Genomic DNA, 57,671 nt, shown 5'->3' with positions numbered 1-57,671 from the left:
TGATGAACCAGATGTTATAAAATAATTTGGTTTAGTTTTATCTGCGAGGTGATCTTTTGATAAATAAAAAACTCATGGTATATGGATTCCATAAGGAAGAGGAGCAAAATCTTCTACTTATAGGGTATAAATCAAAATCAAAACTTATAAGGGTAAATGAAGGTATGGTTAAGCTACCCTTATTAGATATACTTGAGGGAAAAGAGCTTGAGAGTAAAGAGGTGGGCTGTGATGAATGTTCACTTAATAACAATGAAAAATTTATAGTTTTTCACAACTTTAGTCAAAGAGAACTTAATGAAACTATTTCATTAATAAGAAAGCACAGAGATCTTAGGTGCATATTGGCAGTGACTACAGCTGCTAATTTGGATTGGACCTTTGAACAACTGATGAGTCATCTCGTAGAGGAGAGAGATCAACTGCGAGGCAACAGATAACTAAGGAAATAATCAACGGATTTGGGGTGATTTTATGGATAATAGAATAGGTAAAAAAATAGCTGAAATCAGAAATTCCCAAAAACTAACTCAGAAACAGCTGGCAAAAAAGCTTGGGGTAGCAGAGAATTTTATAAAAGATGTGGAACTTGGCAAAAAAATCATGAATGAGAGTCTTATTGATAAGGTATCTAAGTTATATAATGTGGATTTTCAACAGGGATTAGGTGATGATGACACTGACGAAGTGGATAAAAAGAAATTCAGAGAATCGCCACAAAAGGCTTTAGAGAAAGCGAATGATGTATGGACTAATGCTTTTGGATCTCTTATAAAAAAAGTACCTGTGTACGATTATTCCATGACTAAAGCTCTTGGCAGCATAGATATGCCAGTGGTAGATAATAAGGTAGAGGGATATGGACAGGATAAGGTTATGTTTCTCAAAGTGGAAGAGGATAGCATGCTTAGCATGAGAATTCATTTCGATGACTTGGCATTTTCGCTTATCAATTCAAATATAGAGAATAACGGCATATACTTTATTGAACGTGGAGAGGAAAGAATCATAAGACAAATTAAAGTTTTAGATAGCGAAAAATTGCTACTTGTAAGCCATAAAGGTGCTTTAAGAACGGAAACTGTAAATAAAAAAGAAATTAAAGTGCTAGCAAAATTGTTATGGTTAAAAATAAAACTATAATTTGAAGTGAAAGTTTAAATATTTTGCAACATAGGAACCATAAAAAAGTAATCTCATATAATAATGTGAGATTATTTTTTATTGGAGAAAATATGGCGAGTCCTGGTGGAAATATTGATTTGTTAAAATTCATACCGGAGCATGTGAAATATAAATTATTGAATTTAGATATTACTGGTGAATCAAAGAACGTTGAACTTAGCGTTATTTATAATGGGTCAGCAGAAAGGGTAAGGGAAAGAGTTGCTGAATTGGGTGGCAACTTTATAGATTTGGACTACGGTTTTGGCATAGTAGAATTTCCTATACAAAGCATTAATAATGTATCTCTTATTCCGGAGATAGTATATGTTGAATTGCCTAAGATTTTATATACTACATTTCTTCCTTCCAATCAAGCATCGTGTATTCCACAAGTATGGACTACATATGGATTGACTGGAAAGAATGTTATTGTTGGGGTGATTGATTCTGGTATTGATTATACTCACCCAGCATTTAAAACTGCAGATAATAAGACGAGAATAAAATTCATATATGATATCGGAACAGAAAACATATGGGATGAAAATCAAATAAATGAGGCATTGCAGTCTGAAGATCCATATAGCATCGTACCTCAGAGGGATACTTTAGGCCACGGGACTCATGTTACAGGGATTGCCTGTGCAGGTGGAAATATCGATAGGAAATACTACGGGGTAGCCTATGAGAGCGATATAATAATGGTTAAAATGACAAGAGAGGGAAAGTCAAATTATACTAAAAGCACACAAATAATGAGAGCAATAAAATTTTTAATAGATAAGGGTAGGGACCTTAGGCAGCCTTTGGTTATTAATCTTAGTTTTAGTACAAACGATGGGGCACACGATGGAAATAGTATATTGGAAAGGTATATAGATACTATTGCTAGTTTGGAGCGAGTTAGTATATGTATTGCAGCGGGCAATGAGGGAGAAGCTGGTCACCATGCTAGTGGAATCATTGACACTATTCATTCTGTGGTTTTAAATGTTGGAGCAGAAGAGAAAATCATAACTATCCAGTTGTACAAAGATTTTGTGGACAATTTATCCCTAGAAATCATAAATCCTATGTCCACATCTTCAGGGAAAATAAGGATTTCTAGTGGAAACTATTTTGAGGGGAATCTTGGTACAGGCAAGTATTATATTTATAATTCGGGTCCATCTCCTTTTAATCTTGTAGGTGAGGTTACAATAGTTCTAGATAGTATTAGGGGAAATGTAACTGAGGGATTGTGGAAAATAAATATATACACCAGCGAGGGAAACCTAATTAACCAGTTTGAAATGTGGTTGCCTATAGCTGAAGGGTTGAATCCTAATACAAAGTTTTTTAATCCAGATCCCTACAATACATTGGGAATTCCAGCTACTGTTGGCAATGTGATATCTGTAGGCAGTTATAATTGTCTTACGGACAATATTTCTTCTTTTTCAGGCCGCGGTAAAAGATTAGGAAATCCAAACAAACCGGATATCATTGCACCAGGGGAAAATATAGAGTCGGCTTCTCCTGGAGGCGGATTTACTACATTGTCAGGTACATCAATGGCTGCACCTCAGGTTGCAGGATCGGTAGCACTACTTATGCAGTGGGGTATCGTAGAGGGCAATGATCCATTTTTATATGGTGAAAGGGTTAAATATTATATCGTAAAGGGTGCTTCTAGGGGAAGAAGAGATATATTGTATCCCAATGCAATTTGGGGATATGGGAAATTGTGCCTAAATGGTGCTATGGAAACTTGGATGGCTGAAGGCAATATAAGGCATAAGAATTTTAAAAATAGTATGTTGGTGTATATACCTAAGGACCTTAATTTAAATATTGAAGAATGATTAAGTGTTAAATATGAGGAAATTAATGTAACATTTATTTTTTACACATCATATAATAAAGAGAGTAAATATGTTTAGGAGATAAAAAAATATGGCTTCCACAGGTTTATTACAGGTTAGTCTTTTAAATGCAAATAAAGTTGCTCCTATTGAAGGGGCGAAAGTTAAAATAACAAAAGTTGGGGAAGGCGGAGCTCAAACGCAATCCGCAGAATACACAACGGGTATATCGGGGGAAACAATTAACATAGAGTTACCAACTCCGGATATAGAAAACTCCATGAGGCCCTCTGAAAAGCTTCCTTATTCGCTTTATGATGTGGATATTGAAAACGAGGGATATGTACCGTTAAAAATCAAGGGCGTTCAAGTTATGCCAGAGGAACTAGCTATACAAATGGGGCGAGTAGAGCCAGAACAAAGAGGCTGTAGAAGGCAGGCTGAACAGGTTATAGTGGTAGATCCCAACACTTTGGTGGGAAACTATCCACCCAAAATACCAGAGAATCCTGAAAAGCCCTTGCCACCACCACCTAGTGGTTTTGTGGTTTTGCCTGAGCCGGTGATACCGGAATTGGTTGTAGTACATCAAGGAGGACCCGAAGATGCATCAGCACCAAATTACACTGTTCGCTTTAAGGACTATATAAAAAATGTTGCTTCTTGTGAGATATTTGCAACTTGGCCTGAAAGCACTATAAGAGCTAATGTGTATTGTATATTGTCCTTCACTATAAACAGAATTTATACTGAATGGTATAGAGGAAAAGGCAAGGATTTCGATATAACAAATTCAACAGCGTATGATCATGCATTTAGCTATGGAAGAACTATCTACGAGAGTATAAGCAATGTAGTAGATGATATATTTACGAATTATGTTAAGAGATTTGGTCAAAAGCAACCTCTTCTTACTCAGTATTGTGATGGAGTTAAAGTTCAATGTCCTGGTTGGATGACTCAATGGGGAAGCAAATACTTGGGTGATGAGGGAAAGAGCCCTTATGAAATATTAACTAATTTCTATGGGCGGGATCTTGAGATTGTCGAGGCAAAGAGAGTGGCAGGGATTCCTATGTCCTATCCAGGGTATACATTAGGTATAGGAAGCTCGGGAGAACCCGTGAGAACGGTTCAAAGATTTTTAAATAGAATAGGCGATAACTTCCCTGCTATACCTAAAGTAAGAGTTGATGGTATATATGGTGAGAACACTGCCAACGCTGTAAGGGAATTTCAAAAAATATTTCATTTGCCTATATCGGGAACTGTAAACTATCCAACTTGGTATGCAATTTCAGATATTTATGTAGGTGTTAGTAAGATTGCAGAGCTTAGAAGTGATTATACTAGAAGTGATTATAGGGGAGAAAAAAAGATATTTATTCCTCATAGACCTCATAAAAATGTTTACGATGTTCCGACAACGGAATACTATGACGACATATTTTAAATTCAGTTAAAAAACACCGAATGAAGGTAATAAGATACTATCCATTCGGTGTTTGATTATACGCCTTCTAAATCGAAATCTGGTACAAAAGCTGTGGAGCTTGTGCCACTTTCCTGAATGAAGGCGTTTTTTATGCCTATGCTAAGACAGTAATCAATTAATGCATCGTACATTTCCGGTTTTAGTGGTTTACTTATTTCTGGATAAATTTCAGCATTGTACATGGGTGTGTATTGATTCATAAGGCTGATATACACATTATGTCCATAGGTTTTAAATATATAGTCCATGACCTTTTTTGAGTCGAATAAAAGATGAGGTAGCATTAAATGACGTATTATTACACCCTTTTTTATCATGCCCTTGTCATCAAATTGAACAGAACCTACATTTTTGTACATTTCATCTATAGCCTTGGTGGCTGTCTCAAAGTAAAAAGGAGCTTTTGAATATTTTATGGCATATTTGTCATTGTAATATTTTAAGTCTGGAAGATATACGTCTATGTAATCTTTTAGAAGCTTTATAGTCTCCACACTTTCATAGCCATTGGAGTTATACAGTATAGGCAAGGTGAGTCCATTGTTCTTGGCTATTTTGATAGCTTTTATAATTTGAAACGCATAATGTGTTGGTGTCACTAAGTTTATATTGTTGGCACCTCTTTCTTGTTGCTCTAGAAAAATCTCCGCTAATCTCTCCACAGAGATTTCTTTGCCAAAACCTTTTTGGCTGATATGGTAGTTTTGACAGAAAACACATTTCAAATTACAGTTGGAGAAGAATATTGTTCCAGAGCCTTGTTCTCCGGAAATACAAGGTTCCTCCCACATATGAAGAGAAACCTTAGAGATTTTTAATTTATCCGAAGCATTGCAGAAACCGGTGGATTTAGTTCTATCGGCACTGCACTTGCGAGGGCACATATTGCAATTAGTAAAATAATTATCCGTATTCATGGTCACATAACCTTTCAAATAAATTTGCTTAGTACATTATATACTATTTTTTTCTATGGCGAAAGGAGTATAGAGCACATTGTACGATAAAAATTACACTAAGTGTACCAAAGGCAGGATAAAGAATATTTATAAGATTTTTAAATCCTATTTGGGAGAGTGGAATGGTTACTAGCATAACTAAAAATATTCCCTTTTTATATTTTATATTATATTTTTGCTCTAGAGTTTTTGCTAAACTATATATATCTGAAACCTCTGTGGAGAACATCTCGCAGAAGATTATTATTAGCAAAACCGTTTGGACAATAAAACCAAAGGGCGAAGCAATATAAAGTAGGGGAATTTCATATTTAAAAATATTAGGTATGTTAATTCCCAACATTAAGTTAATCATTAATGAAAGGGCTACTAGACCTACAGAACCTACTATAATTCCAATGTACATGGCTTTTCTACTTTTCATCTCTTTTGTAAGGGGTACTAAAACTCCGCTACAAGAGGTTATGTTAAAACTAGCGTAAAGGACAGCAGAAATAATCCATTGTATAGGCGTTAGCATTGGTTTTACAGGCTTTAATTGTGAAATCGCATTGAAATTTATGTATTTTCCAAAGGCTAATATATACAGTATAAATATAGCTACAATAGTAATGGATAGGCAAGGCACAATAAAAGAGTTTATGAAAATAAGTCCTTTTGTATCCTTTAGTAAAGTGTACACTGTGAGTACAATCATAATAAGCATACCTATGTATTTTGAGATACCCAGGTATTGGTGAATAAGTGCTCCAGAACCAGCTAATATGATAGCAGAGGATGCTACAAAGAAGAAGTTAGTAGTATATTCTGTGACTAGACCGAGAAAACCAGGACTGACTTCTTTGCTAATGTCTCCATAGGAACTGAGTCCTTTGTCCATTGATATTTTTGCGACTAAAGGACATATGGTAATATAGAAAATGAGGCATATTAAAATACCCTTAAATCCGTTAAAACCATAGCTAGTAAAAAATTGAGTTATTTCTTGACCGGAAGCTAATCCAGCCCCCACAATGGTGCCGATAAAAACTACAGCTACTTGAAAAACTTTCTTTATGTTATCCTTCAAAATGAATCCTCCAATATTTATTTTTATCAATGGTATATGATATTTATATAAAATGTAAAATATGAATGAGAAAAACAAGTTATTGCGAAAATGTAGTATAATATATGTGTATAAAATTAAAAGTAGTGGATAAGGTGTGATTAAGATAGATGATGACAAACTGGGATGGTAAAAGATATCATAGTTTAAATTACTTTTTGCGTCATAAATTCAATGAAAAAGTATTTAAAATCTCCTTAGATGCTGGGTTTAGTTGCCCTAATAGGGATGGAACTATAGGCCATAGTGGCTGTATATTCTGCAGTGCTAGAGGGTCCGGGGACTTTGCTGGTGATAAAAGATTTTCTATTGGCAGGCAATTTGAAGATATTAAAGAGATGATGAATAAGAAGTGGAAGGATGGAAAGTACATTGCTTATTTTCAGGCATATACTAATACGTATGCTCCTGTAGAGGTATTGCGTAAAAAGTATGACGAGGGTATAGAACAGGATGGGGTAGTGGCTCTTGCCATTGCAACTAGACCGGATTGTCTTCAAGAAGACGTGCTGGCTCTTCTGAATGATTACAATAAAAGGTTGTACACTTGGGTAGAGTTGGGTCTTCAAACTACCAATGAAACCACTGCGGAAATAATAAATCGTGGGTACAAGTTGCAGGTATTTGAAGAAGCAGTACATAACCTTAGAGCTAAAAATATAGATGTAGTTGTTCACGTAATATTAGGTCTTCCGGGAGAAACAAAAGAGGATATGCTAAAAACTGTAGAATACCTTTCACGTATGGATATACAAGGCATAAAACTTCATCTTCTTCATTTAATGGAGGATACGCCTTTAGTGGATTTGTACCAAAAAGGTGGACTAAAATTCATGGAACAAGAGGAATACATAGATCTTATATGTAAGTGCATAGCTATATTGCCACAGTCAGTGGTTGTACATAGACTTACGGGGGATGCACCTAGAAAAACTCTCATTGGGCCTATGTGGAGTTTGAAAAAGTGGGAAGTACTCAATTCTATTGATAAACGATTAGAGGAATTAGATTTATACCAGGGGAAGTTTTACAAATAAGCGAAAGGAAGTTAGTACAATGAAGATTGACATAGTTATTTCAAAAAAGTACATTGATGGAGAGTATCTTAAAAATAAAACTGCGGTGGTTATTGACATGCTGAGAGCTACTTCTGTTATGGTAACAGCATTGAAAAATGGAGCCAAGAGCGTCATCCCTGTGGTAGAGGTAGATCAGGCTTTTCAAAGGACGAAACAGAGGGATCTTAAAAATGAAAGCAAGGATACCGGAGAATATATTTTAGGTGGAGAAAGGAAAGCATTGAAAATTCATGGATTCCATTGTAGCAACTCTCCACTGGAATACACGGAAGATGTGGTAAAGGGTAAGACTGTAATAATGACAACTAGTAATGGTACCGCTGCTATAAATAGGAGCCTAACTGCAGAGCATATAATAATCGGTGCTATGATCAATGGACGTGCCGTAGCTGAGAAATGTCTTGGTTTAAATAAGGATGTGGTCATAATAAATTCTGGCACCAATGATGAATTCTCTATGGATGATTTTATTTGTGGTGGATATATAATACATGAGATGATGAAGAATATGAAAGATTTACAACTTACGGATATAGCTATGACAGCTCTTGATTTATACAATGCACATCCTCACATTGACAGTTGTATTTCCCGGGCAAAACATTACGGTATACTAAAAAACTTGGGACTTGAAGAAGATTTAAAATACTGCATGCAAAAGAGCATAACCGATGTGGTACCATGTGTTCAAGGTGAATATGTTTGTTAAAGAAAAAGTCGTGATTTTTTTATCACGGCTTTTTTTGAAGTTAATAGAGCTGGTTTTCAAGTTCAGCTAGTTTATTATCTCTAGCATGGATTCTAGTATTAAATTCTGATAAAAATTCATTATATTTTTCATCTACGTTAATTCCAAGTGAATTTTTTAATGTAGTAATTCTATCGGTGACTTCAATAATCTTGTAAAGTGCTTGTGAGCGCTCACCTTCATAAGTGTCACGAGTATAGGTTATTTCTTCTTGAGTAGAACAAGCACTATTTTCATATAGAATCAATTTTGCATCAGCATCGCTGATTAAAATATCAAGTTCTTTGTTATAAAGTCTAGTATCCATAGCGATGATTCTAGCATTCATATTGTCATATTTTTCCTGCAAATGGCTAGCAATTTCAATATTAAGCGAATCAGTCATTTGGGTAATGAGTTCCTGGATACTTAACAGTTCCAGTAGTGTATTGTTTCTCAAACCTTCATAGCTATCTCTAATTTGTTGTATTTCTTCAATTGTTTGAGGATCACAGGTTTCATACTCATTGAGGAGGACGTTTTCATTATCTAAATGTAGTTCCAATTCTTTATTGTAGAGTTTTTTATCTATAGAGAGAATTTTTGTTGCAAGTTCATTTCGTTGAGCAATTAAATAGTTCTTCATTTCGAAATCTTCCATGCTAGAAACTTCACTTATTAGGTCTTCTAATTTTATTAATTCATTTAATGCAAGAGTTCTTTTTCCTGTTTCAGAAGTTTTGATATATGATATCCTTTCGAGAGAGGACATATCACAAGATTCATATTCTAAAGTTCTTTCTTTACATGAATTTACTGTATAAATTATCTCATTCTCATAATACTGTTTTTTATTTTCACTAGAGGGATCAAGTATATTAATAGTTAAAGTCACAGTAAATCCTTTATACAATATTATTAAATTTGTTGAACCTGATGAAATAGCAGATATATTTCCTAAATTATCTACACTAATAATGTTTTTATTACTAGAAGTATAAGAAATATCTTTATCGATATTTTGGATTTGTCCATTATCAAATTTAGCGGTGCAGTGCAGTGTATAATACTGACCTACATTTAAATTTAATGTACTTCCAGATATTCCAGTGTCCAATGAAATTATTTTTGGCTCTTGAGCGATAACAGTTTTCTTTGTTGAAAGTATATTGCCGCATGGATCATATGAGTAATTTATACTGTTACCATTGTCAAATGTAACAGTAATTAACCTATTAAGTTCGTCATAGTGATAGGTATCAGCATATGTATATCGTTGAAAGATAAAAATAAAAGACATACACATAAATAAAAAGAATATTTTTTTATTCAAAATTTCACCCTCTTATAATAATTTTAAAAATATTAGTCAAAATTGAATTAACCAAAATAAAACGAATATTGACAATATATTCATGGAAATATATAATGATTATTGATAAAATATTAAATTAATTACAATTATATCACAGTACAAAACTGGATACAAGAAAAGGGGGAAAATAAGTGAACGAAAAATGTAAAACAATATCGAAACGTTTGGTAGTCTATTTTACACTTCCAATTATATCTATTGTGTATTTATGGGTGGGATGTTCTATGAGTGTTATGGCATCAGAAGTATCGAATGAAGACATAATGCAAATAGTACAAGAAGATAAAAAAGAAATAACGATTCCTACTGGACTAAAAGTAGATAGGGTAACAGAAGGTACAGTAGAGTTGTCATGGCAGTATATAGTAAATAATGAAGAAATACTTGAATACACTATTTATAGGGATGGAATTAAAGTTGGTAATACTTATGAAAACAAGTACGTAGATAAACAATTAACCGGCTCAACATCATATAAATACACAATTACTTCAAAGATAGCATATGGGCATCAAAATGAATCAGGGCATAGTGTTGAAGTTATTGCTACAACTAATGAAGATCTCGATTTACCGACAGTGCCAACTAATGTTACCACATGCCATTATAAGTATGGTATGGAATGTGGAACTAAAATTACATGGCATAAATCTCAGGACAAATGTGGTATAAAACGATATGAAATTTATAGAGATGGAAAGTTCATTCAAGCAGTTTTACCAGAAAAAAATTTCAATGAAGATATGATGTATATAGATACGGAATGTATTGGGGGGACACATGATTATAAAGTTAGGGCATGTGACACTTCAGAAAATTTTTCAGAGTTTAGTGAATTTAGTAGGTTAGAAGATGACTATACTGATAAACTTATGAATGCAAAATTGGTAGATTTGAATTATGGATTTTACGGAGACATAGAGTCCGATTCAGATATTGATTGTTTTAAATTCAAGGTTAGTAAGACAGACATATATTCTATAAACATGGGAGGAAAAATATCTTGTTGGGTAGGTTTGTATAATGACAAAGGAGAATCTATTAGTAATGCTGATAATTCTGGTAATGTATATGATGTAAATAAGAAAATAGGTTTTAGAATAGTAAAGAAATTAGAAGAAGGAAAAGAATATTATATTGCTGTTTATTCTTCTAATTATAATGAAACAGGAAGATATAATTTGATATTAAAATCTACATTATCGCCTAATGTTCCTCAAAATTTACAAGCTAATAATATAACGGAAAAATCAGTAGAATTGACATGGAAATATATTAATAGTAGTGACAAAAATTTAAAATACAATATATATAGAAATGGTGTATTAATTGCTAAGACTGAAAAAAATAATTATAAAGATGATCATCTCGACGGAGAAACTGAATATTTATATACAGTAAAATCTAATATTTTGGGAGTGGAATCAAAATATAGCAATGAAATAAAAATAAAGACTAAAATAGATAATATTAAACCAGAAAAGCAAAGCTCAATTTATCTTGAAGGTGATGGTCAAGGAATACGATTGACATGGCAAAGGTTTGAGGATAATTGCAATATAAAATCATATCAAGTATATAAAAACAGTGATTTGATTTATGAAGGAAATAATTGTGAATATATTGATAACGCTTTTATGAAAGGTAAAATCTTATATAAAGTGCGTGCATGTGATACTTCAGGAAATTATTCGGAATTTACAGAACTTATGGTAGAAGATGATTATGGAAATAATGCAGAAACAGCACAAAATATTAATAATATTGCAGAGATAAATGGAAATATAAACTATAAATCCGATAAAGATTATTTCACATTCCAAGTCAAAACAAATGGCAAATATTACATAACAAGTGAATGTGCGGAAAATATCAGATTTGATTTAAGCATATATGATTCAGATAATACGTATTTAGGACAAAATGATTCAAAAATTCAATTACAACAAGGGAAAATATACTATTTAAGTATAGAAGGAGAATATTGGTCAGAACTTGGAGAATACTCAATAAAGATAGTTCCAACTGAGACATTTATAGATTCTCCTAAAGATCTTATTATATCTAATGTAAATGCCGGAACAATAAACTTAGCTTGGAAAGCATTAGATAATTGTGATGGGATTGAATATAAAATATATAGAAATGGTCTTTATATTGCAAAAACTAAGGAAACTAAATATGAAGATAAAAAGTTAACTGGAAATACAGAATATAGTTATAGTGTAACCGCAAATAAGTTAGATTCAGAATCAGAAAAAAGTAATTTAGCTAGTGCAGTCACTTATAAGGATCTTATACCTCCTAAACCATCTATGGATATACAGTTTTCTGTAGACAATAACCAAAAGGATATATTAAATATTAATTGGAAATCATTTGAAGATGAATGTAAAATTGCAAAATATGAAATATATAAAGATGGCATAATGATTGGCATAACAAATAAAAATTACTACTATGATTATGATTTTAAAGGAAGATCACATTCATATAAATTAAGAGCTTGTGATACATCTGGAAATTGGTCAGAATTTAGTAAAGAATGTATTTTTGAAGATGATTTTCCAAATGAAATGGAGTATGGAACTAAAATTGAGATAAATTCAAAAATAATAGTTAGAACTAATTACGAGGGTGATGAAGACTGGCTAACAATACAAGTTCCTAAAACTGACAAGTACTGTTTACAAAGTTTTCCTAGCTTTTGGGATACTATTACACATGTGAGTGTTTTAAATTCACAAGGAGATATTATAAAGCGTGAAAAAGGAAAAGACTATAGTTGGAATGAATGGAGTGTAAATATAAGTGATGTATATTTATTAGAAGCAAATATGACGTATCATTTATTGGTAAAATCATGGGCGCCTCGTAGTTATCCTATGGGTTGTGAAATAGTGATATCATCCTTAATTGGTTCACCTATTAATTTAATAGTAAAGGCTAATGAAAATTTATCAGCTATATTAAAATGGGATCCTGCAGTTAATAATACCGGAAGAAATATTGAGTACAGAATTTATTGCGATGGTAAATTACTTAATAGTACTACTGATGCAGAATATATACACAGCAATCTAGATAAAAATAAAATGTATAGATATAAGGTAACTACATGGGATCCTGAATATAAATATGAATCAGAGGATGGAGAATCTGTAATATTTACTTTAAACGAAGATAAGTCATTAAATAAACCATTAAATCTGAAAATCTCTGGTAGTGATACAGGAGTTGAAGTTTCTTGGCAAAATCCATTGCAATCTTCGGTTATAAAAGAATATGAAATATACAGAGATGGAATAAAAATAGGAGTATGTAAATCAAATTATTATGATAGACTTTCATATAAAGATACTGAATTTAGTGCATTGCAAAAGCACGTATATAAAGTAAGAGGATGTGATATATGTGGAAATTATTCGGGTTTCTCAGATGAAATTGCAATAGAAGATGATTTTGAAAATACACTTACTTTAGCTAAAAGTGTGAAATTAGATAATCAAATAAGAGTTAAAATTGATTACGAAAATGATTATGATTGTTTTTCGTTCCAAGTAGATAAATCAGGGATGTATTCTATTATATGCAATAATGCTTGTTTAACTTTATGTGATGAAAATTTAAGATATTTGAATTCAGGCTTTTATGGTAGAATATCGCAAATCTTAGAAAAAGGTAAAACTTATTTTTTAAGTACGAATATTAGCAATGTAGGAGAATATTTTATAAATGTAATTTATCCGCCAGAGCCTCCAAGAGAATTAGTGGCTGAAGCGGTAAATGTAAGTTCAATTAAACTCACATGGAAGGCATCGACAAGTAATGATAAAGATTTACAATACAAAATTTATCGAGATGGTATTTATATTGCATCATCAAAAGAATTAGTGTATTTAGATGATAATTTAAGTGGAGCAACAATATATAGATATACAGTAACATCAGAAATTAGTGGGGCTGAATCACAAAAAAGCAATTGGGCTGAAGTTACTACAATGATAGATAATATACAGCCATCAGCACCACAAAATGTATCAACTACTAGCTGTGAAGGTAATGGCATTAAATTTCAATGGAAACCATCTGTAGATGATTCTATCGTTGAGTTATATGAGGTATATAGGGATGGAATAGTTATTGGAACAACTAGGGAAGCTGTATTCAAGGATTATAATTTTACAGCAGGAGAACACGTATACAAAATAAGAGCCTGTGATACGTCGAAAAATTGGTCTGACTTTAGCCAAGAACTAAAAATTACAGATGATTATGGAAATTATCAAAGTGATGCAACTCTAATAGATATATCTAAACAATTGAAGGGTAATATAGATTATGCTTATGATATAGACTATTTTAAATTTAAAGTGGATAAATCTGGGGATTACGCTGTAATACAGAACGAGGGTTATGGATCGAATATTATGTTAGTGATTGAACCAACGAATTATTGGGATGAATCAGGCAGTAGTATTAAGAAGTATTTATCCAAAGATAAAGTTTATTATTTAAAGTGTATAGGAGATAGTTCCAAAGGAGCATACAGTATAAGAATAATAGAACCACCATTAGTTCCACAAGGATTAAAGGTAACTGGTACCACAGCAGGTACAGTTAGTTTATCATGGAATGATGAACAGAATCATGATGAAAATTTAATGTACAATATATACAGAAATGGTAAATATGTTAGCAGAGTGAAAGATACAAAATTTACAGATATATATTTACAAGGTAATACAACTTATCAATACAGAGTTACTGCGTATATTTTAGGAGCTGAATCTGAAAACAGCAATGAGGTTAGTGCTATAACTATAGTAGATACTGAAAAACCTGATAATGTAAAAGATTTACGTGTTTATATTAAAACCGGCTCATCAGTGGTTTTAAGGTGGACGGCTCCCCATGACAATGTGGGTGCTACAAGGTATGAAATTTATAGAGATGGTCAGAAAGTTGGGGAATCACAGTGGCTAGAATATACTGATAAGGATTTAGTTGAAAAAGTGAAATATTCATATACAATAAAAGCTTTCGACACAGCAGGTAATAGCTCGGAACAGAGTAATGTTGTAGAAGCAATTCCACTTATGCCTCATATAACAAGGACAACTCCGAGTAGTGATATGAATGTAGGTGGTTATCAGAAGCTAGAGCTATATTTTTTAAACACAGGGAATACAGAAGATGCATACGCTACCGTGGAATACTTAAAAAATGATAATGAATGGGTACTTTTAAAAAAAGAGGAACGTTCATATGAACAAGATGAAAATGAAAGTTGTTTTTCATTTTATGTGGACTTAGGTGAATTTAAAGATGGCAGTTACAAGTTTAGATATACTATGTACGATGCTGCTGATAATGTAAGTCAAGAAATCGTAAATTATATAGTGGACAGTATAGCACCAGATATAGTGGAGAATATAAAAGTGGAGAGTGATTCTGGAAATATTTTATTAACATGGGATGAATGTAAAAGTTCAGATTTTAAGGAATACAGAATCTATAGAAAATCTGAAGAAGACGAGAAATTTTCTTTCATAAAGAATATATGTGATAAGCATATATGTTCATATATTGATCCTAACGTAGTAGAAGGTAAAACATATTTATACAAGTTAATAGCAGTAGATGTTTTTGAAAATGAAAGTGTGGATTCAGAGATAGTTACTGTAAAAGCAGTGAAAGACTCTATTCCTCCTATTATTCTTGGAATAGAACCAGATGACAATGAAAACATAGGTAAAAATGCCACTATAATTGTAAGAGCAGAAGATAATACAAAAGTGCAAAAGATAAAATTACAGTATTCTATTTTGGAAAATATATGGAATGATATAGGCATTATAGAGACAGAAGGCGAGGCCAAATTTACATGGGATACTAGCAATATCAATGGAAAGGTGAAAGTGAGGGCTATTGCAATAGATAAATGTGGCAACGAAAGCGATGGCAATCCAATACGAACGTATATTATAGATAATGAAGGGCCAGATAAAGTAATTGGATTAGATTATGTACCATATAGCAATAGTATATTGCTTAAATGGAAAAATGTAAACAATAAGGACTTCTCATATTTCCAAGTGGAACGTAAGGATGGTAAAGATGGGAAATACAAGGTTATAGGTAAAATATATGATACGTTGGGAATGAATGTGACAGGTCTTAATGAGAAAACCGCATATTGGTTTAGAGTAATTGCATATGATATTTTCGGTAATAGGGGAATAGAATCGGATGAGATCATGGCAACTACTGGAAATGATATTACAGCTCCAGTTATAACTTCATTGCAGCCATCGCCAGGGTATTATAGTAAGGTAATACCTCTAAAAATAGGTGCAAAAGACGATATTGCAATAAAGAGTATTAAGATTGAAATTTCAACGGATGAAAAGACTTGGACAGAGGTTGCAAAAATTGATGTAAAGAGTGATGATAAGAAAAATGTAAATGTGTCCTATGATTTAGATATTTCTTCAAAAGAAGAAGGTGCGATATATATACGAGCTATAGCGGAGGATGATGCGGGACATAGTAGCAATGCTTCAAATACAGCACCATATGTTGAATACAGAGTAGATCACACTGCACCGTCACAACCTAAAGGATTAAAAACTAACCATAATAGTGGGTATATTCTTCTTGAATGGGATGAAGGAAAAGAAGAAGATTTAAAAGGATACAACGTATACAGAAGTATATCTGAGAATGGAGTTTACGAAATTATAGCTGAAAATGTACCAATGATTGCATACAGAGATAGAAATACGGAACCAGGTACAAATTACTACTACAAAATTGCAGCAGTTGATGCAGCTGGCAATACAAGTTTAAAAAGTAATACGGTATATGGAAGTATGCCAAAGGATGAGGAAATTCCAGAGGTTTTAAGTGTAACAATTAATGATGGTGACACATTAGGTGCTAACCCTGACATAAGTATTCAAGCTTGGGACAACTATAAATTATCAGAAATAGTTGTTGAATACATGAGAGAAAATCAATGGATTTTAATGGATAAACAAGTTGCTGATAATTATAGTTATGTGGCAAAGGTAAAATGGGATACAACTGCATTGCAGGATGGAGCATATAAAATAAGGATTATAGTAAAAGATGCATCTGGCAATGAAAGTAAGCCTAAAGTTATATCATGTAATTTAAATTTAAATGCTCCTAAAACTCCTATATTAAAGGTTAAGCCGTCTGGGTGGTCCTGTGATTTGAGCTGGGAATGTACTACTGAAGATGACTTTAACATTTTTAAAGTATATAGGAGTTTGAAACCAAATGAAGGATATGAAGTGGTTTATACTACCAAAGGGAAAGTATACAAAGATAATAAATTACTTCCAGGCAGAAATTATTATTATAAAATCGAAGCCTTAGACATATATAATAATTCAAGTTTTAGTGAAGTAGTATATACTATGCCAGAAGAAAATGATTCATATGCACCTACAATTGAAAAATTTGAAGATATGGTAGGTATTAGTGAACATGAAGTGCAATTTGATGGCAGTATAGCAAAGGATAATGATAAAATTGTAAAATACCAATGGAATTTTGGAGATGGAAGTAATTCAAACTTAGCTCAACCAAGACACGTATACAACAAGTCAGGAGAGTATGAGGTTACTTTGTCAGTATTCGATGCTGCAGGGAATATAGCTTCTAGCAAGGCAAAAATTCAAATACATCCTAAGGAAATATCAGGTGACATTAAAATTAGAATTGTAGATAAAAGTAGTGGAGCAGCAATTTCAGGTGCTAGTGTTATAGTGCAGTATTCCGATGGTAAACAACAAAGATATGTATCGGACTCTTTAGGTCATGTAAACATTGTTGCACCAGAAGGTAAGCATGTTATATTAGCATACAAGCATGATTTTAAACCAGCATATAAAGATTGTATAGTTGAAAAAGGAAGTAGGCAGGATGTTATAATTGCTGTTGAAAGAGGAGCAATCATAAATGGAAGAATTGATGTGAGAAGAATGGAATTAGATGAAATAATTGATGCAGGAATAAATATCAATTCTTCGGATAACCAATGGGTATACTCCTATGAAATTCATTTAGGCTTCAATAAACAGCCATTACCACCTATATATATAAATGGAAAAGGTGCTGTTTTAAATAAGAAAAACGAATGGAACAAAGTTACCGTGGAGGGTCATGATTATAGTGTAGGAATAAGACCTATATCTCATGCAAATCATCCAGAAGTAGCTCCAGCAATTTCTTATCTTGTGATACCTTCAGAAGTATCATGGTTGAAAGAATTTTTCAATGTTAGCTTAAATATAATCAATCAAGCTGATGAACCATTTACAATATCAGATTCAGTAGCTCAGTTATTTGTACCTGATGGGTTAAGTATTATGAATAGTACAGTGCCAGAAGACAGTGATATTAAAGGTGGAGAAACAAAGCAATATGAATGGATAATAAGAGGTGACAAAGAAGGGACATATGATATTGAAGCACGATTTGACGGAGTACTTCAACCCTTCGGAGAGCCAGTAAGTACAATTTTTAAGAACTCAGAACCTATAAAAGTATATGGAGACGATGGATTAGAAGTTTTAATTGAAGCTGAAGATTGGGCATTTATGGGCAAAGACTATAAAGTATATATAACATTAAAGAATACTTCAGATCGAAATATAAACAATGTATCTATATCAATAAAAGAAGGTTCAAATTATATAATAGCTGGGGCAAGTGAAAGAAAAATTAATGTTCCAGTTTTAGAAACTGGCGAGGAAGTAACTCTTCCTGTCATATTGGTACCACAATTTAGCGATGTAGAAGATGTAAAGATAGAGGATAGCTTTAGGTTGGATTTAAGTAAATCCTTTATAATAAACACATCACAAGATGGTATAGACATTCCAACAACTATAACAACTATAGAAAGCGAACGCAAGAGATATTATCAAAAAGTCATAGATTTATCATTGGTAGCAGATCCGATTGATACGGCGACGGGAGCACATATTATAGAAAAGAGACCTTTATCTATAAATGGTGATAGTAATCTAAATTTTGATATAAAATATAACTCAGGCATTCTTGATATTAGCACCATGGGAAAAGGTTGGACTCATGATTTTGAAAAAAAGATAGAAGTAACTGAAAGTGGCAATATTATAGTTCACTGGAGTGCAAGCTTTTGCGAGACATATTATAAGACTCAAGAAGGCAAGTATATTCCAATAGAACCAACTCAGTCAAGAGGAATAAAGGTTATTAGAAAAGAAAATGGCGCATTTGAACTAGAACTTAAAGACAATAGCACATACGTCTTTGATAATGGTGGTAAACTTATAAGAGTTCAAAGTAGAATAGGTAAAATTTTATCTTTGGAATATGACAATCTTGGAAGGCTTATTAAACTATTGGATGAGGACACAACACAAAGTCTAAAGTTTGAGTATAATAATGAGAATTTCATCGTAAAAGTCAGCGATAAATCAAATAGAGCTGCGTTGTTTGAATATGATGAAAACAAAAACCTTATCAAAATCATTACACCAGATGGAAAAGTGACTGAATACACATATGATGATAATGGACATGTTGTAAGAGGTAAAAATGAATTAGGAACTATATTTACCAATATATATGATAATAGGGGAAGGGTAATTTCTCAAGATGATGGAGTAGAAAGCAACGAGCTTACAACTTTTAAGTACAGCAGTGATTCTGAAAAACTTACAACAGAAATTAAAGATAGAAATGGTAATGTAAAGAAATATATCTTTGATAGAAAATATAATATTATACAGATTACAGATGAAACTGGTAACGTTACAAAGTACGAATATGATGTTGATGGAAATAAGACAAAATGTATAAATGCACAGGGGAATGCAGTAAGTTATACCTATGATAAATTAGGCAATGTTACAAGCATTACGGATGCAGATGGAAGTAAAACAGCTTACACTTATGACAATAAAGGAAATCTAATAACTATAGAAAGTCCATCAGGCATAAAGCTTAACAATTCCTATAATGATAACAATCTTCCATTAAATATCATGGACAAAAATGGCAACCTCACAACCTATCTTTATGATGAAAAAGGACATGCTATAAGTAAAACAGTACAAGGAGTTGGTACTACAGGATTCACATACGAGAATGGAATGCTTATAGCTAGTTCGGACTATATGAAAAATATTTCTAAGTTGGAATATGATGAAGTTGGAAGGTTGGCTGCTACTGTAGATAGGGAAGGTAATACCATAAGATTTCAGTATGATGTGATGAATAATCTAATAAGTGTTACAGATGCATTGGGAAATACAACAAGCTACACTTATGATATGAATAGGAACAAGCTTACTAAAACTGATGCCAATGGAAATACAACAACTTATAGCTACAATGGTAATAAAAAGCTGACAAAAGTAATTGATCCATTGGGCAAAGAGACATGCTATAAATATGATGGTGAGGATAGAATAGCAGAGGTGACATTAGGCGGTGTTATAGTTAGTGAATTTGTGTACGATAAAGCAGGAAGAGTAGTAGAGGAAAAAGATGGTGAAGGAAATACCACATCATATATTTACGATTCAAATGGCAGAGTTATATGCAAAACAAGTCCTTCAGGTGGGAAAATTACTTATACCTATACACCTAATGGAAAAATAAAAACCGTGATGGACAGCAATAACAATTCGTTTATATACGATTATGATATTGAAGGAAGAATGATAGCCTCAACAGATGTTAATGGAAATAAAACTGAATATAGTTATGATAATGCTGGTAACCTTATTAGCAGTAAGGATGCATTAGGAAATATTGTGACGTATACGTATGATGTTAGAGGTAATAAGCTTACATCAACAGATGCAAAGGGTAATACTACATCATACAGTTATGATGCTAATGGCAACTTAATTTTAGTAATAGATGCATTGGGCAATAAGACAGGATATGAATACGACAGAGAAGGGAAACTCGTAACTATTACAAATGCAAAGAATGGCAGAACTACATTTACGTATGATGCTAATGGAAGAGTAATTTCAGCAACTGATGAGGATGGAAGGACTGTTACTACTGAATATGATAATCTTGGAAATATTATTTGCAAAAAGGACAATTCTGGAACAAAGATGTTTGAATCAATTTATGATGCCCTGGGAAATATCATAAAGAATACAGATGCCCTTGGAAATAGCACCACTAACAATTATGACAATCTTGGAAGACTTATAGAAATAGTTGACAAAATGGGAAGAACTACAAAGCTAAATTATGATAATGATAACAGACTTATAGAAGTTACAGATCCACTTAAAGGTGTAACAAAGCAGAGTTACAATGCAGATGGAAATGTTAAGACCATGACAGATGCCAATAATAATAGTACGACTTTTGATTATGATTTAGCTGGAAATCTCATCCGAGAGACAACAGCCATGGGCAGCCAGGTAAGCTATGGCTACAACAGCAGAAATCTTTTATCGGAGATGATAAATGGAAGAGGACAGAATATATCCTATGAGTACGATGCCCTTGGAAGAATAATAAAAACCATATTCCCAGAAGGTGTTGTGAGTTATAGCTATGATGTCAACGGAAACATAACGGAAGTAACAGATAAAAATGGCACCATAAAAAGAGAGTACGATGCTTTGAACAGAGTAACAAAGTATATTGATGCTAGAGGAAAGGTTATAAGCTACGAGTACGATGAATTAGGAAATCTCATAAACATAATGTATCCAGATGGCAAAAAGGTATATTATGAATATAGTGCAGGTGGAAAATTAGAAAAGGTAACTGACTGGGCTAAGAGAGAAACAAAGTATAAGTACGATGCCAATGGCAGATTAACAAAGACAACAAGAGCTAATGGCACAGTAGAGACTCTTACCTACGATGCAGCAGGTCAAATAACTGAGATAGTAGATGTAGATAAAGATGGAAACATAATAAATAGATACACCTTCCAGTATGATGCCAATGGAAATGTGATAAAAGAGGATAAGGGCACATCAAGTTCAGTGCCATATATACCAGATGACGTCACCATGACCTATGACAGCAATAACAGGCTTATAACATGCAATGGCAAGAAAATACAGTATGATGCAGATGGAAACATGATAACAGTGCCTTTGAATGGAGAAATGGTACAGTGCACATATGATTCCAGAAACCGTCTTATAAAAGCAGGAAATACCACATACGTGTACGATGCAGAAAATAATAGAATAGCCATAGTGGAAAATGGACAAGAAACCTATTATACTGTAAATGTACTTGGAAAACTAAGTCAGGTACTTGTAAGAACAGATGCTAATGGAAACGACACATACTATGTATATGGACTAGGCTTGATAGCTCAAGAAGACAGCTATGGCAATTACAGAACATATCATTATGACAGAAGAGGAAGCACCACAGCAATAACCGGCGAAGAAGGAAAAATAACCGACCGTATAGAATATGGACCATATGGAGAACTTCTAAGGAAAACAGGAATTACAGATACACCATTCCTATACAACGGAAGATACGGAGTAATGACAGACAGCAACGGATTGTACTACATGAGAGCAAGATATTACAATCCGGACATTAAGAGATTCGTAAACCAGGACGTAGTATTAGGAAGTATAGCAAGCAGTGTAACCATGAACAGATATGCTTATGCCAATGGCAACCCAATATCTAACATAGATCCGTTTGGATTAAGTGCAGATGGAGATGGTATCATCCATGGTATACTAGATGTTTTAGGTATGGCACCAGTTGTAGGAAATTTATTTGATGCTATAAATACAGGTTATTACTTCTTGCAGGGTGATTTAACTAATGCAGCGTTATCCAGCATATCCTTTATACCATTTGGAGACATTGTAGGTAAAGGGACAAAGTGGGGAAAAGAATTTCTAGGGATAGGAACAAAGTATGCAGATGACGTGATAGATGCAGGAAGAAATGTGTCAAGGTATGCAGATGATGTAGTAGATGCAGGAGACGGATTGTTTAGATATTCGGATGATGCAGCGGAGATGGTTAATAAGGGGGCGACTGGAGCTGAATCTATATTTAAAGATAAAATCAGTATAGATGGTGTTAAAAACAATCTAGATATGTTCAGAGGAAAGTCTGTTGATGAGATAGCAGAAGCAATGAGAAAAAGTGGGTACGATGTGACTGTTGAAGCATCAACAAGGTCAAGCTCAGGAGCAATGATAATTAGAGTAAATAATGCTTCAGAGAATGCTGGTAGAAACATACAGATGCTGCAAGTATCTCCTGGTGGCGGAAGACATGGAGAATTGCCATATATTAAAATTAGTACAACTTCACAAGATGTTGGAAAAATAAAAATTGTTAATGGGACTGAAGACTTATATAAAGCAAGTGGTGAAAAAAATGTTACAGTAATTTTTACAGGAGGGAAATAAATGATTGATATAAATGAACCAATTATTCCATACCAAGGCATTGGAGGAATAAAGCTTTATAGCACCATTAGGGAACTAAAACCGTTATTAGAGGATAGAAAAGTTAAAGCTCAGATATTAAATAATCTGTGGATTAGATATGAAATAGCAGATTCTCTATATTTATTCTTTAATTTAGTAAATGGTAAGCTCTTTAAAATAACAACGCTTAATGGTTACAAAGGGTTGTTGTGGGGGAAAATTGGTGTTGGAATGAAAGCTCAGGATTTCATGAAAATTGAGCCATCATTTAACTATGATGATTTTGAGGAAGTGTATGAATCCAGTAAAGGGGTGTTCATTGAAACTGATGCTGTTGAAGATACAGCAATATGGATATCAGTATATGTTAAGGAGATGGATGAACCTAACTTTAATGAAGGTAATTGGTGAAGGTAAAAATCTACTGCATAATTCAAAAATACTTACTGCATAAAACATACTTACAAGGAATCGTAATAGAACTGTTAAAATACAACAAGAAGTTCACTGCATAATATTAATAATGTAGTGAAAGAAGTTAAAAAGGTTAATGTTTCAGTAATTGGAGCATTAGTCTTTTTTTCATTTACTGAAATATTTATAAAAGCCAAGATAACTAGGATTAAAAACAAAAGTAAGCTGATAAGCTAGGAAAACCTAGGTTCAATAATTCCACTTGAAAGTTAATGGAATTAAGAACAATAATATATACAGCATAGAATCTTTAGTAGTTGAACAGATAACAACATCTGATTAAGGACTTCCTAGCTAATTAAGTCTAGTGACTTCAGATGCCAGTAAAACGAGGATAGAAGATATGTGTAGGTTGATAAGCCAGGAAATCCTAGGCTCAATAATTCCACTTAAAAGTTAATGGAATTGTGAACATAATATATGTAGTAGAAAAGCACTAAAAAATAAAAAGAATTGATAGAATAAAACATATAAATAGGATAGCTGAATAGAATAACTAGAGACTTGGAACTCGGAACTAGAAAATTGTAACGGGGGGTAGGGGGGAATAAGGACTTGAAAGAATTGAAATAGATAAATAAAAATCTATTTCAATAAAAATAAATAGGATAAAGGAAGTTGAAGGAATGATAAATAAGAACTAATCAGAATAAAGAAAAGTTAAGTAATTAATAGGTAAAAGATAATTAATCAAGAAAGATAATAAATGTAATTGATTAAGAAGAAGTAATAAATGTATCAGTTAAAGAAAATCTAATCAATGTAGAAAATATAATTAAATAACCAATCAGTAAAATAATAAAATTATTCAATGAAATAAATAACTGAAAATACAATTCATCAATCAATAGAACTATAGTAAAAAACAACGATAATACATCAGAAAACAGAGAATTTATAAAATGTGAATAACAGTAGCATTCAGATTGAAAAGCTGTAAATAATGGCTAATTCAACTGAATTTAAAATAGATGATAAATATATATTATAAATGTGATAAAAGGGTTAATGTTTCTAATCAAGGAAGCATTAACTCTTTTCTATTTAAAGAAATTGAAGGGAGTAAAGATTATGTGTCAATTAATTGAAGATTTCAAGATAAACCTAATTGAAGATGGTAAGAGTGCTAAAACAATAGAAAGCTATGTTGGAGACATTAAAGCATTTAAAGAGTTTCTAGGAAGTAAAGGAGTTGAATTTAATGGTACGTTACAACGATTCTACGTAGTAAGCTACAAGAATTTTCTAGTAGAGAATAACTATGAGGTAGCAACAATCAATAAAAAGATAAATAGCATTCATGCATTGAATAGATACCTTGTAGCAACTGGTGAGATGAAAGAAATAGTTGTAGAAAATTCTAAGGACAGAGTAAAGATAGCCTATGGTTCAGAGAAACAAGTGGAAGTCTATTCAGATAAGGAGGTTGATAGAATACTCTTCTATATTCAGAACGAGTCTAAAGTAAGTAAAAGAAATAAGGTAGTTGTGATGTTACTGCTTTATACAGGAGTTAGAGTAAGTGAATTATGTAGCATTAAGATTAAAGACATTGATTTCTTGAATTACTCAATAAAGATTTACGGTAAAGGAGGAAAGTTTAGAGAAGTACCACTTAAATTCGATTTAGCTGATGTAATAAAGGAATACATTAAAGATAGAGATTACAACCTAAAAGATTCAGAATATCTAATAATAGGTCAAAGAGGAGCATTAAGAAGGGATGCTATAAACACAATGCTTGAAAGATTAACTGAGGAGATAGGAATGGTAAATAAATTAAAGCCTCACACCTTTAGACATACCTTCTGTACAAGGTTAATAAATAGAGGAGTACCAATTTCAACTGTAAGTAAACTAGCAGGTCATAGCAGTGTAGATACTACTGCAACATTTTACATTAACAGTAGCAGAGAAGAAAAACTAAAAGCAGTAAATCTACTTTAGGAGTGATTAAAGAAATGATAATAATAAATACATTAGAGGACATAGAGAAATCCGAGATAACTCCAAAGGAGTTGAAAGAAGAAATACTACAACATTTTCAAGAAATAGCTCAAAGTGTTGTAGATAAATACTGGGAGATGTACAACCTAAAAGAAGTTGGAGACATTGTAGTTCTTGAAGATGATGATTCAATAGAAGCTTTAGATAGATACAATCTAGTAGACAAGAAATCTAAGAAAATAACATCCATACCAGAGTTCACAGAAATAATTGTAATAGGTGATGTTGAGATAATGAAAACAACATTTATTCTAGGAGATTCCTTCGGAATAACTCTATACCATAAAATCGGTAAACTAGGCACAGAAAACGAAGATTTTCTAAAGCAATATAAAATATAGGAGGTAGAGAAAAAGTGGAAATAGTCATGCTAATTGCAAGAATAATACTACTAATATTAAGTGGAATGTCATCAGTTGGAGCAGTTGAGGAAGTAGCGAAAGCTAGTGGTGTAGCATCAGCAACCTTGTGGAGTAAGCTACCTAGTAGGTTCAAGTAGGGCGTAATAGGGCAGATGTTGGACGGATTGTGGGAAGATAAAACCTAGATAAATCAATGGGTTGGTTGGATGGGCACATTAAACTAATAAAAATTCAGTTAAAATTAATTGAATAAATACTAAATAATAAAAGAAAATTTATTAAGTAATACTCCCATACGCCCTAAGTCAGTAAAATCAATAGTTTCAGAAAATAAACTACGTCCCATGAGCGTCCTGAAAGCACCCAACTATAAAATGTAAATATCGTCATAACCATAATGTCGTCATGTCAATAGTGACGATATTTTCAGTTGTAACATGGTAACTGGAAATTAAAAAAAGAGACTATAAAGAAAAATAAAGTGTAGAAAGGAGCATTAAAGAGGAATAAAGAAAAAATAAAAGATATCAAAAATAAAATCATTATAAAGTAGTAAAATTGAAGATTTTTACCCTAGGAAGTCCTTAACTGGAAATTGTAGAACAAGGACAAGCTAAGGAAGTCTAGTGACATTATAAACATAGGTAAAATCAAGGTTTAAGTATGAGAAATATTTTTCAATAGCAGATATACTAAACCTAAAAGAAATAGTAACTAATGCGGGAGTGGGTAACCCAAGTAAGACATTCAATAGTGATTTCATTGAAAGCTACAAGGTCATAAGTGATTCTTAGCTTTAGCATATAGATAGAATTGTAATAGATATAACTATAATTGCTAAAGGTTTAGAAGAACTTACCCAGGAGCGTGCAGATGTTGGCGAAGAATTGAGCCTTACATATGCTAGCTATCGGATTACCTCTAGCAGAACAAGAACGGATTGGCTTTCGCCCCCATGCACGATAATTTTCTAGTAACATTGCTAGTAAGTTGATTGAATGCTTTAAACTGAGGTTGCCTGCGTTCCTGCATGAATAATGAATAGGAGTGAGTAGATATGCATAAGAAGCAAAATCATATATATGTTGGATTAGACTTACACAAGGATACCCATACCGCTGTTATAATAGACTGTTGGGAGGAGAAATTAGGCTCAATAACCATTGAGAATAAGCCTTCTGATTTCACAAGACTAATGAATAAAGTAAATAAGATTGCAGGTGATTTAATACCAGTATATGGACTTGAAGATGTTCATGGTTACGGTAGAAGTCTAGCAGTATTTCTAATAGAAAGAGGAATGATAGTAAAGGAAGTTAATTCAGCACTTTCATACATGGAAAGAATGAGTTACCCTACTACTCAAAAGAGTGATGATTGGGATGCTAGGTGCATTGCATCAGTACTTTTAAGAAAGTTAGATACACTACCAGATGCTAATCCACAAGATTTATACTGGACTATAAAGATGATGGTTAATAGAAGAAATTCAATTGTAAAATCAATAACTAATTTAACCAATCAACTTCATGAGAACTTAAACTATAATTACCCAAGCTACAAGAAATTTTTTTCTGATGTAAATAGTAAAACTGCATTAGCATTCTATGAGAAATACCCATCACCGAAACACCTAAAAGGTGTAACCGATGAAGAACTAGCAGAGTTTTTAAGAAAACCTAGTCATAATAGTTGTTCTATAAGAAAGGCTAAAGAAATTTTACACATTGTAGAAAGTGATGGAGATACAACAAGAGAATACCAAGAGTCTAGAGATTTCATCATTCAGAGCATTGTAAGAGACATTGCCTTCAAGAGTGAGGAAATCAAAAAAGTTGAGGTAGAAATGAAAAAGCTACTAAAACTACTAGACCTAAAGCTAGAAACAATTCCAGGAGTAGATACAGTAACTGCAATAGCACTAGTTGCTCATATAGGAGATATTAAAAGATTCCGTAATGCTGATAAGCTAGCTAAGTTTTCTGGAATAGCACCAGTAAATTTCAGTTCAGCAGGTAAAGGAAAAGATAAAAAGAGTAAACAAGGTAATAGAGAACTTTACGGAGTGTTTTACCTCCTAGCAGTGCAACAGATTCAAGTCTCTAAGAAAGGAACTCCTAGAAATCCAGTTTTCCTAGAGTACTACAAGAGAAAAGTTTCAGAAGGTAAAACTAAGATACAAGCATTAGTGTGTGTAATGAGAAGGCTTAACAACATCATATATGGGATGATGAAGAATAAGACTGAATATGTCATGCCTAGTGTAGAAATAAAAGAAGTAGCATGATAAAATAGTGGTAACTGGTGGTAAAAGGCTAGTTATCACTAAAATATTGATATATATAGTTTAAGCCCCAAGGGGGCGGCAGAAGCTAATTCTACAGCACAGAGGATAAAAAATGCCGCTCAAAAAAGTTTTGACTACGCTGTAGAAAATCCGAGAAAGCAAGGATTAAATAGAATGCAATTAGGTAAAGATGCTGAAGTACAGGCAACAAGATGGACACGTAAATGGGCAGAAAGAAATGGAATAGATTTAAGTGAAGAGGGACTTAGATTTCAGGTTAGAGGAGAACATTCTATTCCAGATGTTGTATATGAACCTACTAAAGACATTTTAGATTTTAAATTGACACCAAAAGCAATAAGAAAAAAACAAAGTAATAACTTTAAATCAGATTTTCCTGGATACTCAATTGATTATATTTTTGGTCCAGGTCCATGGAGGAAATAATATGAATATAGAACAAGCATATGTAAAAAGTACATCAAAGGAAGATGTCATAAGAATATTAGAATTAAGATTAAATAATAAACTAGAAGAGGTTGGAGTACAAATAGATGTAGGTTTACCAAGTTCATATGATGCAATTATTGCAAAAGATTTAAAAAGAAAAATAGCAATATCTAATTCTAGTAATGGATGGATTTCGATTTTAGAATCAAAAGAAGTAAATGACTATAATATGTTACTTCAACTTTCAAAAGATTTAAATACAGAGGTATTAGCTTTAATGTTTTCAGATGTAACAGGAGCATGGGGATTTGCTGAATTTATTGAAGGAAAAGTAGCTAAAAGTTATTTTAGTGAAGAAGATGATGAAATTGAAGAGTTTATTGCTAATAAATTAGATGAGAAAGGTATTGATATACCGATGTATATGTTTAGAGAAGTGGTAAGTAAGAAAGCAGAAGGATGGAGTATTATAAAAAAATTAAGCTAACAATAATAAATATAGGGTAACTGCAAAATCTAATGCTAATTGACTACAAAAAAGAATTTTAAGCAAAGTTGTATTAATGATAAGCAATATAAAGATATTAATAACTGCATAATTGTAATAATGCATTGAAAAGATGAAATGAACCAGCTGAATTTAAGTAAGCTGGTTCATTATTTTTTTTAGCAGTTAACATAAGTACATCATTCAAGAGAACTACATTAAAAAGCAACAATAACACTTCAGAAAACAGAGATTTAAAAGACTGTGAACAAGAGTGGCATTAAATTTTAAAAGTGTTGAATAAAGGCTAAAACAACTGATTTAATAGAAATTGATATGTGATTAAAATCTTTTTAGCAATATCTCAAGTATAAGCATCTGATAAAGGACTTCCTAGCTAATTAAGTCTAGTGGCTTTAGATGCCAGTAAAATGAGGATAGAGGGTATATGTAGGTTGATAAGCTAAGAAATCCTAGGCTCAATAATTCCACTTAAAAGTTAATGGAATTGCGAACATAATATATGTAGTAGAAAAGCACTAAAAAATAAAAAGAATTGATAGAATAGAACATAATAATAAGATAGCTGAGTAGAATAACTAGAAACTTGGAACTCGGGACTATGAAATTGTAAAGGGGGGTAGGGGGGAATAAGGACTTAAAAGAATTGAAATAGATAAATAAAAATCTATTTCAATTAAAGATAATAAAACTCAGACTAAAAATGTAATAGCTGCCCTAGGGGGAAAAGTGAGAATACACATAGAGTACAATTTTAGTAGATAATATCTTTTCTTTCGTATATAATAAAACTAAGAATGAAGAAAAGAGGTAGAGTATGGAGTATACTAGCGTAGACGTTGCCAAGGTGTCTATAAAAATGGCCATATCCACAAGAGAAGATGAGAAGATTCTTACGGAGAACTATAAAAGAGATAATGTTTTAACTGCTGCTGTGGATGTGGGTGGCAATATAAACAGTTCAATTCCCAAGGTAATAGAAAGAGCATTGGTGGCAGCAAAAAGAAGCGGAGTTATAAAGGATTACCATGTGCACGATGGTGCTGTGGCAGGTGCTACTAGGGAGGCTTTATTTTATGTAATGGAAAAGGCTAATGGGCTCAGTGTAGGTGGAAAAATTGGCATTGCAAGGTATAAAGAGCATTTAAGTGTGTGCGTTTTTATGAGCATAGGACTTTTACATCTAAACGAAGTAGTTATAGGAATTGGGCATAGATCTATTCCAGATTTATAATACAATTATGTATTGACTTTTCAGTCTTTTTTCAATAGAATTAAAGTATATTAATTATGTAGAATTGTAGAATGGGTATTAAATTGTAGGGTATTAAAAAAGTAAAGTAAAATCGTAGCATAGTAGAAATGTAGGAGATAATTTAAATTTATTGTCGTAAAAGATAAGGGAAGCAATGTGCCAATAGGGGTACATGCTGTCTTTCTTGTGGACAATATGTTTAAAATGTGAATTTATATCTCCTCACGAAGGAGATTTTTTTATTGCCTTTTCAATATGGTACTCATAAATAGAATTGGAGGATGGTAGCATGGTAAGTAAGAAAATATCAAAATTGGTGGCAGGATTAATGGTTATGTCTACTCTGTGTTTTACAGCATGTAATTCCAGTGAAAATGGAACTACTGTAGAGGGTAAAGCTACAAGCAAGGATGCAAAGAAAATCGGAATAACACAAATAATTGAACACGCTGCTTTAGATGAAGCTAGAGAGGGATTTATTGAAGGATTAAAGGAAGCAGGTTATGAAAACGGAAAGAATATAACAATAGATTTTCAGAATGCTCAAGGCAATGCGATGACAGCTAACACCATTGCACAGAATTTCGCATCTGATAAAAAGGATCTTATATTTGCTGTGGCAACGCCAGTAGCTCAGGCAGCATACAATGCAACTAAGGACATTCCTATTGTCTTTACGGCAGTGACGGATCCTGTAGATGCAGGTATAACAAAGTCCTTTGAAAAACCAGAAACTAATGTAACTGGAACATCGGATAGGGCGCCAGTAGAAGAGCAAATAGAGTTGTTGAAAAAGGTTATGCCAAATGTAAAAAAAGTAGGATTTATATACAACACAGGAGAGGCCAATTCTCTAGTTCAATTAAAAGATTTAAAAGCAATATGTTCAAAAAATGGCATAGAAGTTATTGAAACAGGAATTACTTCAGTTAATGAGGCAGCTCAATCTTTATCTTCCATACTTGATAAAATAGATGTACTTTACACTCCTACGGATAACATGGTAGCTTCATCAATGCCACTTATTACTGAGAAATGTTTCGAAAAGAATATTGGAGTTTTTGGAGCAGAAGCTGCCCACGTAAAGGGTGGAGCATTTATGACTAAGGGTGTAAACTATAAGCAGTTAGGAAAGGAAGCAGCTGCTAAGGCTGTAGAGATATTAAAGGGTAAAAAACCATCTGAAATAGCTGTAACATGTCAGGAAAAATTTGAAATAGCTATAAATGAAGATGCAGTAAAGAAATTGAATCTTACAATACCAGAAGATGTTATTAAAGAAGCAGTGAAAATTACGGGAGGTGTTAAGTAATGATAATTGGCACTTTAGAGCAAGGTTTAATTTTTGCATTAGTGGTCATAGGTGTGTATATAACATATAGGATTCTAGACTTTCCGGATTTATCTGTTGATGGAACTTTTCCATTAGGAGCTGCTGTTGGGGCTATATGCCTTAACAGAGGCATGAATCCATTTTTAGCATTGCTTATGGCATTTCTTGCAGGTTGTGTTGGCGGTGGAATGACAGCTTTCCTCCATGTAAAATTGAAAATCAGCAGTCTATTGTCGGGGATTCTTGTAATGATAGCATTGTACTCCATAAATCTTAGGATTATGGGAAAGTCCAATATACAGTTTTTTGCTTTTGATAAGGTTTTTGACCACGGAACATTTTTAAATGGGGTTTCAGGGGCTATAATAAATAAACTAGTCATAGTTTTTATCTTTGTTTTAATAGTAAAGGTATTAATGGATTTATTTTTGAAGACAAAGTTAGGATTTTTGCTTAAGTTTGTGGGGGATAATGAAACACTGGTTACTACTCTTGGTGTAAATAAGGATACAATAAAAACTATGGGCCTTATGCTTTCAAATGGTATAGTAGCTTTGGGAGGTGCATTGCAGTCACAATACGGTGGTTTTGCCGATGTAACTATGGGTACAGGTGTTGTGGTTACAGCGTTGGCTGCGGTGATTATTGGTGAGGTAATGTGCAAATTGTTTAAAAGGGCAAAGGGGACAACCATTGCCATAACTGGCGCTGTTGTATATAAGATAGTAGAAGTTGCTGCCCTTAGAATAAAGGTTTTGGAGGCATCGGATTTTAAGCTTATAACAGCGATTATTGTAATAGTAGTATTGGGTATAAATAATACCAACTTTACTTTATTTAAGAAAAAACAACCTTTTAAGGCTGCAGAAGGTCAGTTAGATGGAAAGCAGGGTGAGATGATTGCTTCGAGTAGATAACTTACACAAAACCTTTAATAAAGGTACAGTTAATGAAAATAAACTTTTTTCAGGTGTTAATTTGCATGTGGAAAAAGGAGATTTTATTACTTTGATAGGAAGTAATGGCGCGGGAAAATCTACACTTCTCAATGTTATAGCAGGAGCCATTCCTCTTGATTATGGAAAGATAACTCTTGATGGAAAGGATATAAGCAAGCTAAAGGAATATAAAATCAATCAGGAAATAGCTAGAGTATATCAGGATCCCACAAAGGGCACAGCCCCTTCCATGACTATTCTTGAGAACATGTCTATGGCATATAATAAGGGTAAGGGATTTGGATTAAGTTCTGCTATAAATAAAAGCAATACAGATTATTTTAAAACCTTACTTGAACCATTGAATCTAGGCTTGGAAGATAAAATTCACAATAAAGTGGGATTGCTTTCTGGAGGACAAAGACAGGCATTAGCTCTTATCATGGCAGTGATGAATGCACCAAAACTATTGCTTTTAGATGAGCACACTGCAGCACTAGATCCAAAGACTTCGGAGAAAATCATTGAAATATCTAATAAAGTCGTTCAAGAAAAGAATATAACAACTCTTATGGTGACTCATAATCTAAGACAGGCCATTGATATAGGCAATAGACTGATTATGATGCATAGAGGGGAAATTGTTGTAGATGTAGCAGGGGAAGAAAAGAAAAATTTAACCGTAGACAAGGTTCTTCAGTATTTTGAGAAAAATAGCTCCGGAGAGGGAGTCAGTGATAGAATGCTTTTTGCGTAAAATAAATAGGGTGTGCAAAATTAAAAATCTTGCACACCCTTATTTTATTTTAGAAAGGAAGATCTATTTTAGTGTATCAAATATATTGATACGTTCGTAGTTATTGCCCTTTTTCATAACGGGACAATAATTTTTACCTTTTACGGCTCTTATAAAATCAGCTTCATTTTTTATGTCATCTTTAAATTCTGTGGCAAAGCAACCAACCTTTTTTGTTATGTGTGAGTCTCCAGCACCAAAGCAACCTAGGCCAAATTCCATGGCTATAGCATAAGCGTAAAGATTTGCATGGGGAGTTGTACTACCATTAAAAGTTTCCACGCCTGCTAAAAGACTATGTAGTTCTCTTATATTGTCTCCAAGACCTCTGTTGTTATTTCTGTAGGGATGAGCACATATTCCTATGCCGCCAGCGGCATTTACTATTTCTAAAAGTTCCTTTGCATGAAGCTTAGCTTCTGGAAGTTTCTCTAAACCAAATACTAGAATATCCCCTTCATATGTGAGGATTTCAGCACCTACTATTACAAGAAGGTCATTCATTAAAAAAGAGGAACCTAAATCTTTCCTCAAACCATTGCTATCGTGGTCGGTAACACATATGGCATGAAGTCCAGCATCTTTAGCGGCTTGAACTGCTTCTTCCAGAGACATAAGACTGTCGTCAGAATATCTATTTTCGTGTAAATGAGTGTCTATTATCATAATGCAACCTCCGGAATGTAATATGTAAATTGGCATTTTACAATTTGAATATTAATGCAATAATAATATTCTATCATAAAATAAACTAAATGAAATAACTTATTTTATGATATATACGCATTATTGAGAATACCATTAGGTAAATAATTAACTATAGGAAAACATAATAATACAAACATAATAGCATAAACAATTATATATTTGATTTCCCTATAGATAAATATATATTCATAGATAAAATCTATAAATCAATGGCAAAAATTAAAAGATTGTATAAGTTTTACTTCAAATAATATGATATAATAAATTCTGGCTGAAAAATATTAAAACAGTCACTAGAGGCGTGTCTCATGTTATCACCCTCCAATAAGAGAGGGTGTGTTACAACGGCTAGCCATCAGATAAAAAATAGAAGATAAAGGAGAATAAAAATGATTAAGAAAAGAAAGTTTCTTAGTGCAGTTATGGCAGGTATACTTTCCCTTTCCTTAATAGGATGCGGAAATAAAGTCAATGATACGACTAAAGATACAGCTAAAAAACCAGAAACAGAAAAAATAGAGGGAACTCTAAAAATCGTTACGACTTCAGAGGACTACAAAGAATTATTTGATAAATTTACAAAAGATACAGGTGTTAAGGTAGAATTCCTTTCTATGTCATCTGGTGAAGTTTTATCTAGAACTCTTGCAGAGGGCAATAAACCAATGGGCGATGTATGGTTCGGTGGTGGTGTAGATGCTTTCATGGAAGCAAAGGAAAAGGGCTTACTTGAGCAGTGTAACTTTGAAGGGGCAGATAAAATTGGTGCTAAATTCAAGGATTCTGAAAACTACTGGTTTAGCAAAGGCTTAACTATAGTTGGATTTATCGCTAACAATGATATACTAAAGGAAAAGAACTTAGAGGCTCCAAAGAAATGGTCTGACCTTACAGATCCAAAATACAAAGGAGAAATACTGATGTCTAACCCTGCAGTTTCAGGCACAAACTACGCTGTGGTAAATTCATTACTTCAGAACAAGGGTGATGAAGAGGGATGGAAGTACTTTGAGGAATTAAACAAAAACATTCCTTTCTACTCAAAGAGAGGTAAGGATCCAAACCAAAAGACTGCAGCAGGAGAAGTTGCTATAGGTATTACATACATAGACAATAGTGTTGAAAAATTAAAGGATGAAAAGAACGTTGAAATAATATACCCAGAAGATGGTATGCCTTGGATGCCAGACGGTGTAGCTGTATTTAAGAATGCTAGCAACACACCAGCAGCAAAGAAATTTGTTTCATGGGTATTTGAGGATAAAAATCTTAAAGAGTTAGCAAGAATAGATGGAAAATCTACAGTTAAGTTTGTGAAACCAAGTCTTGAAGGTGTAGAGCTTTCCGTATCTGAGGACAAATTGTTAAAACAGGATTTATCGCTATTTGGTAAGAACAGAAAAGCAGTACTTGAAAAATGGAATAAGATGGCTGGAGACAAGAGTGAGTCAAAATAACAGCAAAAAAAAGGTATCTGTAAGAGGTACCTTTTTTGATAGATTTTTTGAAAGAGGCCTGTTCATAATTGTAGTTTTACTAGTGTTAGTGTTCATCCTATGGCCTATTTTCCAAGTGATAAAGGAAAGCTTCTTACCAAACGGCGAATTCAGTTTTGATTTATATAAAAAGTTATTACAGGACAATAAAAAATTGATTTACAACAGTGTTTTTGTAGGTATTTTAACTACCATATGTTCTACAGCGTTATCTGTGTGCATCTCCATATATACCAGCTTTAGCAGTAGTCGTATGAAAAAAATAATGACAGTTATACTGTTAATTACAATGATATCGCCTCCTTTTGTATCTTCACTAGCATACATTGATCTATTCGGAAGAAGGGGCATCATCACTTATAGGCTTTTAAAACTCAGCATAAATCCATATGGATGGCAAGGCATAGTGCTCATGCAGACCATATCCAATGTGTCTATCAATAGCCTACTTCTAATGGGAATAATTCAGGGTATCGACAAAAATCTGCTTATGGCTTCCCAGGACCTTGGTTCCTCGCCAACTTATGCCATAAGAAAGATTCTTATCCCTTCCATGGTATCTGGTATTATTGTTTGTGCACTTTTAACTTTCATAAGATCTCTATCGGATTTTGGAACTCCTATGGTTATCGGTGGTTCCTTTGATGTGTTGGCAACAGAAGTTTATCTTAACATAATAGCAAATTCAAATATAGCCATGGCGGCTGCCATGAGTGTGCTCATATTGATACCATCCCTTATGGCCTTCTTTGTGTACCGTTATTATATGAAGCAGTCCACCATCAATATGGCTGGAAATAATAAAATAACTTCCAATGAAAGCGAATTCAAGTTAAAGGGTATATTAAAGGCTGTATTGCTTTTTATAACCATGTTTTATATAATATCTATGCTTTTACAATATGGAAGTATATTTATATCTTCTATTTCCAAATTCAAAAAAAATCAGTTCATGTTTACTTTGGATAACTATATAAAATTGAAAAACTATAGCGCGGACTGTTTTATAAGAAGCATAGTATACTCGCTTATTGCAGGAGTAGTAGGAAGTATTTTGGGTATGATGGTGGCATACTTCAACGAGAAGAGAAGGATACGTGGTATGGAAGTTGTGGACTTTATATCCACGTTGCCGTATATAATTCCTGGAACTTTCTTTGGTATAGGATATATTCTTGCTTTCAATGATGCACCTCTTGTTCTTACTGGCACAGCAACTATTGTTGTTTTGAACTGTGTATTTAAGCAAATGCCTATGACTACAAAGGCTAGTAGTGCAGTAATATCACAGATAAACGGAGATATTGAACAAGCAGCAAAAGATCTTGGTGCAGGGAATTTTCACGTCATAAAGGATATTATAATTCCAAATCTTAAAACGGCTTTTGTGGTTGGCTTTATAAACAATTTTACGGCAACCATGACTACAGTAGGGGCCATAATATTTCTCGTATATCCTGGACAAAAGGTGGCTACCCTTGAGATGTTTGATGCCATTCAAACAGGAAATTACGGTGTTGGAGCTGCCATAGCTACCATAATAATATTAGTGACTTTGCTTGTAAATATTATAGTATCAAAACTTGTACTGAGAGAAAGGAAGAGTGGCTATGTATCTTAAATTAGATGGCTTAAGCAAAAGTTTTGGAGATAAAAAAGTTTTAGATAACTTATCTTTAGAAATAAATCAAGGGGAACTGCTTTCGCTTCTTGGTCCCTCAGGGTGCGGAAAGACAACAGCATTGAAGCTTATCGGTGGATTTTTGAAAGAGGATTGTGGGAGTATACAGATTGATGGTGAAGAGATGACAGGTATGGTGCCAGAAACAAGACCTGTATCCACAGTGTTCCAATCCTACGCTCTTTTTCCTCACATGACCGTACTTCAGAATGTAATATACGGGTTAAAATTTAAGGGGTATAAAAAGAAAGATGCCATAATAGAGGGCGAAAAATATCTGGAAATGGTAGATCTTTTACCACATAAAAATAAGAAAATAGGCCAGCTTAGCGGAGGTCAGCAGCAGAGAGTAGCTCTCATAAGATCTCTTATAGTAAAGCCTAAGGTTCTTCTTTTGGACGAACCTCTAAGCAACCTAGACGCAAAGCTTAGAATAAAAATGCGTGAAGAGATAAAAGCTATACAAAAGAAATTCAATATTACAATGATTTTTGTAACCCATGATCAGGAAGAGGCCATGAGCATATCAGATAAAATAGCAGTAATGAACGTTGGAAAGCTAGAGCAGATGGGAGCACCAGAGGAAATCTACAATAAACCTGCCAATGCCTTTGTATTAGATTTTATAGGCAATTCTAACATTATAAAATCTGAGAAGGGAAAAACTATGTTTGTTAGACCAGAATGTATAACCATAACAAAAGAATGTGGAGATACATCTGGCAAGATAATTTCTAGAGTATTTATGGGCTCTTATATCACTTATATTGTGCAAACGGAGCATGGTGTAATAAATGTAAAGGAAACAGCAGGCCTTGATGGAATACACGAAATAAACGAAAATGTTAATTTAAGATTTGATAAAACAGGTGAGTTTTAATGAAAAGGAGTGAACTATAAAAGGTCCACTCCTTTTAAATTCTACTTCTTTTTCACATGCAAAAATTTATAGTCAGTAAGATTTTTACTCATGTTATTTATTAACATGCCATTTTCAAATGGGGCTGCATTTTCTTTAAATTCATCCAAGGATATGATTTCATAAGTATTATTGGAAAGTTTCAAATAAAATAGATACTTATCAATATACATCTCGCAATATAAGGTATCTTTTAATTCCTTAAGTATATTTTCTTGACTTTCTGTTAATTCTGATTCTGTTATGGAATATCCGTGATAAACAGTTGCCCCTTTTACATAGGGTACTCTATCTAGATTATATATTTTCCCATAAGCTGTAGAATCATACTCAGAGGATACTATTTTATTATCTATTAATTTCTGGGGAACATGAACATTGAACATATATTTTAATAATATTACAATATATTTAATAGTAGTATTACACAATATGCGCAATAAATCAATAGGAAACATTGAATCGTAGTAATAATCATGTATTTAGTCTATAATATAAGTAGATCATGAAGGAGGCGATGAGAATGGATTATAAACCACTTCCTATAGGAATAGATAACTTCGAAAAATTAACAACAAGGGGGAAATATATATGAAGAACAAAAAATTGTTGATTGTGGTTGACTTTCAAAAGGATTTTGTAAATGGAAGTTTGGGCTTTAAAGGTGCAGAAAAACTGTACCCAAGGATTTTAGATAGAGTAAATGAATATAAAGCTAATGGGGACTATGTGGTATTTACCATGGATACTCATGGAGAAGAGTATCTAAGCACCGTAGAAGGAAAATACCTACCCATAGAGCATTGTATTAAAGGCACAGAGGGTCATAAAATATACGGTGATGATTTAAAAGCTATTGCGGAAAATGACAATACAATAAAAATTTGCAAAGAGAAGTTTGGAACATTGGAGCTCATGAAATTAAGGGAGCAGTTCCAAGATGTAGGGGAAGTTGAGCTATGCGGAATCGATACAAATATATGTGTATTATCTAATGCAATAATTGCTCAGACTGTGTTTTCTGATTGTGATATATGCATAAGAAGGGAATTATGCGGAAGTGGCAATAAAGAATTAGAAGAAAAAACCTTTGAAGTCATGAAAAATTTGCAGATACAAGTTGTATAAGTAAATTTAAAGTTGGTCTAAAAAAGCTCCTTACTTATGGGCATAAAATTGCTGAAAGTAAAGAGCTTTTCTGTGTTTACATAATTAAATTACTTTATATAGATAGTATCATCTACTATGTTTAGTTCTGATATTTCTTGAATGTATTTAGAAAATTTAGAGTAACCGTAATCCCTAACATTGAAATCCTTATATTTAGAGTGTATTTTCCTACTCATTTCATTGAGGGAAATTCCAGAAGAGCCTTTACTTTTTACTATATTTACAATGAAATCTTGAATTTCTTCTTTCTTACTTGTATTGTCCATTAATTCCACTGTGATAATATTATTAATCCTTGTCATTCTTAGTGATGTAAACTCCTCAAGAAATTTAGAAAGTAAGCTGTATCCATAGTTTCTTACATCAAAATCTGGGTACATTTTCACAAGCCTACTGCCAATTTCCCCTAAGGTAGTGACTTTTTCTTCATTTTCATTTTCGGTTATTATCTTAGTAATTGTATTTTCAATGACTTTTTTATTTGTATTTTCTTCATTGCTGTTGGATATTGACTTCTTGTTTTTCTTAACTGAAACTCCACTTTTGCAAAGCTTATTTGTATCAGGTGACTTGGTGGTTTTACCCTCAGTTTCAAGGCTTTGTTCACCCTCATTGCTTATATTCTCAGACACATCTGAATCTAGCAATATATCTAAGCACGTAAATCTATCACAAGCCACTCTGAAGGGTTTAGGTGTTTTATCCTCACCCATGCCGATTACCATCATGCCGGATTCTCTTAATCTGCTGGCTAGTTTAGTGAAGTCACTGTCGCTAGAGGCTATGCAGAAACCATCTACACTGTTGGTGTAAAGAATGTCCATGGCATCGATAATCATGGCAGAATCTGTAGCATTTTTCCCCGTGGTATAGCTGAATTGTTGTACAGGATTTATGGAGTTTTCAAGAAGCTCGTTCTTCCAACTTGTAGTTGTAGATTTAGTCCAGTCACCGTATATTCTTTTATATGTAACCACTCCATATTTAGAAATCTCATCCAAAATGTACTTGATGTATTTTGCAGAAATGTTATCTGCATCGATCAGTAATGCAAATCTTTTATCATCCAATTTGCCCACTCCCTATGATTTTATTTAGTATATATTGTATCCTTCGTTAATAAATTTATTAATGAAAGTATTAAAAATCTACCATGCTCCGTGATATTGCAATGTGATAGAGGCATTTCTAGCTCCATTCTCCATGGATTTTTCAATAGTCCAACCTTTGCTTATTCCTTGAAGAAAACCGGCTATGTAAGAATCACCAGCTCCCATGGTGTCTTTCACAGTGCACGGAACAATACCATACTTTATGAAGGTGGATCCGTTGTAGCACAAACTTCCATTTTCGCCAAGGGTTACAATGATTAGCTTTGGACCAAGCTTTTTCATATCTTTCATGTAGCTTCGTATAAAATCATCATCGCCATTATCATAGGCAAAAAAAGCATAATCCACGTCTGCAATGATTTCTAGCACTTTTTCATCACCGACTTTAGTGGCAAAATCGAAAGCCACAGGTACATGACGCTGTTTGATTTTCCACAAGTCCTTTTCAACCATGCCCCATATACCTGAGATTACCATGTCATGAGAACACAGGAAGTCAATGTCTTCACTGGAAAGCTTGAACTGACATAGAACTCCCTCATGGTAGTCACCTAGTATTCGTTCTTCACCTCGTAGTTCAACTTCTGTCATGGCAGTGTCACCATGAAGGACCTTTATATGGGATGTATCTACTCCCTTTGATTGTATAGATTTTATCATAAATTCACCGTATGTATCGTCTCCAACAGCTCCAGTGTAGGAAACTTTTTCACCTAGACGTCTAAGGTATACAGCCACGTTTACAGGGTTCCCACCAGGGAACCCTTGATTCATACTTTTATAATAATCTATGCAGTTATCGCCAACTGTCGCAAACTTCACTTGAAACAGCCCCCTTCAGAATATTAATATTCTACAATACCACCATAATATCGTCTGCTGTCAGGGTTATGATCTTTTGCCATGGCCATATAGTAGTAGAAGTATTCTAGGGGTACAAATAAAATCATTGGCTCTAGCATAGGATGAAGCCCCTTATTATAATCAGCAGCATCAAAAATTATATAATCTTGAGTAAACTTCTTTACAAAATTGATAGTTCGCTCTGTAGTATGTCTTGAGCCATCAGTGCCTAGCATGAATACATAAGGAACGCCTTCTTGTACAACCTCTAAAGGTCCATGTCTAAATTCAGAAGCATTTAGCATACAACCATGAGTCCATGTGAATTCTAACATAGTGATGACGCCTTCTTTATATGCCAATGGTAGCATTGGGCCAGCTGCCACGGTGTATATGAAAGGCCATTTGCTAGCCAATATGCCAAGATCTTTTGATTTTTCTTCGGAAGATATTACAAGGTCAGCAAGAATATCCGGTAATTTCTTCATATCCATAAGAATCTTGGTAATATCACTGTTTTCTTTTACTGCGTTAATGTATTTGCATGCGATATAGTATGTAATAAGCAAGTGGATTTCCCAGATGCATTCCCCACCATAAGCTATGACATGCTCTGAAACATCTGCAAGAGCAGTGCCCGATTTATCACGGGTAACCCCTACAGTTATAGCCCCGGCTTCTCTGGCAAGCTTAATAGAATTTGAAACTTCCTCTGTGCTACCTGAATGAGAAACACCCACTACAAGTGTATGCTCATCTAATTTTGCAGGTGTCTGGTCAAGAAAATCCCAACCACTATACGCTTCACAAGGAATATCAGAATACCTATCAAATAACAGCTTTGCGGTCTGACATGCACAGAGTGGGGAGCCACATGCTACATAATAAACGCGGTTTATATTTCTCCTCATAAGTTCAACCACTATTTCATCTAATTCATGAAAATTCACTGCCATTACTTTTTTTACTTCGTCTACCATGTTGCTTGTGACAAGAAAATCAACGTTTTCCTTTCTTATATCCAACATAAGTTTAACCTCCATCTTAGAAGAAATATCCCCATACCCACCCTTATCTAGATAGTCAGCATCTGGTTGTAAAAGTACACTTTAAATTTTGCCCTTGTAACAATGCTGGACATAACTTTGATTATGCATAATGTCCCGATTTGCAATCATTATCCTGGATAAAATTTACCTACTAATTATACAATTAGTAATTATGATACTCGCCCCATCTAAATTATCCTATATATAACTATAATAATTCCGTAGTCCAGTTAAGTTCTTGCAATTTTGTATCTAGTTGTCGAAGTTCCTTAGATATTTTATCAACTTCAATTTGAAATTTGCGAACATCCACTGTGCTGAGAATGCGAATTTCCTTATTAGAATATCTATCAATTTTTTCGCTAGCACTGACGAGAAAATCCCTTAGTATAGAGGCTTTTAATGCCATGGCATCTCGTTTTGCAAGAAGTTCTGTTATGCTCATGTCATTATAAAAGGTTTTGCAATTAGTTGTGTTAATTCGCCCTATAATTTCTTCAAACTCTATTAAACATTGGTTTAATTCCGTAATTAAATCTTCAGGATCCTCAGCAGGTACATCATTTTCTTGCACCTTGGCATTGCTTAGTAGTCTCATCCTAAGTTGTGATATACGTTTATTTAAATCTGCTCTTAGATTTAGAGCTTCTGCCAGTTTCATTCTACCACCTCTTTATAATAAATTAGATACATATTTCCTATAATTTAATTATATCATATTGAGAAAATTAAAAACAGACTGCAAATTATTTCCTTTGTATGGTACAATGGGTACACTATTCTGGTATGGGTGACTATATTTTCCGTGATAAATATTGACTATAGTGAATATTTATTGTATTCTTAGAATAATACAAACGGTAAGAATGAATGTGGAGAAAAGAGTATGAAGAAAAATATTGGGGGTAAAAGGTATGGGCGAGAGAATAAAAAGAATATGTTGTATAGCAACTATGGTAAGTGTTTGTTTCATCAACGTGGCTTGTGATAAAAATGAGCAACCAGTAGTATATTCAGATAATAATTCCAAAATACAAACTGAGAACAACGGTAATACATCAGTGAAATCAAATGAAGCTAAAATTAGTGATGATGATTTAAAACAGGCTGAAAATGTTGTTACTCTGAAGGTTACCTACAAGTTAGAAACTACTAAAGAAAACGTACTAACAGAGCCAGACGGCATTCATACAAAGTGGACAACGCTATTGAAGGACGAAGAAACAAATAAATGGTCTATTTTATCACATTTGGGATATTAGAATTATAGATCAAAAACTATGATATGCAGTACAGTGGGAAAACTATTTTTATAGGATGGGGAACGGATGAAATTCAAAGAGATAATATATAAGAGGCCTGATATTGATGACTTCAAAATTAAAGTAGAAGGTATGATGGAAGAGTTCGGGAAAGCAGAATCATTTCAGCAGCAAAAAAATATTATTGATAATATAAATTCATTAAGAAATAATATTTTAACCATGTGTACAATTGCAGAATTGAGAAATTATATAAATATGAGTGATGAGGAGTATAGTAAAGAAGTTGACTATATAAGTGAAAAGTGGCCCAAGTACGAGGTTGCTCAGAAAATATTTTACAAGGGGTTATTAAGTTCAAAATATTACACTGAAATTGTTAATTGTTATGGCAAGCAGTTTCTTAGTATTGCAAAAACTGCTATAAAAACTGTGACAGAAGATGTGGTTATTGATATGGCAAAGGAATCTAACTTACAACGTAAATATACAAAGCTTATGGCTCAAGCTACTATTGAATACAATGGAGAACTAAAAAACATAAATCAATTAAAAAAATTTTGTATGTCTAGCCATAGAGAGACAAGAAAATATGCTAGTGAAAAAAAATATGAACTGCTAGAGATGTGTTCTAATGATATAGATGAAATATTGGATGAGTTGATAAAAGTTAGAACTAGGATTGCAAAAAAAATGGGATATAGTTCCTTCACCAAATTAGCTTATGACAGATTAAATAGGGTAGATTATTGTGAAGAGGATATAGAGAAATTTAGAAACTTAATAGTAAAATATATTTTGCCTATTTGTAAAACAATTATTATAGACGAGAAAAAAAGATTAGGGGTAGAGTCTTTAAAATACTATGATGAAGAAATAAGTTGTGACACTCTAAAAATATATAATGTTCAGGAGTTAAAGGATAAATTTCAGTGTGTATGTAATAAGCTATCTGAGCAAACTAAAGATGTATATAGATTTATGAAAGAGAATGAACTTATGGATTTAGAGCCTAGAGATGGCAAAGCAAGACTAGCTATGTCTACTTATTTGTGTGATTATAAAAGCCCTTTTATAGTGGCAAATCTAAGTGGTATAGAAGACGATTTCAGAGTATTGGCGCATGAATTTGGTCATGCATTTCAAATGTATATTTCAAATTTAGATAATAAAATACCTGAATATATACTTCCAACAAAAGAAGCAGCAGAAATTGCTTCTATAACTATGGAATTTCTAGTATGTCTTCATATGGGCAATGAATTGGAGGACTCTGAAGAATATAAAAATAACCAGATACATCAAGTTATGAAATGGATGCCGTATAGAGCGTGTATTGATGAATTTCAACATTGTATATACAACGCTTATAATATGACCAAAGATGAGAGAAAAAAATTATGGAGTAAACTAGAAAAAAAGTACATGCCATTCATTGATTATGACCATAATGCATTTTTGGAACAAGGCAACTTTTGGAAACAACAATCTCATATATTTACATTACCATTTTATTATATTGACTATGCATTGGCTCAAATATGTGCGTTAAACATATGGGAGGTTGCGGAAAAAGATGGTGGAAAGGCATGGGAAAGTTATATGAATATATGTAAAAAAGGTGGAAGCCTTTCATTTATGGAATTATTGAAAATAGGCAATATTTCTTCACCATTTGAAGAAGAAACATTTAAAAAATTTATATAGGGGTTGAGTAGATATGGGTTATAACAATTACGAGAAAGATTATAATCATAACGTGAAATATGGGGGTCATGGGGATAATAATGACGTTGTTTCTATTGGCACATGGATAGCCATATTAATTTTAACGGCCATACCAATTTTAAATATTATTGGATTGTTGGTTATGGCATTTAGTCAAGGCAATAAGAATATCAAAAATTTTGCGAAAGCAACATTGCTTGTTGCAGCAATTTTGGTCATATTCGGTATGATGTTTAAGGCATGTTTATAGAAATAGCTAGAAAGGTACTTTAAATTTAGCACATTTGAGCATGACAAAAAACCTTTTTAGAGAAGGAAAATTTTTAATATTGGTATTAGGAGGAATTAATGTGAAAAAAGTGTATTCGTTTTTAGCTTTAACAATGATTTTAGTGTTTATTTCTAGTGGATTTGCTTTTTCTACTAATAAAAATGATATTCCAGAACCAATAATTAAGGCTGCTAATGAAGGATTAGTTTTTGTCTCAAAGGAACTTAGTGCTAATCCAACGCTTTATGGACTTGATAGTAGTGTTGATGTTAAAAGCATTAAACTAGGTGAGGGATTTAATCTTTATTATCCTAAGAAAGATAAAATTAATAAAACTGATACAGATAGTTTAATAGATGTATCTGATAAAAGTAATTTCTGGTTATTCACAGTTAAAGCTAATGGAAAGCCAGCAATTTTTCTTACTGTAGGATACGATTACGATAACGGTGAGTATGATGTTGCTGAATTTGGAGGTAATTCACAGGTATTTGAAGAAACATTAGCAAATTTTAAAAATGTAACAAATAATGAAAAGCCTAAAGTTGTTAAAATTCGAAGTGATTACTATTTGGTGAATAAAACAGAGCTTGGTGAATCGACATTACCATCAATATCAGAAGAAAGATCAAAACAATTTAACAATAAAAAATTAGTTAATTCTAAAGATATTATTAATGAGTTAAAGGACTATATAAAACAATCAAAAGATGGCGGCCGTGGTACTTCTACACAAGTACCTAAGCAGACTAAAAATAATATCCCAATTTTGGAAGCTTAATCATTACTCGTAGTTGGAGTAATATCCTTGAAAAAGGGCGGTAGCATACCTTTTTTCGCCTTTAATTTGGCTAACTTTTTTAAATTTAGCCATGCGAAAGTTAGCCTGACTTTCATTGACATTCAAGCTTTTACAATGTATTGAATGTGACGTATACCGTGATATTCCTTCGCCGTTTCAAATATGCGTTCAATAGTTTCTTTCCAATAGTATGGCGAATATCTTCCAATGTATCCATAAATTCTTGCCAAACATGTCTTTTTATAATTTTAACATGTTTTTACTAAGGGTACATTGTTTCATATGTGGGCAATTTACGCATATACTGGAATTGCTTTTATACTCTTTATATCCATTTCTGTTTGTTGTAGTATAGTTTAAAATTTGGTTATTAGGACAAATATAACAATCATAACAATCATAACAATCATAACAATCATAACAATCATAACAATCATAACAATCATAATATTCATCATATATATATTCATTCTTTTTGAAGAAACCATCCTTAGTCATCGGTATCTTATAAGGTAAAACAGGTATTATACCATCTTTAATCAATAATCTTGAAATACCTGCGTCTACTACTATCATTTTTAAATCTTGTTCATAAAATAAAGCTGCTTGCTTAGCCTTAATTCGAACTATCTTTTTATTACTTTTACCGAAGGTACTGAAGTGAGGAACTGGATCATACATATCCAAACCAAGAAACCACCTATAAGCCACATTTACTTCAATCTCTTTTATTGTTTGTCTCATACTGAGAATGCCATATAGATATTGAATAAATGGTATTTTAATTGGCATAACAGGATCCATACTTGGTCTTCCTTTGTCTACACGATGAAATGTGTCCCCAGCATGGGCACAGTCTAATGGGTGAAAGTAAATGAATGTTACTAATATTGATGAGAAAAGTAGAAAACTTAATAAAGGCTATTTGCAAAAGGTATCTTCGGGAAAGAGAGAATATGCAACAAAGAGGAATTACTTAAGCAGTTGCTAGAAGTGAAATATTATGTAGAACAATAAAAGATGGTAGAGTTATATCCTACATTCATAAATATATGAATGTAGGTGTATACAAAACAGAGTGTTCGTAAGAACAGAGGTTGGAGTACCACAAGGAGGGCCATTGAGTCCACTATTAGGTAATATAATGTTAAATGGATTAGACAAAGAATTGGCACTTAGAGGCTATAAATTCGTAAGATATGCTTAAATTCCATGGGGGAATAAAAAAGGTGGAATTTAAGTTTGCAAAAACGAGAGTGGAATTTACTTTTTTATTTCACCCATTAATGTAATATGAAACAAGTTCGATGGGTTCATCTTTATCATCATCTAAAATAGCTTGATGACTAGTCGGTATGCTATTTAATTAATATTATAATGAATTTAAATAATTATTATGCTAAACACAAGGAGGTTTTTATGAAAAAGTGCAAGAACATGGTAATAAGTGTTTTAATGGTCATGTTTGTTTAGTTAATTCAAAAGTTGTGAGAGCCGACGAATCAAATTTTAAAAAAGTTTTAGGTAAAAGTACTATTGACATCAACGATCAATACAAAATACAAGATGAAAATCAAGAAGGATTGCTAAACTTTTTCACAGCATATTTTGAAAAAAATTTAGTTCCTTAAAAGAGTTAAGAAATACCACATACAATGGGTTTTATGATCAAGAAGAAATTGAAGCTAAGAAATCCTGCCAATTAAATGAGTTCATTAATAATTCGCTTGTTGAGTATCGTCTACGAAACGAGGAATTTAATAAAATGGATTATAATAGTAGTGGCACAGCATATCATGCATTAATTGTGGTAAATCAAGTTATTGCAGGGGGGGCTGTTAGAGATCTTCGTATAGCAGCACATAGTACTCCTCGATTCAATGAAAGTCTCTTGAATACATGGCCAACAACTTCTAAAACGTACATTAGAATAAATAATTAGGAGGAAATGATATGGATAAAAGAATAAAAAGGATATGTTGTATAGCAATCATCGTAAGTGTTTCCATACTTACCGTGGCTTGCGGCAAAAAGGAACAAAATATAGATAAAGGTGTTAAAGCTGGAAGCGGAATCACTGATACTACAAAAGGGAAATCAAATGAAGCTAAAATTAGTGATGATGATTTAAAACAGGCTGAAAATGTTGTAAAGGATTACTTTAAGGCTCAAAAGGAACGAGATTATAAAACCTTATATAGATGTTTACAGGCATATGATAAACATGTACAAAAACAGGATTTAGAAAAGATAGAACAGGAAATGCCAGAAATAAAAGGCATATACAAAGTATTTGAACCTACGGAAATAGTTCTAGAAGGTGACATTAAAAAGAGGTGTACCGGGAATAAAGATCAGCTTTCATTTAAGCCCGAAAATCTTGTTACTCTGAAGGTTACCTACAAGTTAGAGACCACTAAAGAAAACGTACTAACAGAGCCAGACGGCATTCATACAAAGTGGACAACGCTATTGAAGGACGAAGAAACAAATAAATGGTCTATTTTATCACCTTTAGGATATTAAAATTATATTTATAAAAAGTGCAAAGGTATTTAAGAAAATAATTCTTAGAAGCCCTTGCATTTTATTTTTTTACAAGCCTTTTTAGAAATCCCTATAGAACCATGGCTTTCTATAGGAATTTTCAATTTAAAGAATTCACTGTAACGTAGTAAAATGAATGTGGGAAGGTGTATAAATCTATAAATGATATAGATGTAACTTTCTACTTAGATTTTTTGTGTATTAACAAAATGGGGGTAATATATATGATAACTTTAAAGGACAAATTACTTAAGGAATTGGCGGACGCTGTAGTGGATATGGACGAAGACAAAGCTATAGAAGCATCCAATGAATATGTCAATAACAATTTAGAAGCCTATGAAGGTATAGCTAATGGATTGGCAGTGGGTATGGATAAGGCAGGAAAGTTGTATGAGGAAGAGGAGTACTACATACCAGAGTTACTTATGTGCTCAGATGCGATGTATGCAGGACTTGATGTTTTGAGACCACATTTAAAACGTGAAAATACTGAGGAGAGCATGAAGGCTGTTGTTGGGGTTGTTGAGGGCGATACACATGACATAGGTAAAAACCTATTTAAGATCATGCTTGAGACATGTGGTTTTGATGTTGTGGACCTTGGAAGAGACGTGCCACCAGCAAACTTTATAAGCAAGGCAAGAGAAATTGGTGCAAATCTCATAGGAATGTCTACTCTTATGACTACTACTATGGACAATATGGGCGTAGTAGTGGATATGCTGAAAAAAGAGAACATGAGAGATGATGTTATAGTTATGGTAGGCGGCGGACCTATATCACAGAGCTTTGCAGATAAAATTGGTGCAGATGGATACGCTCCAGAGGCTTCTAAGGCTGCAAGACTTGGCAAAGAACTTGTTCAGAAAAAAAAGGCTAAAAAAGCAGGGGAAGCTTGCTAGAGCAGAGGGTGAGGTGAGCAGCAGATGATTACACCACGTGAAAGATTGCTTAATGTATTGAGAAAAACAGAGGTGGACAGGCCACCTTGTATATGTCCTGGTGGCATGATGAACATGATAGTTAGAGATGTAATGATGATAACTGGTGCTAAATGGCCAGAGGCTCATGTTGATGCTGAGAAGATGGCGGATCTTACTGAGGGTATATACAACAATGGTGGGTTTGAAAATTTTGGAGTGCCTTTCTGCATGACCGTAGAAGCTGAGTCTATGGGGGCACAGGTTTTCATGGGTACAGACATTACAGAACCAAGGGTTACTGAATATCCAATAAAATCAGTATCAGAGTGGAGACAGCTTACCAATATGGATGTGACAAAAGGCCGTGCAAAAGTTGTACTTGATGCCATAAGCATACTGAAAAAGAGAAACCCTGATGTGCCAGTTATAGGCAATTTGACTGGTCCAGTTAGTTTAGCTTCTTCTTTAGTGGAACCTATGGATTACTATAAAGAAATAAGGAGAAAACCAAAGGAAGCTGCTGAGTTTATGGATTTTGTGGCAGACAATCTTATTGTTTTTGGTAAGGCACAAATTGAAGCTGGTGCTGATATTATCGCTATTTCAGATCCTAGTGGTACAGGGGAAATACTCGGACCAAAGATGTTTTCAGAATTTGCAGCCACATATATTAACAAAGTGCTTTCAGCATTAAAGCCATTAGCCAAGGGTGGAACTATAGTTCACATATGTGGCAGGCTAAAGAGTGTGTACAAGGAATTAAATGAATTACAGAGTGATGCCATAAGCTTTGATTCTATAACCTCTGTAAAGGAAGTTATAGAAAATGTTAAAGATAAGGCAATCATGGGAAACTTGAGTACTCTTGCTATAGAAAAGAACAATAGCGATAGTGTGAAAAATTTGGGAAGAGTTTGTATAAGACAGGGTGTAGACATATTATCTCCAGCCTGTGGCATTGGTGCAAGAACGCCATTAGATAATATCCGTGCCATGGTGGAAGCGGCAAAAGAAGGAGCACAGGGGGATAAGTAAGAAAGGATGTAAATATGAGCATTGTAAAGGTTTATCCTGCAGGAGAAATGATTGATTATATGGAGGGGGACAGCCTCCTTCACATTCTTAGGAATCACAATATAATAATTGAAAGCCCATGTGGGGGAAAAGGCACATGCGGCAAGTGCAGAGTGAAGGTTTTAGATGGAGAATTTAATGAACCTTGTCAAGAAGAGATCAAACATCTTGGGGAAGAGATAAAAAACGGTATACGTCTAAGTTGTCTTGTTTTTCCAAAGGGTGATGTGTCAATAGAGTTATGCAAGAAAGAGGGCGGAAAACACAAAATTCTTGCGGAGGGGTACATACCAGATTTTCCTCTTAATCCCGTTGTAAAAAAGAAGCTAGTGAAGCTGGAAAAACCAAGCTTTGAAAATAACAGATCTTACGAGGAGATGCTAGAAAAAACAATTCAATGTAAGCTTTCTATGGATACACCAGAAATGCTTAGTATGATAAATCAGGCCTATACAGATGAAAAGGCCACCATAGTATATTCTGGTGAGGAAGTTATTGGTGTTGAAAAGGGTGATACTACAGATAAACTTTATGGGGCGGCCATTGATATTGGGACAACTACTGTAGTGTTATCTTTAGTGGATATGGTAACGGGCAAGGAAGTAGCTTCTGATACTTGTATAAATCCACAGAAGGAATATGGATTGGACGTATTGTCTAGGATTGATTTTGTGAAACACAATGACAATGGTTTAAAACTTTTGCAGAAAGCTATTGTGGATGGATTAAATACTCTTCTAGAGAATTTGTGTAAAAAATCTGGTATATGCCAAGATAATGTTTACGAGTTTTCCATTGGTGCCAATGCCACTATGATGCACTTATTGCTAGGTATTGATACAGATGTTATAGGAAAAGCTCCTTATGCTACAGTGTTTTCAGGGGAAAAATATATTAGAGCAAATTCCATAGGACTTAAAGGTTCAAAAATAGCAAAGCTTTATTGTCTGCCAGGGGTTTCTAGCTTTATAGGTGCCGATATAGTTGCGGGGGCAATGGTAACAGATCTCAGACACACTAAAGAAAATATTTTATTCATAGACATTGGTACTAATGGTGAAATAGTTCTTTCAAAGAAGGGTGAACTTTATTCATGTTCTTGTGCTGCCGGTCCTGCACTTGAGGGTGCAAATATAAGCTGTGGTATGAGAGCTGCTGAAGGTGCTATAGAGGGCGTTGACATAAATAATGATGGCATTGAAATTCAGGTTATTGGAGATGAAAAACCTGTGGGTATATGCGGTAGCGGAATATTAGATGCCATATCGGAAATTTGGAAAAATAAGATTATGAATAAATCGGGGAGACTTAAGAAAAGGGAAGATTTAGTTGAAGAAGGTAGAGTGGAACTAGCAGATAGAATAATTGAAGAAGATAAAAAGAGAAAATTTGTAATCTGCAAAGGAGAAAAACCAATTGTAATAACTCAGGAAGATATTCGACAAGTGCAGCTAGCAAAAGGTGCCATCTCATCAGGTTTTTATGCATTGCTTGATTTAATGGACATAACAATGGATGATTTGGACAAGGTGATAATTGCTGGTCAGTTTGGAAAACACCTTAAGATAAGCAGCCTTACAGGGGTAGGCATAATTCCAGAGGAGTTAAAGGATAAAATCGATTATGTAGGTAATTCTTCAAAAAGTGGAGCTATGATGTGTTTGCTATCTTATGAGCTAAGGGGAAAAATAGAAGGTATAGCTAGAGATATAAAGTACTTTGAACTATCGACTAAGGAAGGCTATGAAAAGCTATTTACAAAGTGTCTAACCTTCTAAAAATAATGGAGGGAGATATTTTAAAATGGTAAAAATTCATATTGTATCTGGGTTTCTTGGAGCGGGGAAAACTACTTTTATAAAGAGACTCATGGAGATATTGAGAAATGAAAAAAATGTTATCATTGAAAATGAATTTGGCGAAGTTTCCATAGATGGAGATGTGGTAAAGAAAGAGGGATATGATGTAGTCGAACTCCCAAGCGGCTGCATCTGCTGCTCTCTTAAGCTTGATTTTCACGAGGCTATCCAAAATATAATAGAGGATATAAATCCTGATAATATAATCATAGAGCCCACAGGTCTTGGGACACTCAGTGGGATATTTGAAGTATTGAATTTTGGGGACTTGAAAGAAAAATGTCTTGTTGAAAATGCCATAACAGTCATAGATGGAGAGGGTTATTTTGAACAGCAAGAGGTGTTTGGAGAATTTTTTAAGGATCAGATTATTAATGCTAAAACCCTGTTTATAAGCAAAGTTGATAATATATCGGTAGAAGAATTAAATAATATAATTGATTCATTAAGGCAGATTAATAGTGATGCCAACATGATTTATGAGAGTCTAGATAGCTTGTCGGCAGATAATCTGTGTTTACTTCTTAAGGGGAAAACCTTGGAGCACCAAGTGATGAAAGACATATATATTTCATCACAGAAAAAGGCTATGGAAGAGGTTCATGATTTTCAGTCCATGGGAATTAGTATAAAATCAGAGCATTCAAGAAATCAGTTAGAAAAGAAACTAAAATCTTTGAACAATTCCAAGTTAGGCATTGTGTACAGAGCAAAGGGCAATGTACCGTGTTGCGATGGGTCTTTGGAATTTAATTATGTAAAGGGCAGGCTTTCCATAACCCACAGTAACTTAAAATCAGAGGGCAAAGTTTGCATTATCGGTAAGAATTTAAAAAAGTTCAGAATAAATATGATTTTTCAACCTAGGGAGGTGAAAATATATGGAAAATAAAATTGCTTTTAAATGTGTCAGTGACGACTTGGAGCAGATTCCAGAAGATATAGAAGAGAAAACAGGTCTAGGTTTCCCTTTGGTACATACTAAGGGTGAGTATATGAGTGTTTTATCAAAAGCTCTTAAGGAAAGTAAGGGTGACAATATATGCAGGCTTCCTTTCTGTAATACTGTAGAAGCTGAAGCTTTAGGTGCCATAATTAAATTGGGTGATAATAAAACTGGTCCTAGGGTTGAAAGATACTTATTCAATTCTATAGAAGAACTTGATAAAATACAGGATATTGATTTTACCAAGGGGCGAATCAGTGAGGTTTTGAAGGCTGTAGGAACTTTAAAGGAACAGGGTGAAACTGTTGTGTTGAATATCGAGGGTCCATTTACCATAATATCTTCCCTTATTGATTCCACAACTTTTTATAAAGCAATAAGAAAAAATAAGGATATTGTGGATAAATTCATAGGCAATATTGAGGCTAGCGTAATTAAATATGCCATAGAGGCTTCAAAGAGGGGTGTAGATGTGATCTCTTACTCTGACCCAGTTGGTGCCATGGATTTGGTGGGTCCAAAGGTATTTAAAGAAGTCAGTGCCCCAGCCAGTCTTAGAATAATTAAGGCCATGAGAGACAATATTTCAGGTGTAATTATTCACGTTTGTGGAAAAACATCTGCTTCTCTTGAAAATTCAGGGTTGTGCTCATCGGAGAGGATAGAGTATGATGCTGATAAAACATACGGTAAAGCCATGATGGAGATTTTTAAAGAGAGAACTGATTGTAAAGTACTTGGTCATGCATGTATCAAGAGAACAGCTCTTCATTTGAAAGATAATGCGGTTTATAGATTAATTATAGAATAAAATTCAATGGAGGAATTTAACGAATGAGTAATTTACCAGAACAGTTCAATGAGTTTAGTGAGGCAAGGCGTAATGCTTTTGTAAGAGTAAAAGAATTTAAAGATCAAGGTAAACACATAGTAGGCGTATTTTGCACATTTACACCAAGAGAAATAATATATGCTTCAGGTGCGGTGGCAGTTGGCCTTTGTGGTACAAGTGAGGAGCCAATTCCAGATGGAGAAAAGCATCTTCCAAAAAACCTTTGTCCTATGGTTAAATCCTCTTATGGATTTGCGCTTAGTCAAAAATGTCCTTTTACATATTTTTCAGATATTCTTGTAGGAGAGACTACTTGCGATGGCAAAAAAAAGATGTACGAGCTTTTATCAAAGCTTAAGCCAATGCACGTAATGCAGCTACCGCAGGCAATAGACAGAAGTTATGCTGTGGATGTATGGGTAGAAGAGTTAAAACTTCTAAGAGAAAGACTGGAAAAAGAGTTTAACATAGAGATAACTGAAGACGCTATAAGAGAACAGGTTAAGAAATGTAACGTGGAGAGAAGTCTTTTAAGGGAATTCTATGAACTAGGAAAACTTAACCCACCAGCTGTTACAGGAACTGAGATGCAGACTGTATTAGAAGGAGCTGGTTTTACTTTGGACAAAGATGTCCAGAATAAAAATATACGTGAGATGATTGACAAAATTAAGGATGAATACAATAAAGGCCAAAGAAAAGTTGATGGAGGCAAAAAGAGAATTCTTGTTACAGGATGTCCAATTGGTGGAGCAGCTAATAAGGTTATAAAAATCATAGAGGAAAGCGATGGAGTAGTTGTGTGCTTTGAAAACTGTGGTGGTGTTAAATCCAATAGCCGTCTTGTGGACGAAGATCCAAAGAGAGATGTGTATGTAGAGTTGGCTGAAAAATACTTAAATATAGGATGCTCAGTAATGGCTCCTAATGATAATAGAATTGAGATGCTAGGAGAACTTATAGACGAATACAAAATAGATGGTGTTATAGATGTTGTTCTTCAAGCTTGCCATACGTTTAATGTGGAGACACATAGAGTTAAAGAATTTGTCACAAAGGAAAAGAAAACTCCTTATATGAGCCTTGAAACTGATTACTCACAGGCTGATACGGGCCAGTTAAAAACTAGAATAGCTGCATTTATAGAAATGCTTTAGTATTAAAATATATTAATTATTTACCTTTGGAGGGGAATTTATTATGGCTGATTACAGAGAAATGTGGAAAGGGTTAAATGTAAATCTGGAGAAACACGACGAACTTTGCTCAATTTTACCAGAACTTTATGGCAGTACTTTCATGAACCAAGAGGATAGACCAGATGGTATGAATTACTTTAACTTTGTGGTATCTGAGGTTCATGGTCTTAGGATTCAAGAGCTTGAAGAAGCTAGAAAACAGGGAAGAAAGGTAGTTGGAACATTTTGTGTCTTCGTGCCTGATGAAGTGATTTTGGCAACTAACGCTATAGGAGTAGGCCTTTGTGCTGGTTCTCAGTTTTGGATTGAAGGTGGAGAAAAGGTATTACCTAAGAACCTATGTCCACTAATAAAAGCTTTTACAGGAGCTTTAGTGGATAGAACTTGTCCATATTTTATGTCTTGTGATATGGTAATTGGCGAAACTACCTGTGATGGAAAGAAAAAAGCTTGGGAAATAATAGGCGATATAAAGCCTATACACGTTATGGATCTTCCACAGATGAAAAGAGAAAAAGATTTTAGAATGTGGGAAGGTGAGATTAAGCTATTCATAGAAAAAATGGAAGAGCTTACAGGCAATAAGGTCACTGTAGAAAATCTTAAAAAAGCAATAACATTATGCAATAAAAAAAGACAAGTTCTAAAGAGATTATACGATCTTAGAAAACATAGACCATCACCAATAAGTGGGCTTGATTCATTGTTAATAAGTCAGATAGCTTTCTACGATGATCCTGAGAGATTTATAGAAAAAACTAATGAATTGTGTGATGAGCTAGAGGAAAGAATAAAAACTCTGAAGGATACAGGAAAGAAGAGAATAATGATAACTGGTACTCCAATGGCGTTACCAAACTGGAAGCTTCATCAAATTATTGAAAGTCTTCATGCTGAAGTTGTAGTAGAGGAGTCTTGCACTGGAACTAGATATTTTGAAAATTATGTAAGTGACCAAGGCGATAGCGTAGATGAATTAATTTCAAATATGGCTAAGAGATACTTAAATATAAACTGTGCTTGCTTCACTCCAAACCAGAATAGAACAGAGGATGTTTTGAGATATGCAAAGGAATATGATGTTGATGGTGTGATTGATTATGGCCTATCCTTCTGTCATACTTACTCCATCGAATCTAAGAAACTTCAAGAAACTCTCAAGGAACAAAATATTCCTGTGATGAGAATCGAAACTGATTATGGTAGTGAAGATTCTGGTCAGATAAAGACAAGAGTAGAAGCATTCCTTGAAATTATATAGCCATGGACGAAAGTAATATAGAGAAACAAAAGGATTTTTATATATTGTTCCACAACTATACGGAGGGCCTTAAACTTGAGGCTCTCTTAAAGCAAAATAAAATAAAGTATGTTATATCACCCACTCCAAGGAAATTATCTTCCTTTTGTGGTATGTCAATAAAGTACCAAAAGAAGGATGAGGAGCGGATTGCAGTATTAGTTAAGGAACATGACATAAAAATAGAAGGATTTTTTGGAATATAGAAAGGTGGCAATTTATGTATTATGTTGGTATAGATATTGGTTCAACAGCGGCAAAGGTAGCTATGTTTAAAGGGGAGGATCTTGTATCCACTT

49 protein-coding genes and 1 pseudogene (2 of these 50 cut by a window edge) are annotated in these 57,671 nt (G+C 33.5%); 40 read left to right on the top strand and 10 right to left on the bottom strand.

The annotated features are described in order from the left end of the window. The 5 genes from BUA73_RS05050 to BUA73_RS05030 all read left to right on the top strand — a co-directional run. Positions 1 to 25, top strand: partial view of a peptidylprolyl isomerase gene (locus tag BUA73_RS05050; RefSeq protein ID WP_072903067.1) — the final stretch only. It extends 497 nt beyond the left edge of the window; the window shows 25 of its 522 coding nt (coding positions 498-522); its start codon lies beyond the left edge, outside the window; the stop codon is at positions 23 to 25. Positions 26 to 56: 31 nt separating this feature from the next. Continuing rightward, the gene (locus BUA73_RS05045) at positions 57 to 440 is read left to right on the top strand and encodes a DUF3783 domain-containing protein (protein WP_072903066.1); all 384 of its coding nucleotides are present in this window, start codon (positions 57 to 59) and stop codon (positions 438 to 440) included. A gap of 34 nt (positions 441 to 474) precedes the next feature. Continuing rightward, the gene (locus BUA73_RS05040; RefSeq protein WP_072903065.1) at positions 475 to 1,143 is read left to right on the top strand and encodes a helix-turn-helix domain-containing protein; all 669 of its coding nucleotides are present in this window, start codon (positions 475 to 477) and stop codon (positions 1,141 to 1,143) included. A 92-nt stretch (positions 1,144 to 1,235) separates the two neighbouring features. Next, positions 1,236 to 3,011 carry a S8 family peptidase gene (locus tag BUA73_RS05035; RefSeq protein ID WP_072903064.1) on the top strand — a complete coding sequence of 592 codons (1,776 nt, stop codon included), beginning with the start codon at positions 1,236 to 1,238 and terminating at the stop codon, positions 3,009 to 3,011. A 91-nt stretch (positions 3,012 to 3,102) separates the two neighbouring features. Next, complete coding sequence (locus BUA73_RS05030; RefSeq protein ID WP_072903063.1) at positions 3,103 to 4,464, top strand: peptidoglycan-binding domain-containing protein; 1,362 nt, start codon at positions 3,103 to 3,105, stop codon at positions 4,462 to 4,464. A 56-nt stretch (positions 4,465 to 4,520) separates the two neighbouring features. On the opposite strand, the gene BUA73_RS05025 is transcribed toward BUA73_RS05030, so the two are convergent. Together BUA73_RS05025 and BUA73_RS05020 are read right to left on the bottom strand one after the other, a co-directional pair. Next, positions 4,521 to 5,423, bottom strand: coding sequence for a radical SAM protein (locus tag BUA73_RS05025; RefSeq protein ID WP_072903062.1), 903 nt, complete (start codon positions 5,421 to 5,423; stop codon positions 4,521 to 4,523). A gap of 43 nt (positions 5,424 to 5,466) precedes the next feature. Then, on the bottom strand, positions 5,467 to 6,534 hold the full coding sequence (locus BUA73_RS05020) for a YkvI family membrane protein (RefSeq protein WP_072903061.1): 1,068 nt from the start codon (positions 6,532 to 6,534) through the stop codon (positions 5,467 to 5,469). 149 nt (positions 6,535 to 6,683) lie between these two features. On the opposite strand from BUA73_RS05020, the gene mnmL reads away from it, so the two are divergent. Both mnmL and BUA73_RS05010 read left to right on the top strand, forming a co-directional pair. Next, entirely contained in the window at positions 6,684 to 7,610 is a 927-nt protein-coding gene (gene mnmL / locus BUA73_RS05015; RefSeq protein ID WP_072903060.1) for a tRNA modification radical SAM protein MnmL/YtqA, read from the top strand. A gap of 19 nt (positions 7,611 to 7,629) precedes the next feature. Beyond that, on the top strand, positions 7,630 to 8,361 hold the full coding sequence (locus tag BUA73_RS05010) for a 2-phosphosulfolactate phosphatase (protein WP_072903059.1): 732 nt from the start codon (positions 7,630 to 7,632) through the stop codon (positions 8,359 to 8,361). Positions 8,362 to 8,401: 40 nt separating this feature from the next. Here BUA73_RS05010 and BUA73_RS05005 read toward each other — a convergent pair whose 3' ends face one another. Beyond that, positions 8,402 to 9,712, bottom strand: a complete 1,311-nt coding sequence (locus tag BUA73_RS05005) for an Ig-like domain-containing protein (protein ID WP_072903058.1) — start codon at positions 9,710 to 9,712, stop codon at positions 8,402 to 8,404. A 173-nt stretch (positions 9,713 to 9,885) separates the two neighbouring features. Between BUA73_RS05005 and BUA73_RS05000 the strand changes: the two genes are divergently transcribed. The 12 genes from BUA73_RS05000 to BUA73_RS04950 all read left to right on the top strand — a co-directional run bounded on the left by BUA73_RS05000 (position 9,886) and on the right by BUA73_RS04950 (position 33,609). Next, the gene (locus BUA73_RS05000; protein ID WP_143146974.1) at positions 9,886 to 23,217 is read left to right on the top strand and encodes a fibronectin type III domain-containing protein; all 13,332 of its coding nucleotides are present in this window, start codon (positions 9,886 to 9,888) and stop codon (positions 23,215 to 23,217) included. After that, positions 23,218 to 23,649 carry an FAD-binding oxidoreductase gene (locus BUA73_RS04995; RefSeq protein WP_072903047.1) on the top strand — a complete coding sequence of 144 codons (432 nt, stop codon included), beginning with the start codon at positions 23,218 to 23,220 and terminating at the stop codon, positions 23,647 to 23,649. 1,134 nt (positions 23,650 to 24,783) lie between these two features. Beyond that, positions 24,784 to 25,659: a tyrosine-type recombinase/integrase gene (locus BUA73_RS04990; protein ID WP_072903044.1), complete on the top strand. Its 876-nt coding sequence runs from the start codon at positions 24,784 to 24,786 to the stop codon at positions 25,657 to 25,659. Between the two features lie 14 nt (positions 25,660 to 25,673). Next, on the top strand, positions 25,674 to 26,060 hold the full coding sequence (locus BUA73_RS04985; protein ID WP_072903042.1) for a hypothetical protein: 387 nt from the start codon (positions 25,674 to 25,676) through the stop codon (positions 26,058 to 26,060). 26 nt (positions 26,061 to 26,086) lie between these two features. Then, complete coding sequence (locus BUA73_RS14500; protein WP_278319404.1) at positions 26,087 to 26,218, top strand: hypothetical protein; 132 nt, start codon at positions 26,087 to 26,089, stop codon at positions 26,216 to 26,218. Positions 26,219 to 27,138: 920 nt separating this feature from the next. Beyond that, positions 27,139 to 28,368 carry an IS110 family RNA-guided transposase gene (locus BUA73_RS04980; RefSeq protein WP_072903040.1) on the top strand — a complete coding sequence of 410 codons (1,230 nt, stop codon included), beginning with the start codon at positions 27,139 to 27,141 and terminating at the stop codon, positions 28,366 to 28,368. 174 nt (positions 28,369 to 28,542) lie between these two features. Further along, a complete protein-coding gene (locus BUA73_RS04975; protein ID WP_072903037.1) occupies positions 28,543 to 28,815 on the top strand; it encodes a hypothetical protein in 273 nt (90 codons plus the stop codon). Between the two features lies 1 nt (position 28,816). After that, positions 28,817 to 29,305 (top strand): hypothetical protein, encoded by a 489-nt coding sequence (locus BUA73_RS04970; protein ID WP_072903034.1) that lies wholly within the window; start codon positions 28,817 to 28,819, stop codon positions 29,303 to 29,305. Between the two features lie 838 nt (positions 29,306 to 30,143). Beyond that, positions 30,144 to 30,560, top strand: coding sequence for a HutP family protein (locus BUA73_RS04965; RefSeq protein WP_072903032.1), 417 nt, complete (start codon positions 30,144 to 30,146; stop codon positions 30,558 to 30,560). Positions 30,561 to 30,870: 310 nt separating this feature from the next. Continuing rightward, on the top strand, positions 30,871 to 31,893 hold the full coding sequence (locus tag BUA73_RS04960) for an ABC transporter substrate-binding protein (protein ID WP_072903030.1): 1,023 nt from the start codon (positions 30,871 to 30,873) through the stop codon (positions 31,891 to 31,893). After that, positions 31,893 to 32,831 carry an ABC transporter permease gene (locus BUA73_RS04955; RefSeq protein WP_072903028.1) on the top strand — a complete coding sequence of 313 codons (939 nt, stop codon included), beginning with the start codon at positions 31,893 to 31,895 and terminating at the stop codon, positions 32,829 to 32,831. Before BUA73_RS04960 ends, BUA73_RS04955 begins: the two co-directional genes overlap by 1 nt. Next, the gene (locus BUA73_RS04950; protein ID WP_072903025.1) at positions 32,815 to 33,609 is read left to right on the top strand and encodes an ABC transporter ATP-binding protein; all 795 of its coding nucleotides are present in this window, start codon (positions 32,815 to 32,817) and stop codon (positions 33,607 to 33,609) included. Before BUA73_RS04955 ends, BUA73_RS04950 begins: the two co-directional genes overlap by 17 nt. A gap of 63 nt (positions 33,610 to 33,672) precedes the next feature. On the opposite strand, the gene BUA73_RS04945 is transcribed toward BUA73_RS04950, so the two are convergent. Continuing rightward, a complete protein-coding gene (locus BUA73_RS04945; protein WP_072903023.1) occupies positions 33,673 to 34,314 on the bottom strand; it encodes a PHP domain-containing protein in 642 nt (213 codons plus the stop codon). A gap of 431 nt (positions 34,315 to 34,745) precedes the next feature. Between BUA73_RS04945 and BUA73_RS04940 the strand changes: the two genes are divergently transcribed. From BUA73_RS04940 to BUA73_RS04930, 3 genes are read left to right on the top strand one after another with little or no spacing between them, the layout of a single operon-like run. Then, positions 34,746 to 35,813 (top strand): ABC transporter substrate-binding protein, encoded by a 1,068-nt coding sequence (locus BUA73_RS04940; protein WP_084672071.1) that lies wholly within the window; start codon positions 34,746 to 34,748, stop codon positions 35,811 to 35,813. Beyond that, positions 35,800 to 37,473, top strand: coding sequence for an ABC transporter permease (locus tag BUA73_RS04935; RefSeq protein WP_072903022.1), 1,674 nt, complete (start codon positions 35,800 to 35,802; stop codon positions 37,471 to 37,473). The genes BUA73_RS04940 and BUA73_RS04935 overlap by 14 nt, the downstream gene beginning before the upstream one ends. Continuing rightward, positions 37,463 to 38,413, top strand: a complete 951-nt coding sequence (locus BUA73_RS04930) for an ABC transporter ATP-binding protein (RefSeq protein ID WP_072903020.1) — start codon at positions 37,463 to 37,465, stop codon at positions 38,411 to 38,413. The genes BUA73_RS04935 and BUA73_RS04930 overlap by 11 nt, the downstream gene beginning before the upstream one ends. Positions 38,414 to 38,454: 41 nt before the next feature. On the opposite strand, the gene BUA73_RS04925 is transcribed toward BUA73_RS04930, so the two are convergent. Next, entirely contained in the window at positions 38,455 to 38,838 is a 384-nt protein-coding gene (locus BUA73_RS04925) for a hypothetical protein (RefSeq protein WP_143146973.1), read from the bottom strand. Positions 38,839 to 39,043: 205 nt separating this feature from the next. Here BUA73_RS04925 and BUA73_RS04920 point away from each other — a divergent pair, with 205 nt between their 5' ends. Next, positions 39,044 to 39,580, top strand: coding sequence for a cysteine hydrolase family protein (locus tag BUA73_RS04920; RefSeq protein ID WP_072903014.1), 537 nt, complete (start codon positions 39,044 to 39,046; stop codon positions 39,578 to 39,580). A gap of 89 nt (positions 39,581 to 39,669) precedes the next feature. Here the strand turns inward: BUA73_RS04920 and BUA73_RS04915 are convergent, their stop codons facing one another. The 4 genes from BUA73_RS04915 to BUA73_RS04900 form a co-directional block, all read right to left on the bottom strand. Next, on the bottom strand, positions 39,670 to 40,692 hold the full coding sequence (locus tag BUA73_RS04915; protein ID WP_072903011.1) for an NYN domain-containing protein: 1,023 nt from the start codon (positions 40,690 to 40,692) through the stop codon (positions 39,670 to 39,672). A 78-nt stretch (positions 40,693 to 40,770) separates the two neighbouring features. Further along, positions 40,771 to 41,556, bottom strand: a complete 786-nt coding sequence (gene frlD, locus BUA73_RS04910; protein ID WP_072903009.1) for a fructoselysine 6-kinase — start codon at positions 41,554 to 41,556, stop codon at positions 40,771 to 40,773. A gap of 23 nt (positions 41,557 to 41,579) precedes the next feature. Next, entirely contained in the window at positions 41,580 to 42,605 is a 1,026-nt protein-coding gene (frlB, locus tag BUA73_RS04905) for a fructoselysine 6-phosphate deglycase (protein WP_072903007.1), read from the bottom strand. Positions 42,606 to 42,834: 229 nt separating this feature from the next. Beyond that, positions 42,835 to 43,287, bottom strand: coding sequence for a DIP1984 family protein (locus tag BUA73_RS04900; RefSeq protein ID WP_072903005.1), 453 nt, complete (start codon positions 43,285 to 43,287; stop codon positions 42,835 to 42,837). Positions 43,288 to 43,540: 253 nt separating this feature from the next. On the opposite strand from BUA73_RS04900, the gene BUA73_RS04895 reads away from it, so the two are divergent. The 4 genes from BUA73_RS04895 to BUA73_RS04880 all read left to right on the top strand — a co-directional run bounded on the left by BUA73_RS04895 (position 43,541) and on the right by BUA73_RS04880 (position 46,668). Then, positions 43,541 to 43,888, top strand: a complete 348-nt coding sequence (locus BUA73_RS04895) for a hypothetical protein (RefSeq protein WP_072903003.1) — start codon at positions 43,541 to 43,543, stop codon at positions 43,886 to 43,888. 66 nt (positions 43,889 to 43,954) lie between these two features. Continuing rightward, positions 43,955 to 45,595 (top strand): M3 family oligoendopeptidase, encoded by a 1,641-nt coding sequence (locus BUA73_RS04890; RefSeq protein ID WP_072903001.1) that lies wholly within the window; start codon positions 43,955 to 43,957, stop codon positions 45,593 to 45,595. A gap of 13 nt (positions 45,596 to 45,608) precedes the next feature. Then, complete coding sequence (locus BUA73_RS04885; protein ID WP_084672070.1) at positions 45,609 to 45,866, top strand: hypothetical protein; 258 nt, start codon at positions 45,609 to 45,611, stop codon at positions 45,864 to 45,866. Positions 45,867 to 45,966: 100 nt separating this feature from the next. Then, a complete protein-coding gene (locus tag BUA73_RS04880) occupies positions 45,967 to 46,668 on the top strand; it encodes a hypothetical protein (protein WP_072902999.1) in 702 nt (233 codons plus the stop codon). A 164-nt stretch (positions 46,669 to 46,832) separates the two neighbouring features. Here the strand turns inward: BUA73_RS04880 and BUA73_RS04875 are convergent. Next, a pseudogene (locus tag BUA73_RS04875) lies at positions 46,833 to 47,511 on the bottom strand (transposase); the annotation flags it as partial. Positions 47,512 to 47,767: 256 nt separating this feature from the next. Here BUA73_RS04875 and BUA73_RS14590 point away from each other — a divergent pair. The 13 genes from BUA73_RS14590 to BUA73_RS04815 all read left to right on the top strand — a co-directional run. Beyond that, complete coding sequence (locus tag BUA73_RS14590; protein WP_423230381.1) at positions 47,768 to 47,896, top strand: hypothetical protein; 129 nt, start codon at positions 47,768 to 47,770, stop codon at positions 47,894 to 47,896. A gap of 220 nt (positions 47,897 to 48,116) precedes the next feature. Beyond that, a complete protein-coding gene (locus BUA73_RS04865) occupies positions 48,117 to 48,320 on the top strand; it encodes a hypothetical protein (RefSeq protein ID WP_072902995.1) in 204 nt (67 codons plus the stop codon). A 134-nt stretch (positions 48,321 to 48,454) separates the two neighbouring features. Next, complete coding sequence (locus tag BUA73_RS14045) at positions 48,455 to 48,631, top strand: hypothetical protein (RefSeq protein ID WP_178139225.1); 177 nt, start codon at positions 48,455 to 48,457, stop codon at positions 48,629 to 48,631. Positions 48,632 to 48,642: 11 nt separating this feature from the next. Beyond that, positions 48,643 to 49,215, top strand: a complete 573-nt coding sequence (locus BUA73_RS04860; protein WP_072902993.1) for a DUF4829 domain-containing protein — start codon at positions 48,643 to 48,645, stop codon at positions 49,213 to 49,215. 245 nt (positions 49,216 to 49,460) lie between these two features. Further along, entirely contained in the window at positions 49,461 to 50,141 is a 681-nt protein-coding gene (locus BUA73_RS04855; RefSeq protein ID WP_072902990.1) for a corrinoid protein, read from the top strand. 24 nt (positions 50,142 to 50,165) lie between these two features. Further along, positions 50,166 to 51,197, top strand: a complete 1,032-nt coding sequence (locus BUA73_RS04850; protein WP_072902987.1) for a methylcobamide:CoM methyltransferase MtbA — start codon at positions 50,166 to 50,168, stop codon at positions 51,195 to 51,197. Between the two features lie 14 nt (positions 51,198 to 51,211). Further along, positions 51,212 to 53,014: an ASKHA domain-containing protein gene (locus BUA73_RS04845; RefSeq protein ID WP_072902985.1), complete on the top strand. Its 1,803-nt coding sequence runs from the start codon at positions 51,212 to 51,214 to the stop codon at positions 53,012 to 53,014. A 25-nt stretch (positions 53,015 to 53,039) separates the two neighbouring features. Then, complete coding sequence (locus BUA73_RS04840) at positions 53,040 to 53,987, top strand: CobW family GTP-binding protein (protein WP_072902982.1); 948 nt, start codon at positions 53,040 to 53,042, stop codon at positions 53,985 to 53,987. Further along, complete coding sequence (locus tag BUA73_RS04835; protein ID WP_072902980.1) at positions 53,977 to 54,852, top strand: uroporphyrinogen decarboxylase family protein; 876 nt, start codon at positions 53,977 to 53,979, stop codon at positions 54,850 to 54,852. Before BUA73_RS04840 ends, BUA73_RS04835 begins: the two co-directional genes overlap by 11 nt. 23 nt (positions 54,853 to 54,875) lie before the next feature. Beyond that, a complete protein-coding gene (locus BUA73_RS04830) occupies positions 54,876 to 56,030 on the top strand; it encodes a double-cubane-cluster-containing anaerobic reductase (protein WP_072902978.1) in 1,155 nt (384 codons plus the stop codon). Between the two features lie 43 nt (positions 56,031 to 56,073). Continuing rightward, a complete protein-coding gene (locus BUA73_RS04825) occupies positions 56,074 to 57,333 on the top strand; it encodes a double-cubane-cluster-containing anaerobic reductase (protein ID WP_072902976.1) in 1,260 nt (419 codons plus the stop codon). Positions 57,334 to 57,335: 2 nt separating this feature from the next. Then, a complete protein-coding gene (locus BUA73_RS04820; RefSeq protein ID WP_072902974.1) occupies positions 57,336 to 57,578 on the top strand; it encodes a putative Se/S carrier protein in 243 nt (80 codons plus the stop codon). A gap of 14 nt (positions 57,579 to 57,592) precedes the next feature. Further along, on the top strand, positions 57,593 to 57,671 hold the start of the coding sequence (locus tag BUA73_RS04815) for an acyl-CoA dehydratase activase (protein WP_072902972.1). The gene runs 680 nt beyond the window's last position; the window shows 79 of its 759 coding nt (coding positions 1-79); it begins with the start codon at positions 57,593 to 57,595; its stop codon lies beyond the right edge, outside the window.

Source organism: Hathewaya proteolytica DSM 3090 (assembly GCF_900142225.1).
Classification (GTDB): Bacteria; Bacillota; Clostridia; order Clostridiales; family Clostridiaceae; genus Hathewaya; species Hathewaya proteolytica.
This window is presented reverse-complemented; position numbering and strand designations above follow the sequence as displayed.

Coding starts and splice junctions, on each gene's coding strand:
- BUA73_RS05040 (WP_072903065.1), top strand. CDS start 475: ATGGATAATAGAATAGGTAAAAAAATAGCTGAAATCAGAAATTCCCAA.
- BUA73_RS05035 (WP_072903064.1), top strand. CDS start 1,236: ATGGCGAGTCCTGGTGGAAATATTGATTTGTTAAAATTCATACCGGAG.
- BUA73_RS05030 (WP_072903063.1), top strand. CDS start 3,103: ATGGCTTCCACAGGTTTATTACAGGTTAGTCTTTTAAATGCAAATAAA.
- BUA73_RS05025 (WP_072903062.1), bottom strand. CDS start 5,423: ATGAATACGGATAATTATTTTACTAATTGCAATATGTGCCCTCGCAAG.
- mnmL (WP_072903060.1), top strand. CDS start 6,684: ATGATGACAAACTGGGATGGTAAAAGATATCATAGTTTAAATTACTTT.
- BUA73_RS05010 (WP_072903059.1), top strand. CDS start 7,630: ATGAAGATTGACATAGTTATTTCAAAAAAGTACATTGATGGAGAGTAT.
- BUA73_RS04995 (WP_072903047.1), top strand. CDS start 23,218: ATGATTGATATAAATGAACCAATTATTCCATACCAAGGCATTGGAGGA.
- BUA73_RS04990 (WP_072903044.1), top strand. CDS start 24,784: ATGTGTCAATTAATTGAAGATTTCAAGATAAACCTAATTGAAGATGGT.
- BUA73_RS04985 (WP_072903042.1), top strand. CDS start 25,674: ATGATAATAATAAATACATTAGAGGACATAGAGAAATCCGAGATAACT.
- BUA73_RS14500 (WP_278319404.1), top strand. CDS start 26,087: ATGCTAATTGCAAGAATAATACTACTAATATTAAGTGGAATGTCATCA.
- BUA73_RS04980 (WP_072903040.1), top strand. CDS start 27,139: ATGCATAAGAAGCAAAATCATATATATGTTGGATTAGACTTACACAAG.
- BUA73_RS04975 (WP_072903037.1), top strand. CDS start 28,543: ATGCAATTAGGTAAAGATGCTGAAGTACAGGCAACAAGATGGACACGT.
- BUA73_RS04970 (WP_072903034.1), top strand. CDS start 28,817: ATGAATATAGAACAAGCATATGTAAAAAGTACATCAAAGGAAGATGTC.
- BUA73_RS04965 (WP_072903032.1), top strand. CDS start 30,144: ATGGAGTATACTAGCGTAGACGTTGCCAAGGTGTCTATAAAAATGGCC.
- BUA73_RS04960 (WP_072903030.1), top strand. CDS start 30,871: ATGGTAAGTAAGAAAATATCAAAATTGGTGGCAGGATTAATGGTTATG.
- BUA73_RS04955 (WP_072903028.1), top strand. CDS start 31,893: ATGATAATTGGCACTTTAGAGCAAGGTTTAATTTTTGCATTAGTGGTC.
- BUA73_RS04945 (WP_072903023.1), bottom strand. CDS start 34,314: ATGATAATAGACACTCATTTACACGAAAATAGATATTCTGACGACAGT.
- BUA73_RS04940 (WP_084672071.1), top strand. CDS start 34,746: ATGATTAAGAAAAGAAAGTTTCTTAGTGCAGTTATGGCAGGTATACTT.
- BUA73_RS04930 (WP_072903020.1), top strand. CDS start 37,463: ATGTATCTTAAATTAGATGGCTTAAGCAAAAGTTTTGGAGATAAAAAA.
- BUA73_RS04925 (WP_143146973.1), bottom strand. CDS start 38,838: ATGTTCAATGTTCATGTTCCCCAGAAATTAATAGATAATAAAATAGTA.
- BUA73_RS04920 (WP_072903014.1), top strand. CDS start 39,044: ATGAAGAACAAAAAATTGTTGATTGTGGTTGACTTTCAAAAGGATTTT.
- frlB (WP_072903007.1), bottom strand. CDS start 42,605: ATGTTGGATATAAGAAAGGAAAACGTTGATTTTCTTGTCACAAGCAAC.
- BUA73_RS04900 (WP_072903005.1), bottom strand. CDS start 43,287: ATGAAACTGGCAGAAGCTCTAAATCTAAGAGCAGATTTAAATAAACGT.
- BUA73_RS04895 (WP_072903003.1), top strand. CDS start 43,541: ATGGGCGAGAGAATAAAAAGAATATGTTGTATAGCAACTATGGTAAGT.
- BUA73_RS04890 (WP_072903001.1), top strand. CDS start 43,955: ATGAAATTCAAAGAGATAATATATAAGAGGCCTGATATTGATGACTTC.
- BUA73_RS04885 (WP_084672070.1), top strand. CDS start 45,609: ATGGGTTATAACAATTACGAGAAAGATTATAATCATAACGTGAAATAT.
- BUA73_RS14045 (WP_178139225.1), top strand. CDS start 48,455: ATGGATTATAATAGTAGTGGCACAGCATATCATGCATTAATTGTGGTA.
- BUA73_RS04860 (WP_072902993.1), top strand. CDS start 48,643: ATGGATAAAAGAATAAAAAGGATATGTTGTATAGCAATCATCGTAAGT.
- BUA73_RS04855 (WP_072902990.1), top strand. CDS start 49,461: ATGATAACTTTAAAGGACAAATTACTTAAGGAATTGGCGGACGCTGTA.
- BUA73_RS04850 (WP_072902987.1), top strand. CDS start 50,166: ATGATTACACCACGTGAAAGATTGCTTAATGTATTGAGAAAAACAGAG.
- BUA73_RS04845 (WP_072902985.1), top strand. CDS start 51,212: ATGAGCATTGTAAAGGTTTATCCTGCAGGAGAAATGATTGATTATATG.
- BUA73_RS04840 (WP_072902982.1), top strand. CDS start 53,040: ATGGTAAAAATTCATATTGTATCTGGGTTTCTTGGAGCGGGGAAAACT.
- BUA73_RS04835 (WP_072902980.1), top strand. CDS start 53,977: ATGGAAAATAAAATTGCTTTTAAATGTGTCAGTGACGACTTGGAGCAG.
- BUA73_RS04830 (WP_072902978.1), top strand. CDS start 54,876: ATGAGTAATTTACCAGAACAGTTCAATGAGTTTAGTGAGGCAAGGCGT.
- BUA73_RS04825 (WP_072902976.1), top strand. CDS start 56,074: ATGGCTGATTACAGAGAAATGTGGAAAGGGTTAAATGTAAATCTGGAG.
- BUA73_RS04820 (WP_072902974.1), top strand. CDS start 57,336: ATGGACGAAAGTAATATAGAGAAACAAAAGGATTTTTATATATTGTTC.